Below are 52,316 nucleotides of genomic sequence, written 5' to 3' on the forward strand. Positions count from 1 at the left end.
CGCACCTTGCGGCCGTGCCGCTCCGACTGCAGCAGCCCCTCGGCCGCGGTGCGCGACAGCGCCTGCCGCGCGGACTTCTCCTCCACGCCGAGCGCCGACAGGGCCTCGATCAGGCTGCCCGTCCACGTCTCGCCGCGCCGGGGCATGACGAACTCGCCGAGAACGGTCAGCAGCAGCGACCGGGCGCTGGCGGACGTCCTGTCCTGCGGACGCGGTTCGCTCGTGGTCACCGCTCCCTCCCTCCCTCGTACGACATCGCCGTGACGCGCATTCTCTCAGGTCAGACGAGCCGCCTCTTAAATGCTACAAAAACTTGACGCCACACATAAAACAAGTCGAACCTTCCGGAGTGCGCCTTGACCGTCACCTTCGCCACCTCACCGGACCGCTACCGTCACTGGAGCCTCCAGGTGGACGGCCCGGTCGCCACCGTCACGCTGCGCGTGGACGAGCAGGGCGGCCTGGTGCCCGGCTACGAGCTGAAGCTCAACTCCTACGACCTCGGCGTGGACATCGAGCTGTACGACCTCGTCCAGCGGCTGCGCTTCGAGCACCCGGAGGTCAAGGCGGTGGTGCTGACCGGCGGCCTGGACCGGATGTTCTGCGCGGGAGCCAACATCCGGATGCTGGCCCAGTCCTCGCACGGCTGGAAGGTGAACTTCTGCAAGTTCACCAACGAGACCCGCAACGGCATCGAGGACGCCACGGAGAACTCGGGGCAGACCTGGATCGCCGCGCTGAACGGCACCGCCGCCGGCGGCGGCTACGAGCTGGCGCTGGCCTGCGACCAGATCGTCCTGGTCGACGACGGCTCCTCGGCCGTCTCCCTTCCCGAGGTGCCGCTGCTCGGCGTGCTGCCCGGCACCGGCGGGCTGACCCGCGTCGTGGACAAGCGGCACGTGCGCAAGGACCGCGCCGACCTGTTCGCCACCAGGGCGGAGGGCCTCCGCGGACGCACCGCCGCCGAATGGGGGCTGGTGGACGCCGCCGTGCCGCGCCACTCGTTCGCGGGGGAGGTGGCCCGCCGCGCCGAGGAGGCGGCGGCGACCTCGCCCCGCCCCTCCGGCGCGCGCGGCGTGCGCCTGACGCCGCTGACCCGCAAGGACGAGGGCGACACCATCACCTACCCGTACGTGTCCGCCCGGCTCGACCGCTCGGGCCGCAAGGTCGAGATCACCGTGGCCGGCCCGCACGACGCCCCGCCCGCCGACCCGTCCGCCCAGGGCGCGGACTACTGGCCCCTGGCGATGACCCGGGCCCTGGACGACCTCGTCCTGCACCTGCGGACCAACGAGCCCGGCCTCGGCATCTGGCTGCTGCGCACCGCCGGCGACGCCGGGCGGGTGCTGGCCTACGACGCCCAGCTTCACGCGGCGGACGACTGGTTCGCGGCCGAGGTGCGCCACTACTACAAGCGCACGCTCAAACGGCTCGACGTCACCAGCCGCAGCCTCATCGCCGTCATCGAGCCGGGCACCGCGTTCGCCGGGCTGCTGGCCGAGCTGGCGCTGGCCGCCGACCGCCAGTACATGCTGGAAGGCGTCTACGAGGACCGCGACGACGACGCCGCCCCCGCCGCCGTCGTCCTCACGCCCGCCAACGACGGCGACCACCCGATGGGCAACGGCCTGTCCCGCCTCCGGTCCCGCTTCTGGGGCCACGACGCGGAGCTGGCGGCTGTCCTGGCCCGGCTCGGCGAGCCGCTCGACGCCGCCGCCGCCTCGGAGCTGGGCCTGGTCACCATGGCCCTGGACGACCTCGACTTCGAGGAGGAGCTGCGCATCGCCGTCGAGGAACGCGCCTCCCTGTCACCCGACGCGCTGACCGGCATGGAGGCCAACCACCGCTTCGCCGGCCCGGAGACCCTGGAGACCAAGATCTTCGGCCGGCTCACCGCCTGGCAGAACTGGATCTTCAACCGGCCGAACGCCTCCGGCCCCGACGGCGCGCTGCGCCGCTACGGCACCGGCCGCAAGGGCGACTACGACCTGGAACGCGTGTGATCACATGATCGACGGCATGGCGCTCATCGACGCGCACGTCCACGTCCCCCTGCTCGGCACCCTCAAGCCCGCCTGGCTGCGCTGGGCCCGCGACTTCGGCCCCGACGGCCTGCTCCAGGACGTCTGGGACGCCGCCGGCCGGCCGCGCCCGGCCCGCCTGGACGAGCTCCTCGCCGCCCAGGGAGTGGACGTCGCCCTCCTGTTCTGCGAATACAGCCCCAAGGCCACCGGCATCCAGGCCTTCGACGACCTCCTGCCGATCGTCGAGCACAACCCGTCCCGCTTCCGTCCCGTCGCCAACGTCAACCCGCACCTGCACTTCCCGCTCGCCGACGAGGTGCGCCGCCAGCTCGGCCTCGGCGCCGCCGCACTCAAGCTGCACCCCGTGCACGGCGGCTTCCGCTGCGACGACGCCGCCCTCTACCGCGCCTACCACCTGCTCGAAGAGCGCGGCGTCCCCCTCGTCGTGCACTGCGGCACCAGCTCCTTCCCCGGCTCCGCCAACGAGAACGCCGACCCGCGCCACCTCATCCCCGTCCTGCGCGACTTCCCCGGCCTGCACGTCGTCCTCGCGCACGGCGGGCGCGGCTGGTGGTACGACGCCGCCGCCTTCCTCGCGCTGTCCCACGAGACCGTGTGGCTGGAGCTGTCGGGGCTGCCGCCCAAACGGCTGCCCGAGTACTACGCGCGCTTCGACCTCGTGCGGCTCGCCCGGCGGTGGATCTTCGGCACGGACTGGCCTGGCGTGCCGGGCGTCGCGGCCAACGCGCGGGCGGTGGCGGGGCTGGTGCCGGACGAGGTGGCGGCGGCGGTGCTGGCGGGCAACGCCAGGAAGGTGTACGCGGGGGTGTAGGGGATCAGGCCGTGTCTTCGCGGGGGGCGGCGGTGCGCAGGCGGGTGTCGACGGCCGGGGCCAGGACGAAGGCGGCGGCGACGAAGGCGAGCACCACGAGCATGGCAGGGCGCAGGCCCCACTCGTCGCCCAGGAAGCCGAGACCGGGCGGGCCGACCAGGAAGGCGATGTAGCCGATCGTGGCCACCAGGCTCACCCGGGCGGTCTGCTCGCGCCCGGTCTCGCCCGCCGCCGACAGTGCGACGGGGAAGCCCAGCGACGCGCCGAGCCCCCAGAACAGCACGGCGGCCCCGGCCACGACGGCGTTGTCGGCGAAGATGACCAGCAGCAGGCCCAGCGCGCCCGAGGCGGCGCTGGCGCGCATGACGGTGGTGCGGCCGAAGCGGTCCAGGAAGAACGTGCCGGCGAAGCGGCCGATGGTCATGGCGGCGGCGAAACCGGCGTAGACGAGGGAACCGGCGGTGGCGTCCAGGCCGTGCCCGTCCACCATGAGCAGCGGCAGCCAGTCGTTGGCGGCGCCCTCGGCCAGCGCCATCGCCAGGACGATCGCGCCGATGAGGACGAGCCTGGTGTCCTTCCACAGCGCCGGCCGCGGGCCGCCGGCGCCGGGCTCGCCGGGCGTGCCGAGGCCGGTGCCCGCCGGGACGGAGCGGATCGCGTACAGGAGGAGGGCGGCGGAGATCAGGGTGACGGCGGCCAGGTGCCAGTGCACGGGGAAGCCGGCGGCGGTGGCCGCGATGCCCGTGCAGGCGCCGATGACGGTGCCGAGGCTCCAGCAGCCGTGCAGGGCGGGCAGCGTCGTGCGGCCGGTGACGCGCTCGACGTCGGCGCCGTCCACGTTGACGGCGACGTCGCCCGCCCCCGTGCCCGCGCCGAACCCGCACAGGCCCGCCATCACCAGCGGCACGGACGACAGGAGGGCGCCGGCGCTGATGACGGCCAGGCTCACGACGACCAGCGCGGTGCCCAGGCCGATGACGGGACGGGTTCCGTAGCGGGAGACGAGCCGGCCCGAGCTCAGGATCCCGGCCATCGAGCCGAGGGACAGGCCGAACAGGATCCAGCCCATCTGGCCGGTGGACGCGTCGAGACCGTCGCGGATGTCCGGGGTGCGGGTGACCCACGAGGACAGGGCGATGCCGGGGAGGAGGAAGAACAGGAACAACGCCTGACGGCGCCGGCGCGTGGCGGGGTCCATGCGAGTGAGAGCTCCGGGTTTCCGATTCAGGCAGGTTCATGCAGCTTTATGCTTAAAGGCGATCATATAGGTGGAAATATCAGGCGGGACGGCCGTCCCCGCGTCCCCTGCCGAGCCGGACCCACTGCAGCAGGAGCAGCAACTCCACGCCTCCAGGCTGCCACCCGGGCGGGGCGCCGGGCATTCCCGCCGGCTGCGACTCCGGCGGCTCAGCTCATCGGCTCAGACCGGCGACCAGGTTGATGGTCAGGGCGACGATGACCGTGCCGAACAGGTACGACAGCAGCGCCTGCCGCAGCACCGCCGAGCGGAACGCGGCGCTGTTCAGCTCGGTGTCGGAGACCTGGAACGTCATCCCGACGGTGAACGCCAGGTAGGCGAAGTCGGTGAAGCACGGCTGGGCGCCGGGGTCGCTGTCGTGGAAGTCGACGCCGCCACCAGCGCCGCCCGTCCCGGCGGAGTAGTACATCAGCGCGTACCGCAGCGTGAAGATCGTGTGCACGACCGCCCACGAGGCCACCACGCTGGCGACGCCGAGCCCCACGGCCAGGACCACTCCTGCGCCGGTCTGGACGATCATGTTCGCGACCGCCGCCAGGCTGGCCACCGCCGCGACGACGACGGCCACGTCCGAGCCGGCGCGGGTGGGGTCCTCCCTGTTCACGTCGGCGGCCGTCCCCGGGCCGTCGAGCCGGGAGATCCGCGCCCAGGTGACCAGCAGGAACACCACGGCCGCCACGTCCCAGCCGATCAACGGCACGTACGCCGGCGGCGCGACCGCCGCCACCGCGGCCACGGCGGCGAGCCCGGTGGCGAGAGCGATCAGGGCGGCGCGCCGTACCGAGGCTCCGAGCAGCTCGGACACCCGCTTCACCCTCGGAGTTGTGCCACCCCGTTCAGTGATCTACACGCGGCAGCCGCGCGACCCAGGAACTGATGGGCTACTCTCGTTTTTGTGACAAGCGGTCAGTGGAGATCGTCCGGGAGATGACATGAGCGATGCCATGACGTTGCCCCTGCACATGCGGCGCAACGGTTTCGACCCCGTCCCTGAGCTGTCCTCGGTGCGCGACGACGAAGGCGTCCGCCGGGTGCCCACCCCGTTCGGCGTCGAGGCGTGGCTCGTCAGCCGCTTCGCCGACGTCCGGGAGGTGCTCGGCGACCCCGCCCGCTTCAGCAACGCCCGCGCGATGGCGTTCCGTCCGGCCGGCGAGCAGTACAGCGAGGAGCAGCGCGAACGGGCGCGCGCGGGCAACCTGCTCGCCTTCGACCCGCCCGAGCACACCCGGCTGCGGCGCATCCTGACGCCGGAGTTCACGATGCGGCGGATGCGCCGCCTGGAGCCACGCATCCACGAGATCGTGCGGGAGCACCTCGACGCGATGGAGCGGGCCGGCTCGCCCGCCGACCTGGTCTCCGCCTTCGCGCTGCCGATCCCGTCCCTGGTCATCTGCGAGCTGCTGGGCGTGCCGTACGCCGACCGCGACGACTTCCAGCGGCGCACCGGCAAGCTGCTCGACATCTCACTGCCGTTCGAGCGGCGCGCGGCGGCGAGCCAGGAGCAGCGCGACTACATGGCCGAGCTCGTCGCCGCCGCCCGCGCCGAACCCGGCGAGGACATGCTCGGCATGCTCGTCCGCGAGCACGGCGACGACCTGACCACCGACGAGCTGGTGGGCATCGCCGCGCTGCTGCTGCTGGCCGGCCACGAGACCACGTCCAACATGCTCGGGCTCGGCACCCTGGCCCTGCTGCGCCACCCCGACCAGCTCGACCTGCTCAGGAAGGAGCCCGAGCGGATCAGCGCCACCGTCGAGGAACTGCTGCGCTGGCTCAGCATCGTGCACTCGGGCACCAGCAAGACCACCACCACCGAGGTCGAGCTGTCCGGCGTCCGCATCCCGGCAGGGGAGGTCGTGATGTGCGTGCTGCCCGCCGCCAACCGCGACCCGGCGTACATCTCCGAGCCCGACCGCCTCGACATCACCCGCGGCGACCTCGGCCACGTCGCCTTCGGCCACGGCGTGCACCACTGCCTGGGCGCGCCGCTGGCCAGGATGGAGATGCGCATCGCCTTCCCCGCGCTGTTCGAGCGCTTCCCGGGGCTGCGCGAGACCGGCACCGCGCCGCAGTTCCGCTCCTTCAACGTCGTGTACGGCCTGTCCGCCTTCGAAGTCGCCTGGTAACCACCCATTCCGTCCCGGCTGCTAGCGTTCACCGTGTGTACGAGCAGCGACAGCGAGCCGACGCGCTGCGTAACGCGGACAAGATCGTCCGGGCCGCGATCGCGATCCTGCGCGAACGCGGCCCCGAGGTCTCCCTGGAGGAGATCGCCCGGCACGCGGGCATCGGGAGCGCCACCGTCTACCGGCGCTTCGGCGACCGCGACGGCGTGATCAGGGCCGCCTTCGAGACGTACTTCGCCGAGGAGGTCGAGCCGCTGGTGATGGCCGCCCGCGACGCCGCCGACCCCGGCGACGGGCTGGCCGGGGCGCTGACGGCGGCGGTCGGCACCCTGGCCGCGCACCACGGGCTGCTGAAGGCGGCCCGGCAGTCGGGCGCCTCCACCGTGGACATCGCGGCGCGCTTCATGCGGCCGCTCGGTGCCGTGCTCGACCGGGCTCAGCGCGCGGGGCAGGTGCGCGGCGACCTGGTCGTCAGGGATCTCGCGGCGATCGTCATCATGGCGCTGGCCACCGCCCACCCCGGCGATCCCGCCCACCACGACCCGCGCCGCTACCTGGCCCTGCTGCTGTCGAGCCTGCGGCCGTCCGGCGACGTCCTGCCCGAGCCGTCCGCCGACGGCATCCTGGAGCACGACCGGGAACGCTGCCCCCCGGCGTGACGCGACCGCCGCGCGCGGCGCTTCGCGGGTGACGTGACGGCCGCCCGTGCGGGCGGTGCCAAAGGTGTGAACCGGCACCATGTCCCACGCCCGTCCAGCCGTCTAACGTGCGCTGCAACACCCCCAGAAGAGCAGGGAGCCTGCCGTGGCCACCACTCTCCTCAGCCGCACCCTCACCCTCCTGCTGCTCGCCGTCCTGTCGTGGACGGCCCTGCCGGCCCAGCACGGCGCCCGGGCGGCGGCGCTGGTCCAGGTCACCTCGTTCGGCGCCAACCCCGGCAACCTCACCATGTACGCCTACCGCCCCGACGGCGCGGGCACCGGCCGCCCGCTGGTCGTCCTGCTGCACGGCTGCACCCAGAACGCCGCCGGCTACTTCGCGAGCTCCGGCTGGCGCCAGTACGCCGACCAGTGGGGCTTCACCCTGGTGCTGCCGCAGACCGGCAGCGCCAACAACTCCTCCAGCTGCTTCAACTGGTTCCAGACCGGCGACACCACGCGCGGCCAGGGCGAGGCGGCCTCGATCCGCGCCATGGTCGCCCACGCCGCCGCCACGTACGGCTCCGACCCGGCGCGGACCTACGTCAGCGGCCTGTCGGCGGGCGGCGCGATGGCGGCGGTCATGCTGGCGACCTACCCGGACGTGTTCGCGGCCGGTTCGATCGGCGCGGGCCTGGCCTACCGGTGCGCCTCCAGCCTGACCCAGGCGTCGAGCTGCCAGTACGGCCCCACCCAGCGCACCTCCCGCCAGTGGGGCGACCTGGTGCGCGCCGCCCACTCCGGCTACGCGGGCCCGTACCCGAGGGTGGCGATCTGGCAGGGCCAGTCGGACTACACGGTGGTCCCCGCGAACGGCAGGCAACTGCGCGACCAGTGGACGGACGTGCGCGGCGTGTCCCAGACGCCCACGTCGACCGGCTCCCTCACCGGCGGCACCACCATGACCGTGTACGGCGGCGACGACGTGCGCCTGTACGAGATCGCCGGGATGGGCCACGGCCTGCCGGTGGACCCGGGGACCGCGACCGGCCAGTGCGGGGCCGCGGCCGCCTACTTCCTGGACACCATCTGCTCGGCCTACCACGACGCCCGCTTCTTCGGCCTGGACAGCGACACCCCGCCGACCCCGACCCCGACGCCCACTCCCACCCCGACCCCGACCCCGACGGTGCCGGGCGCGTGCGTGCGGGCCAGCAACTACGCCCACACCACGGCGGGCCGCGCCCACCAGGAAGGCGGCTACACCTACGCCAACGGCTCCAACGACCCCATGGGCCTGTGGAACACCTTCGTCGTCCACGGCCTCCGCCAGACCGGCCCCGGCCACTGGGTGCTGGCCGACGGCGAATGCTGAGCCGTGCCGCTCACCCGGGAATCCCCGCCAGGTAGTCGGCCAGCTCGCCCGGCCGCGACAGCATCACCATGTGACCGCCGGGCATCTCGTCCGGGATGACGCCGAGCCGCTCCGCCACGTGCCGCCGGACGAACTCGGGAGGGAAGAAGCGGTCGTCGCGGCACAGCAGGTAGCGGGTGGGAACGTCCGGCCAGGCGTCCAGCGGCCACGGCTGCCGGTAGGCGCGGTCCATGCTCATCTTCGCGGCGAGCTCGCCGTCGTGGGCCAGCACCCGTTCGGCCAGCTCACGCGGGACGTCGTGCAGGTAGAGCTGGTACTCGTCGTCGATGCCGGAGGCAGGGTGGCCGGTGCGTCCCCACCACTCCTCCGGCGTCTCGCCCGGGCTCGGGATCATGGCGGTCAGCATGACCAGCGCGGCTGCCTCGACCCGGGCGCAGACGAGCGGGCCGATGAAGCCGCCCCACGAGTGGGCCACCACCACGAGGGGCCGGCGCTCGCCGATCGCCTGGACGACGCTGCCGGCGTAGTCCCAGAGCGTTTCCTCCGGGTCGGACATCGGCAGGGTCACCGCGACCGTGTCGTGCCCGCGGTCGCGCAGCTCTGCCTCGACCAGGTGCCAGTCGAAGGCGCTGCCGCCGCCGCCGTGGATGAGAGCGAAGGTTGTCATGAAGGTGATGACCGCCGCGGGCGCGCGAACTCATCGGTGTGCGGAAGCAGCGGATCGGGGAGGGCGCGCGTTAGTAGGTCATGAACAGTGAGACAGCCGCCCGCGCGCCCGCGCCGCCGGACCGTGGAGCCGAGCTGGCGGACCTGTACCGCGAGCACTGGCTCGCGCTGGTGCGCCTGGCCGTGCTGCTCGTCGGTGACAGGGAGAGCGCCGAGGACGTCGTCCAGGACGTCTTCTCGCGGCTGCACGGCAAGCGGCCGGACGCGCTGAGCCTGGCGTACGTGCGTGCCTGCGTGCTGAACGGCTCCCGCTCGGTGCTGCGGCGGCGCGGCGTGGCCGCCAGGGCGGCGGCGCCGGGCCCGTCCGGCGAGCCGGTGGACTCGGCGGAGACGGCCGCGCTGCTGGGGGAGTCGCGGCAGGAGATGCTGTCCGCGCTGAGCCGGCTGCCGCGGCGGCAGCGCGAGGTTCTCGTGCTGCGGTACTACCTCGATCTGCCCGACGCCGACATCGCGCGGATGACGCGCGTCAGAGAGAGCACCGTGCGGTCCACCGCCTCCAGGGCCCTGGACCGCCTCCAGCGTGAACTGGGAGGCCAGGCATGACAGGCATCGAGGATCGGCTCAGGGACGCGCTGGCCGCCAAGGCGGGGAGCGTGCGCGACGACGGCCGCCCGCGTGTCCTGCCCCCGCCGCACTCCCGCCCGGCCGCCATGAACCGACGGACGCCGCGTTCGCGCCTGGCCGCCATGAACCGACGGACGCCGCGTTCGCGCCTGGCCGCCTTCCGGTGGTGGGCGCCGCTGGCGGTGGCGGCCACCCTCGTGCTGGTCGTGGCGATCTCCTTCGCGACCACCCGCGCCGTCACCCCGCCCACGCCGCACCCGGCCCAGCGGCCCACCCCGTACGTCGGCCCCCTCGCCCCGCCGGTCGAGCAGGTCTGGCCGGACGCCGTGCACGAGATCCCCGCCACCGCACCGGGCAAGCGCGCGTTCAAGCCGGACGTGTTCATCAGCCCCCGCGTCGTGGCCGGGCGGGGCCTGACCAGGAACCGGCCGGACAGCATCTGGTCCTACGACGTGGACAAGCGCCGCTTCACCCGCATCACGACCCTGACGAGCAGGTACATCACCAATGAGCCCGTGGTCTTCGGCGACGGGCAGGTCGCGTGGACGGTCCTGCGGGATCGCAAGCTGGAGATCTGGGCCGTGCCCGTCACCGGCGGAGCCCCCCGCCGCCTGGCCGCGGTGACCGCCACCATCACCAGCGACAACGAGATCATCGGAGCCCGCAACCTGACCATCGCCGACGGCACCGTGTGGTGGTCCCCGGCGGAGGGCGGCGTCTACCGCCTCCCGCTGAAGGGCGGCACCCCCACCCTGATCACCGGCACGAGAGGCTTCCACCTGCTCGAATGGCCCTGGGCGGGTGAGCCGCGCGACGACCGCTCGGTGGACCACCCCATCCCGCGGCCGATGGAGCACCTCAAGAACGTGCGCACCGGCGAGACCAGGGACGCCACCCCGCCTTCGGGCCGCACCTCGTGGAAGGACTGCGGGGTGACGTGGTGCTTGAGCGGCGTCGAGACCTGGCGGCGCGACGGCACCGGCCTGCGCGCCCTCCCCGGCCAGGCCGTGGGAGACCTCTACTCGGGCCGCTACGTCATGCTCCGGCAGCGCGACGCCACGGGCGGGGGAGCGGCGGCCGTGCACGACCTCGCGACGGGGCGCACCGGCACGCTGTTCCGCATCCCGACGCGCCGCGGCGACAAGGCGTCCCCCACCCTGCACGCCCAGCAGGGCATGTTCTGGTACCGGACGGAACGCGGCACGCAGGTGCTGATCAGGCTCCTCCCGTGACGTCCCGGACCGATCAGGAATCGAGAAGCACTGGTCAGGCGCTCACGCGTAGCGTCTTCGCCATGACCTCCATCGACTCCGTCACCCTCGAAGTAGCCGACCCCGCCGCCGCGCGGAGCTTCTACACCACCGCCTTCGACCTCGACTCGCACGTGCGCTTCGAGACCTCGGACGCGCCGACGACCGGCTTCCGCGGTTTCACCCTGTCGCTCACGGTGTCGCAGCCCGGCACCGTCGACAGCCTGATCGGCACCGCCCTGGAAGCCGGCGCCATGCCGCTGAAGCCGCCCGCGAAGTCGCTGTGGGGCTACGGCGGCGTCGTCCGCAGCCCGGACGGGGCGATCTGGAACATCGCCACCACCTCGAAGAAGGACACCGGCCCGGCCACCCGGGAGTTCGACGGCTTCGTCCTGCTGCTGGGCGTCGCTGACGTGGCCGCGAGCAAGCGGTTCTACCTCGAACGCGGCTTGACCGTCGGCAAGAGCTTCGGCCGCATGTATGTCGAGTTCGACAGCGGGGCGAGCCCCGTCAAGCTGGGCCTCTATCGGCGCCGCGCCCTCGCCAAGACCGCCGGCATCCCCGCCGACGGGACCGGCTCCCACCGCATCGTCATCGGCGGCGACCTCGGCGAGTTCACCGACCCTGACGGCTTCGCCTGGCAGAGCGCGTCCCGTACCTCTTTGTGAAAGGAACGACGACCCCATGTGCCACCCTTCGTGGAGCCGCGCGCTGACCACGGCGCACCACCTGAGCGACCTGGCGCGGCTGCGGCGCGTCCGCGACAGGATCGACCGGGAGTACGCGCGGCCGCTGGACGTCGAGGCGCTGGCGCGCGGCGCGCACATGTCGGCCGGGCACCTCAGCCGCGAGTTCCGGCGGGCCTACGGCGAGTCGCCGTACGCGTACCTGATGACGCGCCGCATCGAACGCGCGATGGCGCTGCTGCGCCGGGCCGACCTCAGCGTCACCGAGGTGTGCTTCGCGGTCGGCTGCTCGTCGCTGGGCACCTTCAGCACCCGTTTCACCGAGCTGGTCGGCGTGCCGCCGAGCGTGTACCGGCGTGAGGCGGCCCGCGCGGCGGCGGGCCTGCCGTCCTGCGTCGCCAAGCAGGTGACCAGGCCGATCAGGAGGCCTGCGGCGCGCGCCGCCGTGCCACAGCTAACGTGAGGCCATGGACATCACCATTCACACGAGCTCGCTCCCGCACGACGACCCTGAGGCCTCCCTGGCCTTCTACCGCGACGCACTCGGCTTCGAGGTGCGCAGCGACGTCGGCCGGGGCCAGATGCGCTGGATCACGGTCGGCCCCGCCGGACAGCCGGGCACCTCCATCCTCCTCGCGCCGCCGGCCGCCGACCCCGGCATCACCGACGACGAGCGCCGCACGATCGCCGAGATGATGGCCAAGGGCACCTACGGCTGGATCCTGCTGGCCACCGCCGACCTCGACGGCACTTTCGAGAAGGTTCAGGGCGCGGGCGCGGAGGTCGTGCAGGAGCCGGTGGAGCAGCCGTACGGGGTGCGCGACTGCGCCTTCCGCGACCCCGCGGGCAACCTGGTCCGCATCCAGGAGGTGCGCTGAGCCGCCACGGCCAGGCGTCCACGCGCGCCGACCGTCTCACGCGAGCTCGTGCGTCCACCCCGAGGCGAGCGAGGAGGTCACCGAGACCTCGCCACCCGAGCGGCTGATCGTGAACCGCGCGGGCTCGCCGGTGACGTGATCGGTCACCGTGAGCATGCTCTCGCCGTCCGGCCCCGGATAGACGCGCAGGGTCAGCCCGTCGAGATAGTCGTAGTCGGGCCGGTCGTCCCGCGCGCCGACCGGCAGGACCGCGCCCTCGCGCACGTAGATCGGCATCGAGGTGAAGGGATGCCGCTCGGTGCGCCACCGCCCGCCCTCGGCCCGCTCGCCCGTCAGGTAGTTCGTCCACGTGCCGTCCGGCAGGTACAGCTCCACCGTCCCGTCGGCGCTGAAGACGGGCGCGACCAGCAGATCGGGGCCGAGCATGTACTGCGTGTCGAGCGGCGCGGCGGTGCGGTCGCCGGGGAACTCCATCGCCATCGGCCGCATCACCGGCGTGCCGGTCTCGTGCGCGTGCACGCCCGCCTGGTACAGGTACGGCATCAGGCGCAGCTTCAGCCGGGTGAACAGCCGCGTCACCTCGACGGCCTCCTCGTCGAACGCCCACGGCACGCGGTAGGACGACGAGCCGTGCAACCGCGAGTGCGACGACATCAGCCCGAAGGCGACCCAGCGCTTGAACACCCCGGGGTCCGGTGTGCCCTCGAAGCCGCCGATGTCGTGGCTCCAGAACGAGAAGCCGGACAACGCCAGCGACAGGCCGCCGCGCAGGCTCTCCGCCATCGACTCGTACGTCGATCCCGAGTCGCCGCCCCAGTGCACCGGCAGCCGCTGCCCGCCGGCCGTCGCCGACCGGGCGAACAGCACCGCCTCGCCCCGGCCGCGCCGCTCCTCCAGCACCTCGAACACGGCCTCGTTGTAGAGCTGCGTGTACAGGTTGTGCATCCGTTCGGGCGCGGAGCCGTCGAAGTAGGCGACGTCCAGCGGGACGCGCTCGCCGAAGTCGGTCTTGAACGCGTCCACGCCCTGGTCCAGCAGCGCGCGCAGCTTCGACTGGAACCACCGCCGCGCGTCCGGGTTCGTGAAGTCGACCAGGCCCATGCCGGCCTGCCACAGGTCCCACTGCCAGACCCGCCCGCCGGGCCGCCGCAGCAGGAAGCCCTGCCCGGCGGCCTCGGCGAACAGCGGCGAGCGCTGGGCGATGTAGGGGTTGATCCACACGCAGACCCGCAGGTCCTTGTCGTGCAGGCGGGCCAGCATGCCCTCCGGGTCGGGGAAGACGCGCGGGTCCCACTCGAAGTCGCACCAGTTGAACTCGCGCATCCAGAAGCAGTCGAAGTGGAACACCGACAGCGGCAGGTCGCGCGCGGCCATGCCGTCGATGAACGAGGTGACCGTCTCCTCGTCGTAGCCGGTGGTGAACGAGGTGGACAGCCACAGGCCGTACGACCAGGCGGGCAGCAGGGCCGGGCGGCCGGTCAGCGCGGTGTAACGTTCCAGGATCCGCTTCGGGGACGGCCCGTAGATGATCAGGTATTCGAGGCTCTCGCCCTCGACGGAGAACTGGACGCGCTGCACCGCCTCCGACGCCACCTCGTAGGAGACGTGGCCTGGGTGGTTGACGAAGACGCCGTACCCGCGGTTGGTGAGGTAGAACGGCACGTTCTTGTAGGCCTGCTCGGAGGAGGTGCCGCCGTCGGCGTTCCAGATCTCCACCGTCTGGCCGTTCTTGACCAGCGGCCCGAAACGCTCGCCCAGCCCGTAGACCACCTCGCCGACGCCCAGCGAGAGCTGCTGGGCGAGGTGCGCGGACGGGCCCGTGCGCGGCTTGCCGACCGGCCCCGGGTCGGTCTGCGCGTCCGCGGCGAGCCGAAAGTAGCCGATGGACTTGGGGCCGCTGGAGGTCAGCGGGCGGCCATCGGCGGAGAAGGTCAGGCTCCACGGGGCGCCGGGCGCCACGGTCGCGCTGAGCGCGCCGCTGGTGATCGTCGTGCCGTCGGGCTTGACGACGCCGTGGCCGTCCTCGGCGCCGACCAGGTCGAAGCCGCGCCCGTCGCCGGCGTGGTGCTCGACGCGGACCCGGATCACGTCCTCCAGCGGGGACGACAGCCGCAGCGACAGCACCGGCCGGTTGAGGGTGTCGCCGCGGCGGGTGATCACCGTGGTGGGCGCGGTCACGGTGATCGCGTCGTCCTCGGTGCGGATGTCGTAGGCCTCGGCGGCGTACAGCGCGGTCACGCCGGGCCGCAACTGCCAGAGGCCGTCGGTGAACTTCACGTGCGGGTCATCCCTTCAGTCCGCCGGCCAGCAGGTCGGCACGCCAGAACCGCTGCAGCACCAGGACCAGCGCGATCAGCGGGATGACGGACACGGCCGAGCCCATGATGACCAGCGGGTAGAGGTCGCTGTCGCCCGCGCCCTTGCCCAGGAACGTGTACAGGCCCAGCGTGATCGGATACTTGTCCTGGTCCGACAGCATGATGAAGGGCAGCAGGAAGTTGTTCCAGATGCCCACGAACTGCAGCAGGAACACCGTGACCAGGCCCTGCACCATCATCGGCAGCACGATGGTGGCGAAGATGCGCAGCTCGCCCGCGCCGTCCAGGCGGGCCGCCTCCAGCGTGCTCTCCGGGACGGCGGCGTTGGCGAAGACGCGGCACAGGAAGATGCCGAACGGGTTGATGATCACCGGCAGCAGCACCGACCAGTGGGTGCCCGCCAGGCCGACGCTCGCCAGCAGCAGGTACTGCGGCACGGCCAGCACGATGCCCGGCACCAGCACCCCGGCCAGGATCACCGAGAACAGCGCCTCCCGGCCGCGGAAGCGGAACTTGGCCAGGGCGTACCCGGCCATGGCCGACACCAGCGTGGACAGCACCGAGCCGAGGCCGGCGTACAGCAGCGAGTTGAGCCCCCAGCGCCAGAACTGGCCGTCGCCGTACGCGCTCAGGCTCGCCAGGTTGTCCAGCAGGCCGCTGCCCGGCACGAAGGAGAAGGTGGTGAACAGCTCGCGCGGCGTCTTGGAGGCCGCGATGACCACCCACGCCACCGGGGTCAGGCAGTACAGCGCGCCGAGCAGCAAAACCAGCAGCGGGAGCCTGGGGCGGCGGCGGGCGCGGGGACGGCGGCGGAACTGCCGGTCGCCGGTGGTGGTGATGGCGGTCATGCGTTGTCTCCGAAGGTCCGGCGCTGGAAGAACCGCAGCAGGAGCAGCGACAGGACGAGGATGCCCACCGCCAGCAGCACGGAGGCGGCCGCGGCCCCGCCCAGGTTGTCGTTGCTGAACGCCTCCTGGTAGATCTTCATCAGCGGCACCCAGGTCGTGCTGATCGCCGGCGTCATCGGCCGCAGCGTGGCCGGCTCGCTGTAGAGCTGCAGCGTGCCGATCACCGAGAACAGGCCGGTCAGCACGAGCGCGGGCGCCACCAGCGGGATCTTGATGCGCCAGGCGATCTGCAGCTCGCTCGCCCCGTCGATGCGGGCCGCCTCGTAGATCGAGGTGGGGATGGCCCGCAGCGACGTGAAGATGATGATCATATTGAAGCCGACGCCGGACCACAGCGCGATGTTGGCCAGCGAGAAGTACAGGGCGGGGAAGCCGAAGAAGTCCAGCGGCCCCGCGTTCAACTGCCGGGCGATGTAGCTGATCGGGCTGGTGCTGGGCAGGTACAGGAAGCCCCACAGCAGGCTGGCGATCACGCCCGGTACCGCGTACGGCAGGAAGATCGCCGTACGGCTGAAGCCGCGCGCCCGCACCCGCGGGGTGTCGAGCAGCAGCGCGAACAGCAGCGCCAGGCCGAGCACGCTGGGGACGGCGATCACGCCGTACAGCAGCACCCGGCCCAGCCCGGCCACGTACTCGGGGTCGCCGAGCGCGGCGGCGTAGTGCTCGAACCCGACGAAGGTCTCCACGCGCCGCCCGAACGCGCCGCCGCCCTCGACGCGGAAGCCGCGGAAGCTCAGGTAGATCGCATAACCGATCGGGATGACCAGGAACAACGTGAACAACACGATCGCCGGTGAGGCGAACAGCCATGGGGTGGCGGCGGCACGCAGCCGCGTGCTCAGCCGTGCGGAGGTGGCGGGCATCAGACGTCCAGAGTGGGATCGGGCTACTTGGTGACGGTGTAGCCGGACTTCTGCAGGTCGGCGACGACCGCCTGCTGCGTGGCCTGGTACACCGCGCGGAAGGAGGTCTTGTCGAGCGCGGCCTTGTTGAGGGCGTCGCCGAAGGCGGTCTGGGCGATGTTCACGTTCGGCCCCCACGTCACCGGGATCGTGGTGTTCTTGATCACCTGGTCGGTGACCTGGTAGAAGTCCTTCTGCTGCGGCATCAGCTTCGGCGGCTCGTGGGTCAGCGTCGCCTGCCGTCCGGCGTTGGCGCCGGGGAACAGGTCGAGGCCGAGCAGCAGCTTGGAGCCCTCGTCCGAGGCGCCCAGCCAGGCCGCGAACGCCGCCGCCTCCTTGGCGTGCTGCGACTTGGCCGGCACCAGGTACGCCGACCCGCCCAGGAACGGCACGGCGGCCTGCCCCTTCGTCCACTGCGGCAGCGGTGCCGACGCCCACTTGCCCGCCGTGTCCGGCGCCACCGAGTAGATGACGCTCGGAGCCCACGCCCCCGCGGTCCAGCTCAGGATCTTGCCGTCGTTGACCTTGGCGTTCCACTCCGGCGTGAGCAGCGGCTCCACCTTGACCAGGTCGCGCTCCACCAGGTCCTGCCAGAAGTCGGCGGTCTTCAGCGAGGCTTCGCTGTCGATGCCGACCTTCCAGGCGTTGCCGTCGGTGCTCCACCACTGCGCGTTGGCCTGAGCGGCGTGCGCGGCGAAGAACTCGAGCTGGTTGGCGGCGAAGCTGGCGATGTAGGCGTCGGGGTCCTTCTCGCGGATCTGCTCGGCGGCGTCGGCGTACTCGTCCCAAGTGGTGGGGACCTTGATGCCGAACTTGTCGAACAGGTCCTGGCGGTAGGTGAGCACCATCGGGCCGATGTCCTGGGGGACGCCGTACACCTGGTTTCCGAAGGTGGTCTGGGCCCAGACGTTGGGGTCGACGTTCCCCTTGACGCCCGCCACGTCGGCGGTGATGTCCTTGGCGGCCCCGGCCACCACCAGGGCGGGCAGGCCGCGGTACTCGATCTGCACCACGTCGGGGGTGTCGCCGGCCTGGTCGGCGGCCAGCAGCTTGGCGGCGGTCTCGGTGGTGCCGCCGACCTCCGACAGCTTCACCGTGACGTTCGGGTGGAGCTGGTGGTACTTGTCCGCGATCGCCTGGGCCGCCGCGTCGCTGCCCTTGAGGCTCCAGGTCCAGAACTCCAGCGTCACGGGGCCGGAGGCGCTCGCCGTGGATCCGGACGTGGTGTCGCCGGACGAGCAGGCGGCCAGCGACGCCGTCAGGGCGACCGCCAGTGCGGCGGCGCCCAGGATCGTCCGGCGCCGGGCGCGCCGGAGCGAGGGCAGGGACGGTGGGGTCATGACGATCTCCTCGGACAGGTGGTGCATCCGGCGGACTGCCGGGTCGTGCGTTGGGATCTAACCTGATGTTAACGTTGTCATTCTGTCAAGCCCCCTCCTGTAACACACCTCCCGGAGCCCGCCCCCGTGCCCACCTTCCGCAACCCCGTCCTGCCCGGCTGCCATCCCGACCCGTCCGTCTGCCGGGTCGGCGCGGACTACTACCTGGTCACCTCGTCGTTCGCGTACTACCCAGGACTGCCCCTGTTCCACAGCCGTGACCTGGTGCGATGGCGGCAACTCGGCCACGTGCTGAACCGGCCGGGACAGCTCCCGCTGCACGGGCTCGACGTCTCCGACGGCGTCTGGGCGCCGACCGTCCGCCACCACGACGGCACCTTCTACGTCGTCTCCACCGTGGCCGTGAACCGGCAGGGGAGCCGCACCTTCGTCGTCACCGCCGACGACCCGGCGGGCCCCTGGTCCGACCCCGTCCCGCTGGAGGCCGAAGGCATCGACCCGTCACTGTTCTTCGACGACGACGGCCGCTGCTGGTTCACCGCCTGCCGCGACGCCCTCGACGGCGGCGGGCCCGGCGAGCTGTGGATGCGGGAGCTCGACCTGGACCGGCTCCAGCTCGTCGGCCCCACCCACGTGCTCTGGCACGGCGCCGTACGCGGGGCCTGGGTCGAGGCGCCGCACCTGTACAAGCGTGACGGCGTCTACCACCTGATCGCCGCCGAGGGCGGCACCGAGCGCAACCACAGCGTCACCGCCGCCCGCTCCCGCGACGTCACCGGCCCGTACGTCACCGACCCGCGCAGCCCGCTCCTCACCCACCGGCACCGGGGCTCCGGCGAGCCGATCCACAACGTCGGGCACGTGGACCTGGTGGACACCCCCGAAGGGGAGACGTGGGCGGTGGCGCTCGGGGTGCGGCCGGTCGAGGGCACCCACACGCTGGGGCGCGAGGTCTTCCTGGTGCCGGTCGAGTGGACGGCGCAGGGGCCGGTCTTCGCCCCCGAGACGGGCGGGGTGCGACTCACCGAACGCCTGCCCCTCGTGCCGGGCCACGCGCCTGGGGACGAGCCTCTTGCGGCGGGTCGGGTGGACTTCGCCCGGCAAGCGCCCGGCCTGGAGTGGAGCAGCCTGCGCGGGCCGGTCACCCACCTCGTCCGGCCCACCCCCGACGGGCTGGCCATCCAGGCGACGCCCGAGCCGCTCACCTCCACCGGCGTGCCCGCCTTCATCGCCCGCCGCCAGCAGCACGTCCGCTTCCACGCCCGCACCAGGCTGAGCTTCCCGGCCACGCACCCGGGGCAGGAGGCCGGGCTGGCCGTCTTCCAGAACCAGGACCAGCACGCCACCCTCGCCCTCACCGTGGACGAGACGGGCACCCCGCAAGCGGTCCTGACCGTCCGGGAAGCGGGCCAGAGCACCAGGCTGGCCGCCACGCCCCTCCCACCGGGCGAGGCACTGCTGGCCGTCGAGGGCGACGAGGCCGGATACACCTTTCGCGCCCGCCACTCGGACACAGGCGACTGGACCGACCTGGCCACCGTCGAGCGCCCCTTCTTCAGCACCGAACGCGCCGGCGGCTTCGTCGGCGTCCACCTCGGCCTCTACGCCACCGGCGCCGGCCGCGCGCTCGTGCGCTGGTTCGACTACCAGCCGGGTTAGGCGGGCGGCGCGGTGCTGCGCCGTACGATCAGCTCGGGCGCGATCCGCTCGGACGAGGCCGGCTCGCCCCGCATCATCCGCAGCAACTGCTCGATCGATCGCGTCCCCAGCGCGACGAAGTCCTGCCGCACCGTGGTCAGCGCGGGCACCAGGTACGCCGCCCCGGCGATGTCGTCGAACCCGACGAGCGAGACGTCGCCGGGCACCCTCACGCCCAGCTCGGCGAAGGCCGCCAGCACGCCCATCGCCATCTGGTCGTTCCCCGCGAAGATCGCGGTGGGGCGCTCGTGCCCCGCGCGGGTGACCAGGTAGTGGGCGAGCCGGTAGCCGCTGTTGCCGGTGAAGTCGCCCTCCAGCAGCTCGCCGCGCGCCTGCGGCGTCTCCTTCAACCCGGCCCGCCAGCCCTCCACCCGGGCCCGCGCGTCGAAGGTCCGCAGGGAGCCGGTCAGGTGGGCGATGCGGCGGTGGCCCAGCTCCACCAGGTGCCGGACGGCCAGCCGCGCGCCGAGCTCCTGGTCCAGCTCGACGAAGCCGACGTCCGGGTTGGGCACGTCGCCGGACATGATCACGGTCATCGGGACGCCGGTGACGACGTCCGCCAGCGCGTCCACCACCATCGGCCGGTCGGCGATGACGGCGACGGCCTCGACCGCCTGGTCGGTCAGCCGTTGCAGCGTCTCGGCCAGGTCCATGGTGGAGCCGCCCTGCCAGCTCGCCAGATTCACCCAGTATCCGGCCCGCTGCGCCGTCGTCTGCACGCCGCGCAGGATGCGGGGCAGCTCGTACAGCTCGGTGCCGGCCAGCACCAGGCCGATCGTCGAGGAGCGGCGGCTCTTGAGCGCGCGGGCGACGCTGTTGCGGCGGTAGCCGAGCTTCTCGATGGCGGCCTCGACGCGGGCGCGGGTCTCCGGCCTGACGGAGGGGTGGTTGTTGAGGACGCGGGACACCGTGACGTGCGAAACGCCCGCTTCGCGCGCCACGTCCACCATGCCTGGTGCCCGGTTCATGCCCTCCGCTTCCTCATTGTCGGGACATACCCGTTCGCCGGCCCGCGCCATGCGGCGAAGGGATCATATCCGTCCGATCGGCGAGCTGTGCTCCCTCACCCGCCCCGGAGGCGGCGGGCGCAGCGGTCGTGGCCCAGCGCGGCGCGATCGCCAGGGGCCGACCGGCATCGGGCGGCACCGCCCGGATCACCCAGCCGTTGAGCCCGGCCTCCGCGCCGAGGACGCCGTTGTGACCGCCCGGCAGCAGACCGCGGACGGCGAGGAACCTCTGCCGCTGCCGCAGCGTGACGAGCCGCACCGTCGCCCGCTTGGTCCTCTCGGCCGACTGCCGCGACCTCTGCTCGGCCAGCGCCGCCCGCTCCTCGGCCCGGCGAGCCAGCTCGGCGGCCTCCCCGGCGGCCGGCGCCGCCCGCCCGCCGGATCGGCGAGCCGGCTCGGCGGCCGGCGCCGTGGCGGAGCCCGCAGGCCCGGCACCCTGGCCGGCGGGACGAGCGGCGGCTGAGCGCAGGTGGGCGGCCATCCGGTAGGCCTGGCGGCTCAGGGGATGGTCGGGGTCACGCGCGCCCAGCGCGGCCAGCAGTGCCGCGGCTTCCCGAATCTCGCGCTCTTCCAGCATCGACCCTCCAGACGTCTGGCTCCTGCTCGTCAGGACGGCGAAGGCGGCGCATGCCGGGGGACACCGCTCTCGCCGGCGTGTCTCACCTTAATGAGGACGGGCCGGGACGGCGATCACCATCCCGCAAGGGAGGGACCGGCGATACCCGGCTGAGCGCCGGAGCCACTTCCCACCTGCGAACATAATGGACACATGGATCGTGCAGCACTGGCGGACTTCCTGCGCCGCCGCCGCGAGGCATTGCGGCCGGAGGACGTCGGGCTTCCCGAGGGCGCGCGCCGCCGCGCCACCGGCCTGCGGCGCGAGGAGGTGGCCTCGCTCGCCGTGATGTCGACCGACTACTACACCCGCCTGGAGCAGCAGCGCGGCCCGCAGCCCAGCGTGCAGATGCTCGCCTCGCTCGCCCGCGCCCTGCGGCTGACCGGCGACGAGCGCGACTACCTGTTCCAGATCGCCGGGCACAACGCCCCGGCCTCGCTGACGGACGCGGCGCACGTCGCCCCCGCCCTGCTGCGCGTGCTGGACCGGCTCCACGACACCCCGGCGCTCATCCTGTCCGACCTGGGCGAGACGCTCGTGCAGAACCGGATGGCGCAGGCCCTGTTCGGCGACAGGTCCGGCCACACCGGTCTCGGCCGCTTCGAGATCTACCGCTGGTTCACCGACCCGGCGGAGCGGCTGCACTACCCGGAGGGCGACCGCGACCGGCAGAGCCGCGCCCTGGTCGCGAACCTGCGCGCCGCCCACGGGACGAGAGGGCCGCGGTCGCGGGCGGGCGAGCTGGTGCGGGCGCTGCGGAAGGAGAGCGCCGAGTTCGCCGAGCTGTGGGACCGGCACGAGGTGGCCAAGCGCTTCGAGGACCACAAGACCCTCGTCCATCCCGAGCTGGGCGACATCGAGGTCGACTGCCAGGTGCTGTTCACCGAGGACCAGTCGCAGGCGCTGCTCGTGCTGACCGCCCCGCCGCGCACCGAGGGGTACGAGAAGCTGCGGCTGCTGGCCGTGCTGGGGCAGCAGCGCTTCACCGGAAGGCAGGACGGCACGGCCGCGGTCATGGGGCGCTGACCTGCCCGGCCTCCGGAGGGACACGGGGGCGGCGGGCCACGTACACGACGGCGGGCGGCAGGTTGCGCCAGACGGTCGCGGTCGTCACGACCTCCTCGAACGCCTCCCGCAGGCCCCCTGCCAGCCGCCGGGCGGGCGCGGCCCAGCGCGTCCAGGTGTAGGCGAACTGCGTGTAGACCCCGGCGGGCGACAGGACGCGCGCCACCGACCCGATCAGTGGCGGCCGCCCGGCGTACGCGACCCAGGGCAGGCCGCTGACCACGACGTCCACCGGCCCGGCGCCGAGCCCGGCGAGCAGCTCCGGCAGGCGCACGGCGTCGTCGCACACCACCTCCACGGCGGGGTGGGCGCGGGCGACCTCGGCGGCGAACCTGTCGTTCAGCTCGACCACGACGTGCCTGCCCCGGCCGTTCAGCCGCCGCTGGATGGCGGAGGTGAAGGCGCCGGTCCCCGCGCCGAGCTCGACCACCGTCGGCTCGCCGCGCTCGGGCACGCCCACCACCATCTGCGCCGCCAGCCCGGCCGAGCTGGGCAGCACCGCGGCCGTGCGCATGGGCGACCTGATGAACTCCCGCACGAACCCGAGGGACGGGCTCCGCTGATCGGTGGTCACAGTGCCGCTCCCCGGTTCCGTTCCGCTGCCGTGCTGCAGATTCTCGCGGCGGGCGATGGCGCGCGGATGGCCGGGAAGTGAATCATCGGGCGAGGCTCAGGCCGCCCCGCCACCGCCTGAGCCAGACCGTCCGAACGCTCACGCGACGACGGCCAGCAAGGTCGTCATGGCGTCGGTCAGCTCCCGATCCCCGCTGACCTCGGCCCGCGCCCGCGCCTCAGCCACCCCGATCCCCCTGGTCGCGAGCCGCCAGAACGCGTCCTGCCCCATCGCGACCCGCGCCGCGGGCTCACCCACGGCCTCATCCCCGGCCTCACCCCCGGGCGCGGCCATCCGCCACCGCCCGTCCCGCCAGGCCGCCCAGAACCGCCCCCCGGCCGCCCCGAGCACCTCCAGCACGACCACCGTCCCCTCAGGACGATCATGCTCTCGCAGGGTGAACGGCAGAGCCTGCGCGAAGACAGCCGGCACCGGCGCCATCAGCTCGGGCTCCACCGCTCCCGGCCGGGCGACCGCGTCGCGCACCTGCTGCTGGTGGACCCAGAACTCGGTGTACTCCCGCCCGACGTCGAGCCACCCCGGGCTGTTCACGTCGGTGGCGGCCCAGGACACGTTCAGCCCGGCGGGCGCCTCCAGGTCGTGCGCCGCCCACACCTCGTCGAGCCGCGGCCCGAGCAGCTCCAGCAGCTCGATCATCAGCCGCGGGCTGAGCTGGCGGGACGCCCGGACGAATTCGTCGTTGGTGCGGGCGAGGTAGGCGGGCAGCGTCTCGTCGTCGGCGAAGACGGCGCCGGCGTGCCCGTCGCGGGCCCCGGACAGGCGCCGCAGGTAGTCGTTGAGCACGTGCCCGACGACGTCGTGCACGTCCCAGCCCGGGCAGACCGTCGGCCGCGCCCAGTCGGCCGGCGTCAGCGAGCGGAGCAGGCCGAGCAGCGCCTGGCGCTCAAGGGGAAACAGGGGTCTGACATCGATGACCGGGCCGAAGATCGACATGTTTGCGACCCTACCGAAGCGCTTCTGTCTCGAAGAAACGAATTTCCCCGGGTGACGCCTGAGGTCAGGGCGCGGCCGAGTAACTAAGGCCCGACTTATACACTCATGACGGTTTTATCGGGGGAAAGTCGGGGGAGTGGCGCGTGCCGCTGGATCAGATCCTCGTGTTGCTGGTCGCGGCGGCAGGAGCGGGATGGGTGGACGCCGTCGTGGGCGGCGGCGGGCTGCTGCAACTGCCCGCCATCCTCATGACCGGCATGCCGACGGTCGAGGCGATGGCCACCAACAAGTTCTCCTCGGTGTTCGGCACCACCTCCGCCGCCGTCGCCTACGCCCGCTCCACCAAGGTGGACCGGCAGGTGGCGGTCCCGGGAGCGGCGCTGGCGGTGCTCTGCGCCGGGCTGGGCGCGTGGGCGGCGGCGTCGATCTCGGCGGACGTGCTGCGGCCCGCCGTCATGGTGGTGCTGCTGGCCGTGGCCGCGTTCGTGACGCTGCGGCCGTCGATGGGCGCCGTGCCCGTGCCGCACCTGCGCACCGGGCCGCGGGTGTTCGCGGCGGTGGCGGTGGCGGGCGTGGTGATCGCCTTCTACGACGGGATCATGGGCCCGGGGACCGGGACGTTCCTGATCATCGCCTTCACCACCATCCTCGGGCTCGACTTCGTCTCCGCCTCCGCCTCCGCGAAGATCATAAATATCGGGACGAACGTCGGGGCGCTCGTGGTGTTCGGCCTGCAAGGGCACGTGAACTGGGCGCTGGGGCTCGGCATGGCGGTCTGCAACGTGGCGGGCGCCCAGTTCGGCGCGCGGATGGCGCTCAAGCGGGGCGCCTCATTCGTCCGGATCGTGCTGCTGTGCGTGGTGGTGGCGATGGTGATCAGACTGGGCTGGCAGCACTTCGCCGGCTAAGGCGCCGGCTCCTTGTCCCGTACGCGCAGCGCCGTCGCCGTCAGGGCGACGAACGCGGCCAGCAGCGCCGGGATGGCCAGCGCCCGCGGCAACCCCGTCAGCTCGGCGAACGCCCCGATGAACACCGGCCCCGACAACATCCCCAGATACCCGATCGACGCCACCCGCGCCAGCGCCCGCCCGGCGAAGGCGGGATCCCGGTGCCCGGCGGCCGAGAACACCTGCGGCACGATGCACGACAGCCCCGCCCCGAAGCAGCCGAACCCGACCACCCCGGCCACCTGGTGCCCGCCCAGCAACGCCAGCCCGAGCCCCGCCGCCGCCAGCAGCCCGCAGCACCGCACCAGCGCGACGGGCCCGAAGCGCGCGGCCAGCCGGTCCCCGGCCAGCCGCCCCGCCGTCATCATGATGGAGAACGCCGCGTACCCGGCGGCGGCGACGCCCGGCGAGGCCGCCAGGTCCTCCCGCAGGTAGACGGAGCTCCAGTCGGCCGCGGCCCCCTCGCCCACCAGGCAGCAGAACGCCAGCACGCCCAGGAACACGATCCCCTGAGGCCGCCCCGTCCTGCCAGGGGCGGCGCTCTCCCGCGCGGGCTCGGAGCGCAGCGCCCAGCGCGCCGCCCATGCCGCCAGCACCGCGATCACCGCCCCCACCGCCCAGAACGTGACCGCCGCCGACAGCCCCCGGTGCGCGAACAGCCCGCCCGCCGTGGCCCCGGCGAACCCGCCCACGCTGTAGACGGCGTGGAACGACGACATGATCGGCCGACCGCCGGCCCGCTCCACCTCGACCGCGTTGGCGTTCATGGCCACGTCGAGAATCCCGTGCACGACCCCGAACACCAGCAGCGTCCCCGACAACGTGACCAGGTCCGGCGCGTACGCGGGCGGCACCAGCACCGCCCCCTGCGCCAGGGCCGCCGGGACCACGGCCCGGGCGCTGCCGTACCGGTCCACCAGGCGGCCGACGGCCGTCATGCCGACGACAGCCCCAGCCGCCACGGCGAGCAGCGCGAGGCTGAGCTGCCCGTCGCCGAGCTCCAGCCGCTCCTTGATGGCGGGGATGCGGGCCGTCCACGTGCCGATGGCCGTGCCCGACAGAAAGAACAGCAGGTAGACGGCGACCCGCTCGCGTCTCACGCGGCCTCCTTGACGATCACTCCGGCGGCGGCCAGCGCGTCGCGCTCCTCCGCGGGGATGCCGGGGTCGGTCACCACCACGTCCAGCCGGCCGATCGGGCAGACCGCGCCGAACGCCGTACGCGCGAACTTGGCCGAGTCGCACACCACGATCACCCGCCGCGCGGCGGCGATGGCCGCCTGCTTGACCGCCACCTCGGGCAGGTCGTGCGCGGTCAGCCCGTGCTCGGCGGACAGGCCGCAGCAGCCGATCACCGCCGTGTCGAAGCGCAGCGCCCCGATGGAGCTCTGGGTGAGCGGGCCCATCACGTTCAGCTCGCCCTTGCGCACCTCGCCGCCGGGCAGCACCAGGCGCACGCGCGGCGCGGCGGCCAGCAGCATCACCGGCTGCAGCGCCAGCGGCAGCACCGTGACCCGCCGGTCGGCCAGCGCGCGGGCCACCTCCAGCGCGGTCGTGCCGCCGTCCAGCACGACCGCCTCGCCGTCGGCGATGAGCGCGGCAGTTTCCTCGCCGATGCGCCGCTTGACCTCCACCGCCTCGCGCTCGCGCACCCCGAACGGCGGCTCCTCGCCGCGCAGCAGCAGCGACAGCGCGCCGCCCCTGACCCGCCGCACCACGCCCTGCTGAGCCAGCTCGTCCAGATCGCGCCTGATCGTCATCTCGGACACGCCGTGCTCAGCGGCCAGCTCGGCCACGGACACGCTGTCGTGGGTACGCAAGGTGCTCATGATGGCTCGCACACGTTCCATGTGTTCATACAAACACGACATATGTGCGCAATACAATGGTAAGCATGCGCGCCAGCCGCCTGCTCTCCCTGCTCCTGCTCCTCCAGACCCGGGGTCGCATGACCGCCCCCGAGCTGGCGGCCGAACTGGAGGTGTCGATACGCACGGTCTACCGCGACGTGGAGGCACTGTCCGGAGCCGGCGTCCCGGTCTACGCCGATCGCGGCCCGGCGGGCGGCTACCAGCTCCTCGACGGCTACCGCACCCGGCTCAACGGGCTGACGGCCGAGGAGGCGTCCTCGCTGTTCCTGGCCGGGCTGCCCGGACCGGCCGCCGACCTGGGGCTGGCCGAGGTGGCCGCCAACGCCGAGCTGAAGCTGCTGGCCGCGCTGCCGCCCGAGCCGCGTTCGCACGCCTCCCGGATGCGCGAGCGGTTCGTGCTGGACGTGCCGAGCTGGTACCGGTCGGGCGACGACGTGCCGCACCTGAGCGAGGTGGCCGAGGCGGTGTGGGACCAGCGGCCCCTGCACATGACCTACCGGCGCTGGGGCAAGCAGGAGGTGGACCGGGTGATCCACCCTCTCGGGCTGGTGCTCAAGGGCGGCTCCTGGTACCTCGTCGCCGCGCCGCCCGACGGGACGCCGCGCACGTACCGGGTGGCGCGGATCCTGACGCTGGAGACGCTGCCGGGGCGGTTCGCCCGGCCGGAGGGGTTCGACCTGGGAGAGTTCTGGCGTCAGTACGCCAAGGAGTTCCGCGAGCGCATGTACACCGCCGAGGTCGTCATCAAGCTCGCACCCGGGCGGGGCGACCTGCTCGCCTACACCATGGGAGCCGACGTCGTCGCCGCCGCGATCGCCGCCGCCCGGCCCGACCCCGAGGGCTGGCTCACGCTGACCGTGCCGGTCGAGTCGATCCAGCACGCGCGGTGGCTGCTGCTGCGCATGGGGGCCGACGTGGAGGTGCTGGAGCCGCCGGAGCTGCGCGCCATGATGGCCGAGGCGGTGGCGGAGCTGGCCAAGCTCTACGGCTGAAAACCAGGCGAGATTCCTGCGGCCGTTATGTCAGCATCCCGCCATGTATCTTCTAGCTTTCATCGGGGCGTGCGTCCTGGTCGCCATGGTGCCGGGGGTCAGCACCGCGATCATCCTGCGCCAGACCCTGCGCGCCGGCCGGGGCTCAGGGCTGGCCGCCACGCTCGGCAACGAGACCGGCATCCTGCTGTGGGGGCTGGCCGCCGCGTTCGGCCTGTCGGCCCTGCTGGTCGCCTCGCAGGTGGCCTACGACGTCATGCGCGTGACCGGCGCGGCGCTGCTCATCGTGATGGGCGCGCAGGCGCTGTGGCAGGCCCGCAAGGGGGCCCCGGCCGCACCCGAAGGGCAGGTCATGCCCGGCTGGCGCGCGCCGTACCTGGCAGGCGTGGGCACCTGCCTGGCCAACCCGAAGGCGGCGGTGTTCGCGATGTCGTTCCTGCCGCAGTTCGTGCCGGCCGGGCAGAACGTGCCGCTGACGCTCGTCACGCTGGCCGTCGTGTGGGTCCTCGTCGATCTGATCTGGTACGGGCTGCTAATCTGGGCGGTCGACCGGGCCAAGGCATGGCTGGGGCGACCGGCCGTCAAGAGGCGGCTGGAACAGATCTCCGGCGTCGTGCTCGTCGGGCTCGGCGTGCGGATGGTGGTGGAGTCGCGTTGACCATCTGGCACGGTGAACGGGGCACGGGAGAGCCGGTCGTGCTGCTGCACTCGACGGCGGTCGACTCCGGCATGTGGGACGCCCAGGAAGAGGCGCTGGCCGCGCGCTTCCGGGTGATCAAGGTGGACTTCCGCGGGTACGGGCGCACTCCGTACCAGGCCGACGGCCCGTACAGCGACGCGGGCGACGTCGCCGAGGTGCTGGCCGCGCTGGGCGTGAGCCGGGCCGCGATCGTCGCCTCCTCTGGCGGGTCCCAGGCGGCGCTGGAGCTGGCCGCCGCCGGGCTGGCCGGGCGGCTGGTGCTGCTCAACCCGGTGTCCACGCTGGAGCCCACGCCTGACCTGCGGGCGTACTGGGCGGAGGAGTCGCGCCTCCTGGAGGCGGGCGACGTGCACGGCGCGGCGGAGCTGAACGCGCGCACGCTGCTCGGGCCGGAGGCGGGCGACGAGGCGTGGCAGCGGGTGGTGGCGATGCAGCGGCACGCGTTCGAGGTGCAACTGGCCGCCGATCCCCGGCCCGAGCAGACCGAGGGCGAGCTGAAGCCGGCCGAGATCGACGTGCCCGCGCTGGTGGTCGCCGGCGCCCACGACCTGCCGTACTTCCGCGACAGCGCCCACCACCTGGCGGGCGAGCTGCCCCAGGCGCGGCTGGTCGAGCTGCCCTGGGCGGGCCACCTGCCCGCGCTCGAACGTCCTGAGGAGATCAACGCGCTGCTCCTGGACTACCTTTGATGCATGACGAACGACCTGGCGTCCCTCATGAGGCAGGCGCAGGACGACGATCCGCTGGTGGCCCTGCACGCCACCACCGCGCTGCGGCGTGAGATCGAGCGCCTGGAGGCGGTCCAGGTCCGGCGCGCCCGGGTGGCGGGGCTGGCCTGGGCGCAGATCGCCGACGCCATCGGGGTGAGCAAGCAGGCGGTCCACAAGAAGTACGGCCGGCGCTAGCTCTTCCAGTGCTCGGCGAACCAGCCGAGCGCGATGTTCCAGGAGTAGCCGCGCCGGATCCGCCCCGCCACCGCCGGTGGCAGCGTGTCCAGGCCGCGGTGCTCCAGCAGCACCTCGGTGCCGCCCTCGACGGGGCTGAAGGCGACCTCGATCTCCATCTCGCCGTCGTTGAGCAGGTCGGCCCAGACCAGCCGGCGCGGCGGCTCCCAGGCGAGCACCTTCCCGGTGTCGACGTGCCCGCCGTCGGACCACAGCTCGCGCAGGTAACCGTCCTGGAACCGGATGCCCACCGCTTCGGATCGTGTGGGGCGCACTTATCTGACCAGAGGGAACCCAGGTCTGACGTGCGGTAACGGCTGTCCACTCACATTCGGCGTGTGCCGTTGTGTGCCGTTGATGGCCCGTGAGTGCCGCTGGTTGCGGAATCCGTACGGAATGATCTTGGCGTCCGTGACCCCTGCGTTCCCGGTCGCGGCACCATGACGGCGGCGGCCGACACGAGCCGCCCACGACAGCCCCGACGCGGCGCACCCCCATGCGCCGCGCCTGCGGACGTCTGCTCACGCACGCACCCGCACGCTGTTCGTCCGGCACGCACGACCCACACTCCCGCCCGCCCCGCCCGGCCGGGCGATGCTCGACGCCTCACCGGCGTCTCCGACTTGCCCAACCTCGCCGCCCAGCCGTCGCGGGCGCTCATCGCCGCCGCGGTGCCGCGCGGCATGCGGCGGGCCGGCTCGCAGCAGGAGTGGCTGCGCATCCTGAAGGAGGCCCCGGAGGTTCTCGTGCTGCGCTGCGACGGCTACGCGAATCTGCTGCGGATCGCGAATCTGATCACGTGGGCGGCCGACTGGTCCACGATGTGCTCCCGGCCGACGATCGCGCGGCTGGTCGAGGTGACTGGCCTGTCCGAGTCGAGCGTGAAGCGGTGGGTGCGGTGGCTACGCGTCCGGGGCTGGCTCGGCGTGGTCGAGCAGGGCTCCACCGTCCGCTACCGCAAGGGCACGCACGCGGGCCTTGTCGATGACGGGTTGGGCAACCGGGCTGCCGTCTGGGTGCTGGCTGTGCCGCGCCGTTTCCGCGCTGATCGTCTCCGCCACCGTAATGATCATGAATGCAAGCATGCTGAGCAGCCTGAACGGACAAGTGAACCCCCCTCTGTGTCTCTCCCTGAGAGACACAGAGCTGATCCCACGCGCGCGCGTGAGAAGTCCCCTCACCGCTTCCGTGATCATCACCGCATCCCGCCGACCTGGAGCCTGCACGCCACGGCCAGGACGAAACGCGACAAGATCGCCCTGTGTGAGCGGCTCCGCACGGAACTCCCGCTCCTGCGGCGCGTCACCGCCTGGTACCTCCGCTGGTGGCTTGCCCCCTTCATCGACGAGGGATGGACGGCGGCCGACGTGCTGCACGCGCTGGATGTGCGGGCGGACGACTCGCGGTGGACGTACACGTGGTCCAGCTCGGCGGAGATCCGGCATGTGCCTGGCTGGGTGCGGTATCGGCTGTCGGCGTGGCTGGATGAGCAGGGGCGGCCGGTGGCGTCGCGGTCGCAGCGGCGCGCGAGGGCGGACGAGGTTCGACGCTCGGCCCAGGAGACCCGTAGGCGGGAGTGGGCACGGATGGCGGCAGCCGCCGGGTGGCTGCTCGGTCCGGACCGGAGCGCGGACGACGCTTCGCCGGTGGATCGGTCTGTCGCTCCTGGCGGGCCGGCGGCGGACCCGAGTGCCGAGTATCGGGCGGTGCGGGCGGAGATGGAGCGGCGCCGCCGGGAGAGGGCGGCGGCGCAGGAGGCGATGTGGGCCACCTGGCAGGCCCGGCGGCCCGTGAGGAAGGTGTCATGACGGACGCGAGAGCATGGGCGGACCTGGCCCGGACGTGGCTGGCGGCGTCGTCGCCGCGGGCGGCACGGGCGATGCGGGAACGGGAGCAGGAGGCGGCGCGTCGTCGCCGGGAGCGGCGGCCGGATGGCGAATGGCGGGGGAGGCGCGCGGATCGGGAGGCGGAGGAGGCGCTGAGCCGGGTGCGGTGGGCGACGGAGCCTGCTCAGGCGAGCGGCCCGAGCGCGGAGGAGATCGAGGCTGCGCGGGAGGCGCTGGCGCGGGACCTGGCGATGGCGCGGGCTCGTGCTCGCGCTCGGCGGGAGCGTGGGGATAGGTCCTCGTGAGCAGCCGATCGGTGGCGCGAGCCAAGATCACGATCCTCGCTACGGTCGTGCGACGTGATCGGCCAGCGTGCGCGGAGCGCTCATCATGGTGGCCTCTGGCAGGCGTACGCGCCTGGTCCGAGGTAGCGGAACCGCCAACGACGATCTTGGCTGAGAATCGCACACAGACAAGATCATCATGGCTTTGACCAGGAAGATCATAACCCTAGACTTGATAGGTGTGCGAGGTATCCTGGAAGTAGGCACACAGAAAGATCAACAAGGCAGTGACCAGGCACAACACCCCCAAAGGAGAGCCATGAACCTGCCCACCCCTCCCGCCACCGCGATCCCCGCCGACCAGATCGGGGCCATCACCCCCTCCCAGGTGATGAAGGACGCAAGGGTCGCCAGCACCCGCCCCGAACACGTGCTCGACGCCGCCGCCGTCGCCATCGCCTCCGTCATGGCGACGGTCTCGGGCACCAGCTTCGACGAGCTGCTGCCCGAGATCGCCGCAGACGTGAACGAGTCAGCGCGCGGCTGGCTCGACGAGAACCTCAACATCCCTGCAGACCGTGAGGGATTCACCTACGAGCAGGTGAGAGGTGACGACCTTGGGGCGATGCTCGATCACGTCGCGCACCTCGTCGCCCAGTACGACTGCTACGCCTGCTAATTCGTTGGCGGTTCCGCCAACAAAAGCCGGAAAGGCCACCAAAGTGGACGACCACACCACCGACACCGTGGGCACGCTGTACGGCGCGATCGAGCCCACCAACCTCAACTTGCTCAACATGCTGTGGGCCGCGCACAAGCTGGCCCGCGCCAACGCCAACCCCGCCATCAGCCAGTACGTCACCAGAGACCTCCGCGCCTCCATGATCGAGGTCCTCGACATCGAGGGTCACGACGCGAGTTCGGCGGCGCGGCTCATCGAAGAAGCGGAGCGGACCGGCAGCACGCAATGGGTGCTGGCGGGACTCGCCTTGGCCGCCGGCCCGCAACCGGTCGAGCCCAGCGACGGCACCTGAAACGCGTTGAGCCGGACCCAGCGCCACCTGGGTCCGGCTCATCAACCAGCTATGAACCCCACCACCACCACGTGAAGGGGAGCAGTGCTCCCAAGATAACGCACCGCGAGGGCCGCACCGCAACCCCGAATCCGATCACGATGCGAAGGGAGCCAGCATGCACGACGACTGGGGCACCGACATGGAGGCGATTGAGGACGCGCGCCGCGACGCCGATCTGGAGCAGGCGGCGATGGAGCGCGAGGGCAACCGCCTCGCCGCACTCCGCGCCCGGGGGATCTGCACGCACAGCTCCGGCGTCGCCTACCGCGACCCGCCGGTCTACCCCGAGCAGGATGGCCTCCTGCCGCGCCAGTCCCGCTGCACCGAGGGCACCGCCGGCTGCACCCGCGTGTTCAACAGCGACGAGGAGTGGGTCGCCGCGCAGGAGGCGCTGTGACTGCCCTCTTCGACCTCGGCGAGCCGTGCCCCAAGTGCGGCGCCCCCGCGGGCGTCCAGTGCCAGCCCGACTGCGTGCTCATGCAGAACCCCAGCACCTGGTGCGAAGGCATGGACATCTCCGACGCCGACCCAGGCCTGTGAGAGGACACGACATGGACGACCTGGGCAAGCTCGTCGCCACCGGCGACGCCGACGCCGACGCCTACCTGCACCTCGCCCGCGAGATCCACGGCCTCAGCGTCGCCGTGCACGAGGCGGCCGACCTGCTCGACGCAGGTCACACGCGCGGGTCGGTGATGTGGCCGCCCGCGGTCACCGACCTCAACCCGCTCGGCTACGAGTACGCCACCGACGTCGTCCATCACGCCGACGAGGTGATGGAGGAGGCGTGGGCGCGAGCGACCCAGCACTACCAGGCCGCCAGCGCACGCAACTCGCGAGCCGCCGAGTTGGCCGACCTGCACGTCGGCCGCCTGTTCGACCCCGCCTTCACCCTGGAGAGCTGATGCCTGAGTGGATCCGCGACCAGCTCGTGAACCTGGCCGCCGTCATCGGAGCCGTTCTCGACGACCCCACCGCCGACCACACCCACATGCTGCGCCACACCCACGAGGACCTCCGGCGGATCCTCGACGAGGACCAGGCGGACAGCCGGTGACCGGGCTGGAGCCGCTCGACCCGGGCGACGACGCGAGCGCCGAAGCCGTGGCTCGCCTGCTGGAACGAGCGCAAGAGCTGGGCCTGGATGAGCTGGCCCTGGACCTGCTGGTCTACGACGCCACGAACGAGGTCGCCGCCGACCGTGTCAACGGTGGCGACTGGGACGACCCCACCTGGGACGACGCCTACGAGCGCCTGCATAACGAGGCCGACAAGGAAGCCAGCGGCATCAACAACAACGGCCTCGCAGCCCAGCTGGCCTACCTGCTCGACGGGTACGGCGAGACGGAGCTCGCGGCCATCCTGGGGCGCACAGCGGCGGTGGCCGATGAGCACGCTTGAGCCGCTCGAACCGGGGACGCGCGTCGTCTACTACGGGTCGCTGCCCGACCAGTACGGCATCTGGACCGTCGTCGGGCCGTGCGGCCAGTGGGAGCACTGCGAACGCTGCGGCAAGGCCTTCGACGAGCTGTGGGAGCAGTGGTACTGGTCCCTGACCCCACGCGACAAGGCCCGCGCGGGCGACCTGTTCGACCAGCAGTTCGGCCCCCTGTGGCCCCGCTACGAGCTGGAGCGCGCGGACGGCGAGGTGCTGCTGTGCGTCCGCCGCTCCAGCCTCACCCCGACCACGTAACCGCGCCCGGCGGGTGTGAAGCGCCACCGTCACCCCTGCCTCCACCACCACCACGAAGAGGAAGCCATGAACAAGCACCAGGACCTGCTCACCACGAAAGCGCTGCTGACCGGGTGGACTCTCACCAGCGGCGGCACCCCGCCCGCGGCCACGCTCACCCGCGACGCGTGGTCGATCCTCATCCTCTACAGCGGCGACATCCCGGACACCGCCAGCCTGCTGCCACCCGGCCGCGCCGACTACGACACCATCCCCGTGGACGACGTCGATCGGTGGATGAAGTGCAGCCGCGAGGAGATGACCCTGCACACGATCGGTGAGCGCGTCACCGTAGGTGGCAGGGTCGGGACCGTCGTCGGCTTCCGGCTGGAGGACCGGCCTCCGGCGGCCGGCCCGTGGCGGTTCCGGCTCCAGGTCGTGTACGACGACGGCGTGGACGGCGACCCCCGCCCGGCCAGCGCCGTCCACCTCTCGCCGGCCCCGGCCGCGGCGGGTGAGTGCGCGGGCTGGCAGTGCGAGGACCTCGGCACCCGCATGTGCCTGGTCCGCGAGTACACCCGCGACGCCAGCGCGCCCCTGAAGCGGAAGCCGCTGTGCGAGTACCACGCCGAGTACGGAGACCGGCGGCTGACCGTCGTCCGGGTCCTGCACCAGATCCCTACGCCCGTCGTCTCCGAGGAGGTCTAAACCGATGACCGTGATTCCTGTGCTGCCCGAGCTGCCCACGGGCGGCTACCGCACCACAGAGCACCTCCCGTCCGAGGTGCTCAACAGCGAGCCGTACCGGCGGCCGGGCGCCGTCCTCACCTACCCGACCACGATCACCACCGAGACCCGGCCCTGGCGGACCGAGCCGGTGCGCGCCACGCTCACCGTCGTGCACGTCGAGGGCTGCCAGGTGCTCGCGCAGGTGCCCGCCGATCAGCGCGGCCAGTGGACCGGGACCGGCGAGGACATGCACTTCGCCATGCGGTTCGGCCCCACCGAGGAGTTCACCTGGTGTGAGGCGTGCATGTCGCACCGGCTGTGCCATGTGGTTCTGCCGTCTGGGGAGCGCCGCTACCGCCCGGCCGCCCCTGTCGGGGTCTCTCACCAGGGAGATCCGGCATGGCCCAGGTTCGCCGTCGCGGCTACTGGCGAGGACGGCGGCTGGTACGTCGCCACCTGGACGGTGGCGCTGGCCGAAGCCGAGTTCATCGCGCAGGGCTGGCCGACGATGGCCGTGGTCCTCGACCCCGGCCAATGGCCGTCCGAGGAAGCGGCATGACGGACCTGCTCACCGACGCGCCGGAGCTGACCCCGGCCGACCTGATCCGCGACGCCATCGAGCTGATGCGCACCACGTGGCGGGTGCGCGGCGACTTCGTCATCGGCCGCCTCACCACCAGCTACGGTTTCTGCCCGATGGGCGCGATCAGCGCGATCGCCGGGGACGTGTTCGTGAGCGGCAGGCCCACCGTCCGCGTGCCGCTCGTCCGGCACACGGCTGCCTGGCTGGTTTCCTTCCACCGGTTGCCTCGCTGCCGGGAGGAACGGGAGAAGAACCGCAGTATCCCGCGCCTGGCGTACATGCGAGTGGCCGAATGGACCGACACGTTCACCGAAGCCCAAGACGACGACTTGTACGCCGCCCTGGAGGCCGCCGCCACGGCGTGGCAGCCCTCCACAACCAAGGTTGGCGCTACCGCCAACAGAAAGAGGAAATCATGACCAACACCCAGCACCCCACTCCGGCCCGCCCCACGGTGGAAGCCGTCCGGGCATGGCGGGCCTTCGACCTCATCACCGCCGCCGACGAAACCCGGCAACCAGAACTCGCATGGGATCAGCACTCGTACCGCACCGAGTGCGGCACCGGCTGCTGCTACGCGGGCCACCTCGCCATCGACAACGGCGGCGTGTGGCTGATCACCATCACCCCGGACGCCATGCTCATCGACGGCACGCCCATCGACCCCACCGCGCTGGACACGGACCACGACCCGTGGCAGTACCTGATCGCCGAGCCCGCCGACCCGGAGCACGCCATCGAGGAGACGCACGGCAAGCGCGTCATCCACGTGTCCGCGAGGGCAGATCGCCTCCTGGGCCTGTCCTCCGCCGAGCACATCCTCTACGACGGCTCGAACACCAGGCCGAAGCTGGAGGAACTCATCACACGCCGCTTCGGTCCCCGCCCCATGCTTGTTGGCGCTCACGCCAACGAAGGGAGCTGATCGTGATGCTGGAAACTGCCCGCCTGCGCAACCGGCCTCTCCTGGCCGCCATCATCGCGCGGATCCAGAACGACACCGCCGCCCTGGAGCGCCCGTCCGAGGCCCCCTCCGACGAGTCCTTCACCGCCTGGCAGCAGTGCTTCTGGCGCGAGTTCCTCACCCACGAAGGGCGCTGCGGCACGGCCCTGTGCGTGGCGGGCTACGCCATCGAGCTGACCGGCGGCAAGTGGCTGACCACTCGCACCCAGGAGGGCCTGTTCCTCGCCGGTGAACTCCTTCCCAACCACACGACGTACTGGTGGCTCGAATACGTCCTGGCCGACGAGACCGACCCCGAGAGCGAGGTCACCGTCATCGAGGGGCATCGCGCGGTTCAGGCGAAGGACCGTGCGATGCGGCTGCTCGGCCTCGAACCCACCCGGCACGACGAGGACCAGGACGAGGACGACTCCGACCTGCACCCGCTGTTCCGAGGTGGCAACACCCTCGACGACCTGCGGGCGTGGCTGGGCCGCCTCCCTGACTGACCTCCATCCCGGCTGGCCCGCACGGCGCGGGCCAGCCACCCCACCACCACCACGAGCAGGAGGACCGCCATGTGGCGAACCGAGATGACCGACGAGGAACAAGCCGCCTGGAAAGCCCGCAAGGACGCCGGCCGCGCCCGCGCGTACGAGGCCGAGCTGCAGATCGCCGCCCTGCTGCGCGACCACCCAGACGCGATCGACGGATTCCGCCGCTTCTGTGGGTGGATGGGCGGCTTCTACTCCATCCGCAACTGCCTGCGTATCTATGGCCAGAATCCACAAGTCGCCCACGTCCAGCCGCGCCGCTTCTGGGGAGGCTACGGCTTCGGCCGCGAGGTCATCGACCCCGGTACCGCGATCTGGGTCGTCGCCCCGAAGGTGGAGCGGACGTTCACCAAGGAGGTCCCGAACAAGGAGACCGGCAAGACCGAGGAGGTCGAAGACTCCTACAAGATCTGGCCTATCGAGGACATCTACCCCGCGCAGGCAACCGCTCCCAAAGGGGGACCATGCGTGTTCTGCGACGGTCCCGAGGGTGAACCGTGCCCCGAGTCGTGCCCTGTACGGCAGCCGCAGGCCGGGCCGCCGCCGACACGGGAGGACGTCGCGGAAGCGCTGGCCAAATCCCTCAAGAACACTGGCGGGTTCGACCCCTCAGTGCTGGCCACGCTTGGACCGGACCCGTTACAGGATGACTACGGCGACCCCCATGAGAGCCTCGGCATCACCTGGGACACCCTCAAGCTCACCATGGGCACGAAGAAGCGCACCTACCGCTACCTGGTCACGGTCGATCTCGACCGCCCTGGTGCCCGCTTCGCCATCGCCAACCTCGGGGCCATCTGGATCGGCCCGTACTCGCTGCGTCGCGATCAGGGCGGCGACGACGGGGTCGTCGTCCAGTACGGCGATGACGTGCCCGCCGCCGAGCGGCATTGGGACAGCCGCCGTCACCAGGCCGGGCCGCACGCTCCCACCATTAACGCCATCACGTTCGCCGGGACGTCGATCGTGTACCCGTCCAGAGAGCAGTGGAGGTGGTTCTCCCCGTACCGCGCGGGAGGCGGCACCGTGCCCGAGAAGACGGCGGAGCGGATGAGCCAGATCATCCGGCAGCTCCTGCCGCACTACCGGGGCCTGGTCGAGTACGACGCGATCGAGGAGGCCGGGTTCCGGCAGCGTGCGGCGCGGCGGGCGCGTGAGGCGGAGCAGGAGGTGAGGCGGCTCGCCGAGCGCGAGCAGCAGGTGGCCGAGCACCGGGCTGACGCTGAGCGGCGCGCGGCCGAGCACCGCCACCAGGCCGCCCACCCGAACGAGCTGTAGCGCGCGAGCCCGCCGATATCGGGCTCGCGCACACCGATCGTACGGCCCCGCCACCGCGGCGGGGCCATCCTGGAATCAGCAGAGGGAGCAACCCCGTGAAGACCGCAGCAATCGCCGTGGCGACAATCCTCCTCGCCGCCGATCCCGCAGGATGCGGCGCCAAGGGCACCACCACCGACCCGTACAAGCCCGGCGCGCTGGGCTGCAACCGCGCGGTCCACGTCGAGGCCGTCCGCATCGGCTCGGCCGAGCCTCGCGTCCGCGTCCTGGTCAACGAGGCGTGCACCAACCCCTCCGGCATCGCCACCCAGTTGCTCTCCATCACCCTGGAGTACCGGGAGACGTTCGGCGCCCCCTGGCTGGCCATCGATAGCGAGAAATTCCCGAACGTCGCCCCGGACCACCGGTACGTGCTGACCCACCACCCGTGCCTGTCCGGCCGCTACCGGGCCAAGGTCGGCGTCGCGGGCACGTTCGACACCGGCAAGGAGTACCGGGCGTCGGTCGAGGAGTCCGCACGGATTAACTGCGACAAGCCGCGCGACATCGCCTCGTACGAGGACAGCTAGCAGGGCCGCCACCAGCGGCGACGAGCGGCGCGGGCGCGGAAACGCGCCTCGCCGTCCGGGTCGCCACCGTACGGGCACCGCACCCGCAGACGGGGATGCGGCGGCACGACGCCGACCGCCCAGTGCGAAGCCGCCTCGGCCGCGCCACGGCTGATGTTGCACGTGGCGTACGCGGGCGGCTCGTCACGGTCCGGCATCTCGCCCGGCCACACACCCCAGCCGTCCCCCCACCAGGCGACCGTCCACACCTGCACGTCATCCACGCATCCGATCGTACGACCCCGCCCACCAGCGAGCGGGGCCATTCCAGCTACGTCACGAAAGGCAGGAGAGCAGTGGCCAACGCTGCGATCCCCATCCATCTGGCCAACGCGCCCACGCACAACGGGATGGTCATCCCGTACATCGCCCTCCGGCACGCCGACGGCACCCCCGAGTTCGGGCAGATCGACCACAACCGCGTCGCCGAATGCCTCACCGGCCGTCTCTGCCAGCTCTGCGCCCAGGAACTCGCCGACGCCGCGGTCCTCATGGCCCGGCCGCAGGACTTCGGCGCCGGATACACCCCCGAACCCGCTCAGCACCCCGAGTGCGCCGCCTACTCAATCAGAGCCTGCCCCATGCTGTCGGGCCGGCTGCACCGCCACCGCGACCGGACCCGGCCGCAGCGGCGCCAGTGCACGATGGCGGCGGGGTGCTGGTGCGGCCAGCCGTACGAGCCCGACACCGACGCCATCGTCCGCTCCGGCCGGGCCGCGACGCCGTGGTACTCGGTGCGGTTCCCGATGGACGAGTACAGCCTGGAGATGTCGGCCAGGAAGGGGCCGCGCGGCATCTCGCTCGCCCTCGTCAACGCGAAGATCCGACTCGTCGCATGGGGTGACCCCGACCAAGCCGATCTGGGCCGCGTCCTGGTGTACGGCCTGCCGATCCCCGGAGCGCCGAGCTGATGTACGTCGTCGTCTCCTACGGCATGGGCGCGGACTCGACCGCGCTCCTCGTGGAATGGCTCGAACGGCCAGCCTCACGCCCTCGGGAACTACTGCCGGACCTGTCGAACCTCATCGTCATCACCGCACAGCCCGGCCAGGAATGGGTCGAGACGGCCATGCTGGTCGAGCAGCACATCTACCCCCTCCTGGCCAAACACCGAGTCCGCATGGTGCAGGTCGCCCGCGCCGGCCCGTACGAGCGCGACGGCATCGTGGTCCTAGACGACACCCGCGAGCCGATCCTGTGCCTCACCACCGGCGGTACCTACACTCTGCCCGGCGAGATGACCAGCAACGCGACCGTGCCACAGTCCGGCGGCCGACGAACGCATTCGATCAAGTTCAAAGGCTGGGCCATCGACCAGTGGATGACGCAGACCATTGGTGACGAGCCGTACATCCACGTTCTCGGCTACGAGGCCAACGAACTGGAACGCGTGCTGCGTGACGGGCCGCTCGGGCTTCCGAACCGCATCCCCATCTATCCGCTCGTCACCTGGGGGTGGGATCGGGACGACTGCGAGTGGTTCCTGTGGGACCACTTCAAGGTCTGGTGGCCCAAGTCAGCGTGCGTGGCCTGCCCCTTCTCCTTCTCCCTCGGCAGCCGGGCAGAGTCGATCCGCCGCTTCCAGCGCAACCCCCACCAAGGAGTCGAAGCGCTCGTCATGGAATACCTCGCCGTTGCCGTCAACCCGCTCCAGGGACTGCTCGCGGGCAAACAGTTGTATCACCTGCTCGCCTCCACGCCGGGCAGCGGTCCGCTTCTGGCTCTATTCGAGCAGCAGCTCAACGACATGCCGTGGGCTGTGTACGACGTGCGGCGCGCGTACGCCGCGAGAGGCGGAGACCACACCAAGCGCGGCACCACCCGCCGGAGTCTCGCGCGGCTTGCGGTCGGCAGCCGCGCCGAAACGGTCGCGCGCCTCGAACGCGCCGCGCATCTGCGCGGGTGCCGCCTCGACATTGGCAGCGATGGCCGGTTCCGCCGGGTGTGGTGGCGCCATCGCGAGCTGTTCTATCCCACCGCCCAGCACCTGCTCACGGCAGGCCCGGACCTCGCCGACGACAAGACGCTGCCCGCCTTCGCCGAAGCGTGGCGGGCCGGCCTGCGTGGCGCCCCTCAACTCTCTCTCGCGATCTGACCGGAGGCCCTCATGACATGCCACCACCTGTTCCATCACCCACAGACCTCCACCGAGCGGGACGCGATCGTCCAGCAGTTGAACTACTGCCGCAGCATCGGCGACGGCCAGGGCGTGCTGGTCGCGCTCGTCCAGCTCACCGAGCCCTGCTCCTCGCCGGAGTCGGACGATGAGGGGGCCGAATGAGCCGCCGCGTCAAGCAGAAGCCGCGCCGCACCGCATCCCATCGCCCGGCCGTGCACAAGCGCCGATTCCGCCACGACGAGTTAATCGCGTGCGACCTCTTCTCCGGGTTCGGAGGGCTCACGAAGGGAGCCGAACTCGCGGGGTTCACCACGATCGTCGCGGCGAACCACAATGAGTACAAGGTCTACGTCCACGAGGCCAACAACCCGACTGCCGAGCACTGGATCGCGGATCTGGTGGACCCGGAGTCCTCCGACTACCACTCCGTCCGCGACCTTCCCCCCGCTGATCTTCTGCTTGCGGGCGTGTCCTGTGTGAACCACTCGCAGGCCAACACCAAGAAGGCGTACGAGCAGGGCCTTGCGCTGTTCGAGCTCGACGACCCCGAGTTCGAGGAACGGGTAACACGGTCGGAGCGCGACCGGGCCACGGCCAACTGCGCGCTCCACTACGCCGCCGAGCATCACCCTCGGATGATCCTCATCGAGTGCACCACCGAGCTCTTCTCATGGGGGCCGGCGGTGCCGGGCAAGAAGTACGGCGACGGCACCACCTACAAGTGGTGGCTCAAGCAGTTTGGGCTGCTGGGCTACAAGGGCAGGGTGCTCTACCTGAACTCGATGTTCTTCGACGTCCCGCAGTCCCGCGACCGGGGCTACTGGATCTTCTGCGACAAGCGCCTGCCCACCCCGGACCTGGACCACCGGCCCGAGTCGTGGTGCAGCTTCGAGGGCAAGATCGTACAAGCTGTATGGACGTGGAAGACCGGCATCCCGCCCACCGGCAGCGTCCGCTACGGCAAGCAGTACGAGTACCGGTGCCCCTCTTGTCGGCGGATCGTGATCCCGCCGTACGCCCCGTCGATCAACGCGCTCGACCTCTCCAACCTGGGCACGAAGATTGGTGACCGGCCGCTCAAGGAGTTCACGGACAAGAAGACCGGCAAGACCATCATGAGCCGGCTCGCACCCTCCACCATGGCTCGCGCCGAGCGGTGCAGGCAGAAGTTCGCCGAGTTCCCCGCAGTGCTCATGCCCGCTAAGGCCGCGCACGGGTCCGAGCGCCACCCGTGGCAGCCTCTCTCGACGCAGACCAGTCAGCAGGAGACGGCTGTCCTCTCGACGGGCACGCTCATCGCCGCCGCGGGCAACACTTACGAGCGGCCGGGTTCCGACTGTCGCACGCGTGACCTGAGCGAACCGCTGCCGTCTCAGACCGGAACCAACACGCAGGCGCTGCTCACACCCCCGGTTGCCCTGACAGGGCAAGTGATGGCCGCGCACCGGCACAACGGCGACGGCCAGCACATTACTCAGCCGATGGACACCGTCACGACCACGCACGAGAAAGCGGTCCTGCTCGCCGCCGTGGACAACTTCCAGGGCGGACCGCGCGGTCTGGATGAGGCGCTGCCTACGCAGGTCGGCTCGGAGACGCTGGCGCTGCTCTCGGCCGGTGTCGTTCCGTTCCGGCAGAACACCCTTCCGACGTCGCACGCCGAAGCGATGCCGACCGTCACGTCCGATCAGGTGCCAGGGCTGCTCATGGCGGCTGGCCAGATCCAGTTCAACCAGGGCATCGATCGGCGGGTGGCAGGCGTGGACCAGCCGCTCAAGACCGTCATCGCAGACAACACCATGGCCCTGCTTTTCTCCGGCTGGTACAAGGAGAACGGCAAGACCGCTCCGCACCCCCTGAGCGACGCGCTCGGAACGGTCACCGCCCACGACACGACGGCGCTCCTCCACGCCCAATGGACCGAGGTCCTCGCGAACCTGAAGCTGGAGGACTGCTACCTCCGCATGATGCTCAAGGAGGAGGTCGGGGCTGGGTGCGGCTTCGACGTCAGCCTCGGCAACCACGAAGGCACCTTCATCGTCTGGGGTTCCGCACGCGACCAGATCGACGGTTACGGCAACGCCGTCAGCCCGGCGGTCGGCCGGTGGATCTGCGACCGACTCCGCATCGCCCTTCACGGCGCCTAAAGGTTGGCGGTTACGCCAACGACCTACCAACCATGAAAGAGGAACCATGTCGATCAGCGCCACCACTGCTCGGACGATCGCTGACCTGGTCAACGCCACCGGCCTGCCCGGCAACACCGACATTCGCCTCCTTCCCAACCTGAAGGCCCAGGCTCGCAACTGCCTCCTCCGGAAGGGCATCCGCACCCTCGCCATCCTGGCCGAGCACGACGAACTGACTCTCACGGACATTCGGCTCTTCGGTGACGCATGCCTGGCCAATGTCCGCGTCGTCCTGTCCGGGTTGGCTGAGCGGCACGCGGACATCATGCGGAACGCGCCGCCCTGGTATCAGGAGATCGCCGACCTCGCCGGAGCCCTCAGGGACGGCTACGACGAGCACCTCATCACCTCCGTCCTCGCCCGCATCACCGAGGCGGGCGCCCCCGGCTACCTACTGTGCGTGTGGGCCGAGCACGACGCGGCCGGGTACGGCGGCAACTCGGACATCTACATCGACGCCGACCACGGCGGCGGCCTCTGCCACGTCGGCGGAGACCTGTGGGCCTGGCTGTCCCAGCACCCCCTCACGCCCGGCACACCAGCCACCCCCGGAGACCCGGTCACCTGGAAGGGCAACCCGGCAGGGTTCCGCCTGGCCGACCTCGCCGTGGACGACGGCGGCCACAACTTCGCCCGCACCAACGGCTAACGCCTCCCGGCCGCCGGCGGTCACCGGGTTGGCGGCGGTCATTCCACCACCAAGGAGAAACCGATGGAACGCAGCGTCCCCTACGACGGCCGGGTCTACACCGTGCGCGTGCACCACGTGGAAGGTCCTGACCCGCTGATCGTCATCCTGTCCGCCACCTGCACCACCGATCCGAACAACATCGGCTACTGCGGATACGTCCGAGTCCCGATCGGCTACCGGCAGGGCTGGCGGTGGGCGCAGGTAGGCGACATCGAAAGCGACCCCGACGCCTGCCTCGAAGCGGCCAGGGCGAACTCGTGGAGCTCGTCCACTCCCGACTCCGCCACCGTCGCGCAGTTGGAGTGGGCGCGCGAGCACGTCCAATGAGCCGCCAACTGGCCCTACGCATGTCCCCGGTGGTCGCGTTCTACCAGGTGGACGTGGATGAGGTCGCGGAGCTGCTGATCCGCTGGCGTCACCCGCTTCACCTCCCCAGCGACGAGCACCCCGAGGGCCGACCGTACAAGCGCCCGTACGGCTCCCTGGGGTTCGTCATGGAGGACCGCGGCCGGGTCGCCGCCGCCGTGATCCTGGCCAGCACCGTGAACACCTCGGTCTGCAAAGACCGGGGCCTGCACCGCTACAACACGGTGGACCTAGCCAGAATCGCCCGCTCGCCGGACCGGCGCGACGAGCAATGCCTGCGGGCCGTCCTGCGCATCACCCGCCTGTACCTCGTCCCGCTGTGGCTCGGCACCTACACCGGGTGGGACGCCCGCTCGGCCGAGAAGTCGAGTGGCCAGCCGCGCATCGAGGCGGTGTCGTCCACCTCGCTGCCCGGTACCCCCGGCAACCTGTACCGCTTCGACGGCTGGGAGAAGCTCCGCACCTCGAAAGGCCCCATGGGCGGCCCCCGCCAGAAGCCGTCCGCCGCGAACGAGATCGCGGACGGGGCGCGCGGCCTGTGGGTCTACCGCTACCCCGAACCCCTCACCACCACCACGAAGGAGATCGCCCATGTCGGATAACAGCGACATCGAATGGCTCCGAGGCCCTGACGGGCGACGCGGATCCACCTGGAACTTCGTCATAGGCTGCACGAAGCGGTCGCCCGGCTGCGGCATGCCCCGCTGGGAAGGCGACAAGCGAGGCGGCTGCTACGCCATCATCCAGGCGACCATACGGGCTGGGAACCCGAACCCGAAGGTGGCCACCGCGTTCGCCGGCCTCACCCACCGCACCGAGCACGGCCGCGACTGGACCGGCCAGGTGAACATCCTGCGCGACCGCCTGGACAAGCCACTCAAGTGGCGGGAACCGCGCCGCGTATTCGTCAACAGCCTTTCCGACCTGTGGGATGACCAGGTCCCCGAGGACGTGATCGCGCACGCGTTCGCGGTCATGGCCATGACCCCCCAGCACACCTACCTCATCCTGACCAAGACGCCCGGCCGCATGCGGGCGATGCTCCGTTCAGACGACTTCTGGAAGGCAGTCGGCGAGGCAGGCCGCGGCATCGCGCTCGCGAAGGTGCGGGGCAAGTACCGGTCGGCGTCGGCCATGCAACTCACCTCTGACTCCAGCGCAGACGGGTACTGGATGCCGGTTCGGCCGCTGCCGAACGTGCAGATCGGTGTGTCGGTCGAGGACCAGAAGTGGGCCGACCTTCGTATCCCCATCCTGCTCGACACCCCGCACATCGCCGTTCGGTGGATCTCGGCGGAACCGCTGCTCGGTCGCATCGTCCTGCGAAGCGAATGGCTGGACCCCTGGAAGAACCCCGCGACGCTCGACTGGGTCGTGGCCGGCGGCGAGTCCGGACCCCAGGCTCGTCCGATGCACCCCGACTGGGCGCGCGGCCTGCGTGACCAGTGCGTCGCGGCGGGCGTGCCGTTCTTCTTCAAACAGTGGGGCGCGTGGACACCGTCTGGCATGGTCGGCGTCGGCAACCAGGGTCCGCGCTTCGCCTACATCGGCGACCCCGTGGACGAGCACGGCCACCGCATCGTCATGGAGAACGTCGGCAAGCACCAGGCGGGCGCCGTCCTCGACGACGAGACGTGGACGGAGTACCCCGATGCGTGAGACCAAGCGCGTCCAGGTCACCGGGGACCTCTTCCACCCCCGCCTCCCGGACGGGGCGGTCTGGTGCGGCCGGGAAGGGCCGCACCTGAAGCGGTCGCCGTACGCGAACCCACACACGCTCTCCGGCGCCGGCTGCTGGCGGCCCGGCTGCGACGGCCGGGTGCACAGCCGACGCGAGGTCCTCGACCTCTACCGCCAGCACCTCCACTCGCACCCGGAGCTCGTCGAACGTGCCCGCGCCGAGCTGGACGGGCAGGCGCTGGCATGCCGGTGCAAGCTCGATGAGGCGTGCCACGTGGACCTGCTGCTCGCTGCGATGGCGGCCGGACGGTGACCCGGTGGAGGTCTTCTTCATGGGGGCCAACACCGGGTCCTGGCTCCGGCGTGCGGACGTGGGCGTGCCGCTGTGTGTCGCTTACCGGCACCTCGCCGACCTCAAGGGCGAACTGCCGCGCGCCGTCGTGCCGTGGATGCTGGACTCGGGCGGATTCAACCAGGTGACCACGCACGGCGGATACACGACCTCGCCGCGCGACTACGTGCGGGCGGTCAAGCGCTTCGCCGACGAGATCGGCAGTCTACGGTGGGCTGCCTGCCAGGACTGGATGTGTGAACCGCCCGCTCTGGCCAGCTCGGGCGCTTCCGTGCGGTGTCATCAGCGCTGGAGCATCGAGAACTACCTGAGCTTGCGCTTTCTAGAGGGTGCGCCGGACGGTAGGTCGCTGTTCGTTCCGCCGCTCCAGGGCGACGGCCGAGACGCGTTTCTGCGGCACGTGGACGAGTTCGACCGGTACGGCATTGACCTGACGAGAGCGCCCTTGGTCAGTGTCGGCTCGGTGTGCCGGATGCAGTCCACCCTCGAGATCGGCCGTGTCCTACCGCTCTGGCCAGTCTCGGCCTGAAGATGCACGGGTTCGGCGTGAAGACTCTCGGGCTGCGCCGGTTCGGGCATCTCCTCGTCTCGGCGGACTCCATGGCGTGGTCTACCAACGCCCGGAAGAACGCCGACGACTTCAGAATCGACGTCCCAGAGCACACCCATCCCCGCGGCGGCAAGACCTGTTCGAGCTGCCCTGTCTACGCCCTGGCGTGGCGGAAGCGGATGCTGGCCAGCATCCCGCCCCCACCCAAGACCGTCGCTTTGGAGCTGCCCGCTCTGTATGCCGGCCGCCAGGTGCTGCCCCGCTTCAGCGACATTCCTAACTCGGCCGTGCGACATCGGCCGAGCATCCCCATCTACGGAGGGAGAACCCCATGACCCAGCTCAACGACACCCCCGCTACCACAGCGGCCGAGGTCGAGGTGCCTCCGGTCCAACCCGCCGACATCCTCGCCTACCTCGCGCGCAGCGTCGCCCGCGACCTCACACAGCTCACCCTTGCGACCGCGGACGGGGTGCCGGAGCTCATCGCCGCGGCGGCCGAGGACGCGGCGCGGGGCGTGGACGCGTTCATGGCCACGCTCATGGAGGCCGAGGGCTTGACCATCGAGCAGGCTCAGACCCGTGCCGCCGGGCTCATCGCCGAGCAGGGAGAGGTCGAAACGCGCGGCACCCGGCTGGGCGAACTGATGGACGAACTCGGGCTGAGAGCGGCCCCATGAGCCCTAAAGACGAGCGGATCGCCGAGTGCCGAACCCTCCTGCAACGGGAGGGGATCTCCTCGCCGCGTCGCCTTGCCGCCCGGCTGGGCGTGACCGAGCGCACCGTCTTCCGGTACCTGCGGGACATGGAAGGGCGGTGCCGCAAGCTCGACCACTACGACGAGTGGATGCCGCTGATCCTCGTGCACCTGTGCCGATACCCGCGATCACAGTTCACCGGGTTCGAGCTGGCGCGAAGAGTGCTGGGCGACCACTCTGCGGTCCTGGCCTCGACGCTGCAGCGGATGGAACGGGAGAAGCTGGTGACGTGCACGGTCAAGCCCCGCAACGACGGCATCTTCTCGCGACACCAGCCGGTGTACTGGTGGCAACTCCATCCGGACATCGCCCTGGCCGTCGAGTCGGCCCAGGAGGCGGTGTAGCCATGCCGACGTGGGAGCGGACCAGGAACCGAAGGGCGCGCATCGCCGAGCTCGTCGCCTGCGACTACGCCGTCCCCGTCATCGCGGCCCGGCTCGGGATGCACGAGCGCAGCGTCTACCGGCACCTCGTCGCGATGGAGGGCCGTCCCCGGTCGCCGCGGGCGTACGAGGATCGGATGCCGCGCGTGCTCGCCCACCTGGAGGCCTACCCCGGCAAGCTGTTCACCCATGGTGAGTTACGTCGCGTGCTGGGCCTACCAGTCACGGCGAAGCTGCGGACCACGCTGGAGCGGATGGAACGCGAGTGCCTGGTGGAGTCGGTGCCGGGTTTCCGGGATGATCGGGAGTTCTGCGTACCGCGACCGGTTACCCGGTGGCGACTTGGCTCCGGCAAGGACGTAGGCAGGCAATGACTCGTTGGCGGTATCGCCAACGAGAACGAGGGCGTGGACCTGCCACCGGTCCGCGATCGTGACGTGCCCTGGCTGGCTAACCGGCCTGCTCAACATCGGGAGAGTGTAATGGTACAGATCCGCGTCATGGACGACGACGGCGAACTGGCGGCCGAGGTCGTCGCCCGCCTGGTTCGGCTCCTGGCGAGCGAGGAATCCGACCTGCGGGCCGGAAGCGTGAACCGGGCCAGCCACCGCGGTGGAGGCGGGCGGTTTTTCCTCGACGCGATGCCCGACGATTGGGTACCGGCCAGGCCGGTGCGCGTGCGAGCTGAGCGCGTTGATCAGGCTCCATCGCGGCGGCCGAGTCGTGCACGTCGAGCGTTGCCGCCTGAATGAGACGCCGACCCTAGCCGGCCTCGCAGCCGGCTAGGGTCGGCCGCCCTTGTCGAGGTGGTTGAACCACGCGTTCAGCGCATCCGTGATCACCACGTTGCCGTTCTCACGCATGCGATGGCATGCCTCGACCAGCCGAGCGCGGGTGTTCTGCTTGAGTCGGGCTGTGACCAGAGTTCCCTCGTCCCCATCCTCGTTCCACGCGTGTGTTCTGCGGGTGAAACGAGGGATGTCGAGGTCAGTCTCGTCCGGCATTTCCTTGGGAATGGGCGGATAGAACTGGTCGCAATAGAAGTTGATCGCAGCTTCCCACACGTCTTGCAGCCCCTGCCCGGTCGCTTTGCAGACGTGGGTAAGTCGCTCGTTGGTGACCGCATCCAGGCGTGTCCCGGTATTGATGAGATTCATCCAGGTGGCAGCGCGGCGGCGTTCCGGAGCAGGGTGAGGAGTGGCCGTTCGCGAGCCCGCCAACTGAGACAGCGCATCAGGTTCGAGGAACGTGAGCTGTAGGGGGTTCTGATCTTCCTCGCGGGTCATGTGGGCTGCTCCTGGGGTGGGGCGTGTGGGCGCGGTGGCGGCTTGAGTGCGATCTCTACCGTATTCCTGTACGTGTCTCGCGACAAAGCCGTGTCCGGTATATCCGTTTCCAGGAGAGAGTCGATCACGCCATCTCAGACCACCACAGCGCCGCCTGCGGCCATCTCCGGCAGAATCGTTGGCGATACCGCCAACGAGAAAGGACCACGAAATGCCGATGACCGATCCCACCACCACCGCCCCCCCGATCCTCCCCGGCAACTACGTCCGCAGCCTCGTCTGGCCCGACCACGTCGGCACCGTCGTCGCCGTCTTCGAGAACGGCGACCTGTCCGTGGACTGGCACGGCCACCTGGCCAACGACCAGATCAACCCCGGCGACGTCACGAGGCTCACCGAGGAAGAGAAGACGGCCTACATCGCCGCCTGGACCCCCGAGGCAGGCTCCTGATGCCGTACAGCACGCTCGGCAGCCACCCCGACGTCCTCCGCATCGTCATCCAGGACGGAAACGACACGCGCCCCAGCCCTGTCGATGAGGACGACGAGCTCATCCCTCCACCCCGGCCGGGCCAGTGGGCCCTCACCCTCATCGACGACGACAACCTCCACCTGCTCGCCATCGAGGAAGGCACCGCCGACGACCTGGCCGCCTTCCTCACCCGCCTCACCGTCCAGGCCGCCGCCGCCCTGCGGGCCGCCGGCGTGGACCTGCCGGGCCGCATCCACACCGCACTGGCCGACGCCGGGCTCCTCTCCCGCGACGATGCCGACACCACCTCCGATGTGCCAGAAGGAACCTCATGGCCACGCCCACCTGCATTAACGAGACCGCCAACCTCAGCGGCACCGACGTCACCGCGTACGCGACCCGCGACGACCTCCTCGCCCTTGTGCGGCGGCTCCTTCTGCCGCGCGGCAGTGACGGCTCACCCTACGGGGAGGTGCAGATCGGCTCCACGACCGTCGATGGAGTTGAGGAGAACCCGGTGTGCGTGCACCGCGCGGCTCACCAGATCGCCTCGCTCGGCGACGAGCTCAACGACGAGACGTACCCCGAGCTGTATGAGCACCCTGGTGCGCTCATCGAGGAGGACGACCCGGTCGCGGACCGCCGCGCCGCGCAGGAGATCATCACCCTGCTCACGGAGGCGTACGGACTATGAGCTTGGACAGCCACAGCCACCACGGCCACCTCACGGCGGAGAACATCCATGGAGTCGCCGACCGGCTCCGAGCGACGCTCGGAGACCAGCCGTTCGTGCTCGTGCGCACCTCGCCCACCTTCGACAACGGAATCCCGCACGTAACGGTCGGGTGCACGCTCACCTCACCGATCGAGGTCGTCACGTTCGGGGACGCCAGTCTGGGCCTGGAGTTCAGTGGCGGCGGCTGGTCATTCAGCTTTGCCGCAGGCACGCAGTTCGCGTTCGAGGGGCCCGTATTAACGATCTCCGAGAACTCCCCGAGCAGGCACCTGAACCACTTCGTGTTCGCCCCGGAAGGCGGCGGCGAGTGATCGACGTGTCACAGAGAGCCGTACTGGAGCGGGCCGCGGGCGTCATCGAACACAACGGCCTGGTCCGCCACTTCTACTACGACCGTGAGCAGACCTTCCCTGGGGTGGCGTTCGACAGCGAGGCCGACCACAAGGCCGCGCGCAGGCTATGCCCCCTGGGCGCCATCGCGGTCGCGTGCGATCTGGAGCCGGACGCGTGGGCGGAAGGAAACCGAGACCGGAACGACGCCCGCTTCCAAGCGGCCGAGGATGCCGCTTGGCACCTCGTCCAGTACCTGGAGCACCACGGGCTGGTCACGCCGGGGGACAGCAGTCCCGAAGCGATCATTAGCGGTGTCGGTGAGTGGGCGGACGCCGGAGGCCATGTCGGAATCGCCCGGCCGCTGGAGGTCATCGTGGCCACGATGCGGACGGCAGCACGATGGGAGCCAGCAGCGTGAAGGCGCTGACCGTTTACCAGCCCTGGGCCTGGGCCATCGCGTTCGGCGACAAGGACGTCGAGAACCGAACGCGCGGCACCCGCCACCGCGGCGAGCTCGCAATCCACGCTGGGAAGCCCTGGGACGAGTACGGCGCGGCCGACCCGCGCATCATCGCCGCCGCCGGCCAGCTCGCCGGGCCGCTGCTCCGCGACGACCGGTTCGAGTTCGGCTCCATCGTGGCCGTCGCCGAGCTGGTGGACGTGGTCCGGGACTCGCCGTCGCCCTGGGCGGCGCCGGGCCAGTGCCACTGGCTGCTGGCCAACGTGCGGCCGGTTGCCGAGCCAGTGCCGTGCCGGGGCTGGCAGAACGTCTGGGATGTGCCGCCGGAAGTGGAGGTCGCAGTGCAGGCCCAGCTCGACCGAAGGGACCTGACATGATCGGCCCCCGGTACTGGGCCACCGGCATCACCGTGAGCTGCGACGGCCGCGACGGCTGGGGTGCGCAGGTGGACTTCTACGACGACGGGCACGGCGACGACGACCCTGGCCGCGGCCGGATCTCCACGGAAGGCACGCTGCGGACGCGGTACTTCGTTGGGGGCGGTGACCAGGTGGACTCGCTGACCCTCGCCATCGACACGGTGAAGGCCGACGCCGAGAAGATGGGCATCGCATGGTCGGACGCGGCCACCGTGTACTTCACCGGCGACGGCGGACTCCCGGATTGGCCCGCTCCGGAGGGTTGGCGGGAGCTGGTCAACAATCACGCTGTCCGGCTCGGCTGGCAGCCTGCCTACCGCGTGGACCCCGGAACTGTCTGGCGAAGCGGCCAGTTGAACGCATAGAGTGCCCCGTACACGCGCGTGATCTGCATACTCCCGCGCAGCGAAGGCCCCGGCCCGGAAATCCACCCCTTCCGGCCGGGGCCTTTTCGCGCTCCGCCGAAGGCTCGCGGTGCGCGCGGACGGCTCGTCGGCCCGCCGAGGCTAGCGCATGCGGTCCAACCGGGCGCTGACCCGGTCGAAGGAGCGGACGTACGCCTCGTCCACGGGACGCCGCTGGGCAGGCCGGAGGATCGCGTGGACCGTGGTGGCTGTGGCGAGGAGCGTGAGTCCGGCCGCCGTGGCAAGCACGGCCGGGGCGACCTGGCCGATCTGACTGGCCAGGAGCGTGAGGACGGCCCCGGTGGCGATGGCCGTGGCGGCGATCCGGGCTGACC

Annotated in this window: 72 protein-coding genes (2 of these 72 cut by a window edge); 54 read left to right on the top strand and 18 right to left on the bottom strand. The window is 71.2% G+C overall.

Features of this window, described 5'->3' with window-relative positions; all coding sequences use genetic code 11:
• Positions 1-230 carry the 5' portion of a PaaX family transcriptional regulator C-terminal domain-containing protein gene (locus FXF51_RS01305; RefSeq protein ID WP_148432336.1) on the bottom strand. Its footprint begins 616 nt before the window's first position, so 230 of the gene's 846 nt are visible here — the first part of the coding sequence; its start codon is at positions 228-230; its stop codon lies off the left edge, out of view.
• 126 nt (positions 231-356) lie between these two features.
• Between FXF51_RS01305 and boxC the strand changes: the two genes are divergently transcribed.
• Positions 357-2,003: a 2,3-epoxybenzoyl-CoA dihydrolase gene (gene boxC / locus FXF51_RS01310; protein ID WP_148432337.1), complete on the top strand. Its 1,647-nt coding sequence runs from the start codon at positions 357-359 to the stop codon at positions 2,001-2,003.
• A 16-nt stretch (positions 2,004-2,019) separates the two neighbouring features.
• Positions 2,020-2,856, top strand: a complete 837-nt coding sequence (locus tag FXF51_RS01315) for an amidohydrolase family protein (RefSeq protein ID WP_222871071.1) — start codon at positions 2,020-2,022, stop codon at positions 2,854-2,856.
• Between the two features lie 4 nt (positions 2,857-2,860).
• On the opposite strand, the gene FXF51_RS01320 is transcribed toward FXF51_RS01315, so the two are convergent.
• Together FXF51_RS01320 and FXF51_RS01325 are read right to left on the bottom strand one after the other, a co-directional pair.
• Positions 2,861-4,054, bottom strand: a complete 1,194-nt coding sequence (locus tag FXF51_RS01320) for an MFS transporter (protein WP_148432339.1) — start codon at positions 4,052-4,054, stop codon at positions 2,861-2,863.
• 214 nt (positions 4,055-4,268) lie between these two features.
• Positions 4,269-4,919 (bottom strand): DUF1345 domain-containing protein, encoded by a 651-nt coding sequence (locus FXF51_RS01325; RefSeq protein ID WP_222871072.1) that lies wholly within the window; start codon positions 4,917-4,919, stop codon positions 4,269-4,271.
• A gap of 127 nt (positions 4,920-5,046) precedes the next feature.
• Here FXF51_RS01325 and FXF51_RS01330 point away from each other — a divergent pair, with 127 nt between their 5' ends.
• The 3 genes from FXF51_RS01330 to FXF51_RS01340 all read left to right on the top strand — a co-directional run bounded on the left by FXF51_RS01330 (position 5,047) and on the right by FXF51_RS01340 (position 8,253).
• Positions 5,047-6,240: a cytochrome P450 gene (locus tag FXF51_RS01330; RefSeq protein ID WP_148432340.1), complete on the top strand. Its 1,194-nt coding sequence runs from the start codon at positions 5,047-5,049 to the stop codon at positions 6,238-6,240.
• A gap of 35 nt (positions 6,241-6,275) precedes the next feature.
• On the top strand, positions 6,276-6,899 hold the full coding sequence (locus FXF51_RS01335; RefSeq protein ID WP_187414097.1) for a TetR/AcrR family transcriptional regulator: 624 nt from the start codon (positions 6,276-6,278) through the stop codon (positions 6,897-6,899).
• Positions 6,900-7,044: 145 nt separating this feature from the next.
• Positions 7,045-8,253, top strand: coding sequence for an alpha/beta hydrolase family esterase (locus tag FXF51_RS01340; protein WP_262379233.1), 1,209 nt, complete (start codon positions 7,045-7,047; stop codon positions 8,251-8,253).
• 10 nt (positions 8,254-8,263) lie between these two features.
• Here the strand turns inward: FXF51_RS01340 and FXF51_RS01345 are convergent, their stop codons facing one another.
• Positions 8,264-8,920, bottom strand: a complete 657-nt coding sequence (locus FXF51_RS01345) for an alpha/beta fold hydrolase (protein WP_148432342.1) — start codon at positions 8,918-8,920, stop codon at positions 8,264-8,266.
• A gap of 80 nt (positions 8,921-9,000) precedes the next feature.
• Here FXF51_RS01345 and FXF51_RS01350 point away from each other — a divergent pair, with 80 nt between their 5' ends.
• From FXF51_RS01350 to FXF51_RS01370, 5 genes are all read left to right on the top strand, one after another.
• Positions 9,001-9,522 (top strand): RNA polymerase sigma factor, encoded by a 522-nt coding sequence (locus FXF51_RS01350; protein ID WP_148432343.1) that lies wholly within the window; start codon positions 9,001-9,003, stop codon positions 9,520-9,522.
• Positions 9,519-10,775, top strand: a complete 1,257-nt coding sequence (locus FXF51_RS01355; protein ID WP_148432344.1) for an anti-sigma factor — start codon at positions 9,519-9,521, stop codon at positions 10,773-10,775. The genes FXF51_RS01350 and FXF51_RS01355 overlap by 4 nt, the downstream gene beginning before the upstream one ends.
• Positions 10,776-10,837: 62 nt before the next feature.
• Complete coding sequence (locus tag FXF51_RS01360) at positions 10,838-11,461, top strand: glyoxalase (protein WP_148432345.1); 624 nt, start codon at positions 10,838-10,840, stop codon at positions 11,459-11,461.
• Positions 11,462-11,477: 16 nt separating this feature from the next.
• A complete protein-coding gene (locus FXF51_RS01365; RefSeq protein ID WP_148432346.1) occupies positions 11,478-11,942 on the top strand; it encodes a helix-turn-helix transcriptional regulator in 465 nt (154 codons plus the stop codon).
• A gap of 4 nt (positions 11,943-11,946) precedes the next feature.
• On the top strand, positions 11,947-12,357 hold the full coding sequence (locus tag FXF51_RS01370; RefSeq protein WP_148432347.1) for a VOC family protein: 411 nt from the start codon (positions 11,947-11,949) through the stop codon (positions 12,355-12,357).
• A gap of 36 nt (positions 12,358-12,393) precedes the next feature.
• On the opposite strand, the gene yicI is transcribed toward FXF51_RS01370, so the two are convergent.
• From yicI to FXF51_RS01390, 4 genes are read right to left on the bottom strand one after another with little or no spacing between them, the layout of a single operon-like run.
• The gene (gene yicI / locus FXF51_RS01375; RefSeq protein ID WP_148432348.1) at positions 12,394-14,634 is read right to left on the bottom strand and encodes an alpha-xylosidase; all 2,241 of its coding nucleotides are present in this window, start codon (positions 14,632-14,634) and stop codon (positions 12,394-12,396) included.
• Between the two features lie 7 nt (positions 14,635-14,641).
• Positions 14,642-15,523 (bottom strand): carbohydrate ABC transporter permease, encoded by an 882-nt coding sequence (locus tag FXF51_RS01380; RefSeq protein WP_148432349.1) that lies wholly within the window; start codon positions 15,521-15,523, stop codon positions 14,642-14,644.
• Positions 15,520-16,446: a carbohydrate ABC transporter permease gene (locus tag FXF51_RS01385; RefSeq protein ID WP_148432350.1), complete on the bottom strand. Its 927-nt coding sequence runs from the start codon at positions 16,444-16,446 to the stop codon at positions 15,520-15,522. The genes FXF51_RS01380 and FXF51_RS01385 overlap by 4 nt, the downstream gene beginning before the upstream one ends.
• A gap of 23 nt (positions 16,447-16,469) precedes the next feature.
• Positions 16,470-17,825: an ABC transporter substrate-binding protein gene (locus FXF51_RS01390; protein ID WP_148432351.1), complete on the bottom strand. Its 1,356-nt coding sequence runs from the start codon at positions 17,823-17,825 to the stop codon at positions 16,470-16,472.
• Between the two features lie 126 nt (positions 17,826-17,951).
• Between FXF51_RS01390 and FXF51_RS01395 the strand changes: the two genes are divergently transcribed.
• On the top strand, positions 17,952-19,484 hold the full coding sequence (locus FXF51_RS01395) for a glycoside hydrolase family 43 protein (protein ID WP_148432352.1): 1,533 nt from the start codon (positions 17,952-17,954) through the stop codon (positions 19,482-19,484).
• On the opposite strand, the gene FXF51_RS01400 is transcribed toward FXF51_RS01395, so the two are convergent.
• Both FXF51_RS01400 and FXF51_RS01405 read right to left on the bottom strand, forming a co-directional pair.
• Positions 19,481-20,491, bottom strand: coding sequence for a LacI family DNA-binding transcriptional regulator (locus FXF51_RS01400; protein ID WP_148432353.1), 1,011 nt, complete (start codon positions 20,489-20,491; stop codon positions 19,481-19,483). The genes FXF51_RS01395 and FXF51_RS01400 overlap by 4 nt on opposite strands.
• A gap of 13 nt (positions 20,492-20,504) precedes the next feature.
• The gene (locus FXF51_RS01405) at positions 20,505-21,107 is read right to left on the bottom strand and encodes a hypothetical protein (protein ID WP_148432354.1); all 603 of its coding nucleotides are present in this window, start codon (positions 21,105-21,107) and stop codon (positions 20,505-20,507) included.
• A 192-nt stretch (positions 21,108-21,299) separates the two neighbouring features.
• Between FXF51_RS01405 and FXF51_RS01410 the strand changes: the two genes are divergently transcribed.
• Positions 21,300-22,172, top strand: coding sequence for a helix-turn-helix transcriptional regulator (locus FXF51_RS01410; protein ID WP_148432355.1), 873 nt, complete (start codon positions 21,300-21,302; stop codon positions 22,170-22,172).
• Here FXF51_RS01410 and FXF51_RS01415 read toward each other — a convergent pair.
• Complete coding sequence (locus FXF51_RS01415; protein ID WP_262379234.1) at positions 22,159-22,785, bottom strand: class I SAM-dependent methyltransferase; 627 nt, start codon at positions 22,783-22,785, stop codon at positions 22,159-22,161. The genes FXF51_RS01410 and FXF51_RS01415 overlap by 14 nt on opposite strands.
• 138 nt (positions 22,786-22,923) lie before the next feature.
• The gene (locus FXF51_RS01420; RefSeq protein ID WP_148432356.1) at positions 22,924-23,778 is read right to left on the bottom strand and encodes a maleylpyruvate isomerase N-terminal domain-containing protein; all 855 of its coding nucleotides are present in this window, start codon (positions 23,776-23,778) and stop codon (positions 22,924-22,926) included.
• A 143-nt stretch (positions 23,779-23,921) separates the two neighbouring features.
• Here FXF51_RS01420 and FXF51_RS01425 point away from each other — a divergent pair, with 143 nt between their 5' ends.
• A complete protein-coding gene (locus FXF51_RS01425) occupies positions 23,922-24,686 on the top strand; it encodes a sulfite exporter TauE/SafE family protein (protein WP_411268337.1) in 765 nt (254 codons plus the stop codon).
• On the opposite strand, the gene FXF51_RS01430 is transcribed toward FXF51_RS01425, so the two are convergent.
• Both FXF51_RS01430 and FXF51_RS01435 read right to left on the bottom strand, forming a co-directional pair.
• Positions 24,683-25,825 (bottom strand): MFS transporter, encoded by a 1,143-nt coding sequence (locus tag FXF51_RS01430; RefSeq protein WP_148432357.1) that lies wholly within the window; start codon positions 25,823-25,825, stop codon positions 24,683-24,685. The genes FXF51_RS01425 and FXF51_RS01430 overlap by 4 nt on opposite strands.
• Positions 25,822-26,595, bottom strand: a complete 774-nt coding sequence (locus tag FXF51_RS01435) for a DeoR/GlpR family DNA-binding transcription regulator (protein WP_316247600.1) — start codon at positions 26,593-26,595, stop codon at positions 25,822-25,824. The genes FXF51_RS01430 and FXF51_RS01435 overlap by 4 nt, the downstream gene beginning before the upstream one ends.
• Before the next feature lie 23 nt (positions 26,596-26,618).
• On the opposite strand from FXF51_RS01435, the gene FXF51_RS01440 reads away from it, so the two are divergent.
• Genes FXF51_RS01440 through FXF51_RS01455 form a run of 4 tightly spaced genes read left to right on the top strand, consistent with a single transcriptional unit; the run spans position 26,619 to position 29,192 of the window.
• Positions 26,619-27,587 carry a helix-turn-helix transcriptional regulator gene (locus FXF51_RS01440; protein WP_148432359.1) on the top strand — a complete coding sequence of 323 codons (969 nt, stop codon included), beginning with the start codon at positions 26,619-26,621 and terminating at the stop codon, positions 27,585-27,587.
• Between the two features lie 43 nt (positions 27,588-27,630).
• Positions 27,631-28,245, top strand: coding sequence for a LysE family translocator (locus FXF51_RS01445; protein ID WP_148432360.1), 615 nt, complete (start codon positions 27,631-27,633; stop codon positions 28,243-28,245).
• Positions 28,242-28,976 carry an alpha/beta fold hydrolase gene (locus tag FXF51_RS01450; RefSeq protein WP_222871073.1) on the top strand — a complete coding sequence of 245 codons (735 nt, stop codon included), beginning with the start codon at positions 28,242-28,244 and terminating at the stop codon, positions 28,974-28,976. Before FXF51_RS01445 ends, FXF51_RS01450 begins: the two co-directional genes overlap by 4 nt.
• A gap of 3 nt (positions 28,977-28,979) precedes the next feature.
• A complete protein-coding gene (locus tag FXF51_RS01455; RefSeq protein WP_148432362.1) occupies positions 28,980-29,192 on the top strand; it encodes a hypothetical protein in 213 nt (70 codons plus the stop codon).
• Here FXF51_RS01455 and FXF51_RS01460 read toward each other — a convergent pair.
• Positions 29,189-29,482, bottom strand: coding sequence for an SRPBCC family protein (locus tag FXF51_RS01460; RefSeq protein WP_187414098.1), 294 nt, complete (start codon positions 29,480-29,482; stop codon positions 29,189-29,191). The genes FXF51_RS01455 and FXF51_RS01460 overlap by 4 nt on opposite strands.
• Positions 29,483-29,854: 372 nt before the next feature.
• Here FXF51_RS01460 and FXF51_RS01465 point away from each other — a divergent pair, with 372 nt between their 5' ends.
• The 17 genes from FXF51_RS01465 (at position 29,855) to FXF51_RS01535 (ending at position 38,745) form a co-directional block, all read left to right on the top strand.
• Positions 29,855-31,039: a hypothetical protein gene (locus tag FXF51_RS01465; RefSeq protein WP_148432364.1), complete on the top strand. Its 1,185-nt coding sequence runs from the start codon at positions 29,855-29,857 to the stop codon at positions 31,037-31,039.
• On the top strand, positions 31,036-31,362 hold the full coding sequence (locus FXF51_RS01470; protein ID WP_148432365.1) for a hypothetical protein: 327 nt from the start codon (positions 31,036-31,038) through the stop codon (positions 31,360-31,362). Before FXF51_RS01465 ends, FXF51_RS01470 begins: the two co-directional genes overlap by 4 nt.
• Before the next feature lie 298 nt (positions 31,363-31,660).
• Positions 31,661-32,020 carry a hypothetical protein gene (locus tag FXF51_RS01475; RefSeq protein WP_148432366.1) on the top strand — a complete coding sequence of 120 codons (360 nt, stop codon included), beginning with the start codon at positions 31,661-31,663 and terminating at the stop codon, positions 32,018-32,020.
• A gap of 43 nt (positions 32,021-32,063) precedes the next feature.
• A complete protein-coding gene (locus tag FXF51_RS01480) occupies positions 32,064-32,375 on the top strand; it encodes a hypothetical protein (protein WP_148432367.1) in 312 nt (103 codons plus the stop codon).
• A 157-nt stretch (positions 32,376-32,532) separates the two neighbouring features.
• Complete coding sequence (locus tag FXF51_RS01485; RefSeq protein WP_148432368.1) at positions 32,533-32,814, top strand: hypothetical protein; 282 nt, start codon at positions 32,533-32,535, stop codon at positions 32,812-32,814.
• Positions 32,811-32,957 (top strand): hypothetical protein, encoded by a 147-nt coding sequence (locus tag FXF51_RS60365; protein WP_187414099.1) that lies wholly within the window; start codon positions 32,811-32,813, stop codon positions 32,955-32,957. The genes FXF51_RS01485 and FXF51_RS60365 overlap by 4 nt, the downstream gene beginning before the upstream one ends.
• Positions 32,958-32,968: 11 nt before the next feature.
• Positions 32,969-33,322, top strand: coding sequence for a hypothetical protein (locus FXF51_RS01490; RefSeq protein WP_148432369.1), 354 nt, complete (start codon positions 32,969-32,971; stop codon positions 33,320-33,322).
• Positions 33,322-33,474: a hypothetical protein gene (locus tag FXF51_RS60370; protein ID WP_187414100.1), complete on the top strand. Its 153-nt coding sequence runs from the start codon at positions 33,322-33,324 to the stop codon at positions 33,472-33,474. Before FXF51_RS01490 ends, FXF51_RS60370 begins: the two co-directional genes overlap by 1 nt.
• A complete protein-coding gene (locus tag FXF51_RS01495) occupies positions 33,471-33,818 on the top strand; it encodes a hypothetical protein (protein WP_148432370.1) in 348 nt (115 codons plus the stop codon). The genes FXF51_RS60370 and FXF51_RS01495 overlap by 4 nt, the downstream gene beginning before the upstream one ends.
• Positions 33,805-34,110, top strand: coding sequence for a hypothetical protein (locus FXF51_RS01500; RefSeq protein ID WP_148432371.1), 306 nt, complete (start codon positions 33,805-33,807; stop codon positions 34,108-34,110). The genes FXF51_RS01495 and FXF51_RS01500 overlap by 14 nt, the downstream gene beginning before the upstream one ends.
• 66 nt (positions 34,111-34,176) lie before the next feature.
• Positions 34,177-34,797 carry a hypothetical protein gene (locus FXF51_RS01505; RefSeq protein ID WP_148432372.1) on the top strand — a complete coding sequence of 207 codons (621 nt, stop codon included), beginning with the start codon at positions 34,177-34,179 and terminating at the stop codon, positions 34,795-34,797.
• Positions 34,798-34,801: 4 nt separating this feature from the next.
• Positions 34,802-35,377: a hypothetical protein gene (locus tag FXF51_RS01510; RefSeq protein ID WP_148432373.1), complete on the top strand. Its 576-nt coding sequence runs from the start codon at positions 34,802-34,804 to the stop codon at positions 35,375-35,377.
• Positions 35,374-35,820: a hypothetical protein gene (locus tag FXF51_RS01515; protein ID WP_148432374.1), complete on the top strand. Its 447-nt coding sequence runs from the start codon at positions 35,374-35,376 to the stop codon at positions 35,818-35,820. Before FXF51_RS01510 ends, FXF51_RS01515 begins: the two co-directional genes overlap by 4 nt.
• Entirely contained in the window at positions 35,817-36,326 is a 510-nt protein-coding gene (locus tag FXF51_RS01520; RefSeq protein WP_148432375.1) for a hypothetical protein, read from the top strand. The genes FXF51_RS01515 and FXF51_RS01520 overlap by 4 nt, the downstream gene beginning before the upstream one ends.
• Before the next feature lie 2 nt (positions 36,327-36,328).
• Positions 36,329-36,853, top strand: coding sequence for a hypothetical protein (locus FXF51_RS01525; protein WP_148432376.1), 525 nt, complete (start codon positions 36,329-36,331; stop codon positions 36,851-36,853).
• Between the two features lie 69 nt (positions 36,854-36,922).
• The gene (locus FXF51_RS01530) at positions 36,923-38,176 is read left to right on the top strand and encodes a hypothetical protein (RefSeq protein ID WP_148432377.1); all 1,254 of its coding nucleotides are present in this window, start codon (positions 36,923-36,925) and stop codon (positions 38,174-38,176) included.
• A 95-nt stretch (positions 38,177-38,271) separates the two neighbouring features.
• The gene (locus FXF51_RS01535; RefSeq protein WP_148432378.1) at positions 38,272-38,745 is read left to right on the top strand and encodes a hypothetical protein; all 474 of its coding nucleotides are present in this window, start codon (positions 38,272-38,274) and stop codon (positions 38,743-38,745) included.
• Here FXF51_RS01535 and FXF51_RS01540 read toward each other — a convergent pair.
• Positions 38,742-39,008 carry a hypothetical protein gene (locus FXF51_RS01540; RefSeq protein WP_148432379.1) on the bottom strand — a complete coding sequence of 89 codons (267 nt, stop codon included), beginning with the start codon at positions 39,006-39,008 and terminating at the stop codon, positions 38,742-38,744. The genes FXF51_RS01535 and FXF51_RS01540 overlap by 4 nt on opposite strands.
• Positions 39,009-39,080: 72 nt before the next feature.
• Here FXF51_RS01540 and FXF51_RS01545 point away from each other — a divergent pair, with 72 nt between their 5' ends.
• From FXF51_RS01545 to FXF51_RS01605, 14 genes are all read left to right on the top strand, one after another.
• On the top strand, positions 39,081-39,695 hold the full coding sequence (locus tag FXF51_RS01545; protein WP_148432380.1) for a hypothetical protein: 615 nt from the start codon (positions 39,081-39,083) through the stop codon (positions 39,693-39,695).
• Positions 39,695-40,879: a hypothetical protein gene (locus FXF51_RS01550; protein ID WP_148432381.1), complete on the top strand. Its 1,185-nt coding sequence runs from the start codon at positions 39,695-39,697 to the stop codon at positions 40,877-40,879. The genes FXF51_RS01545 and FXF51_RS01550 overlap by 1 nt, the downstream gene beginning before the upstream one ends.
• 12 nt (positions 40,880-40,891) lie before the next feature.
• Positions 40,892-41,065 (top strand): hypothetical protein, encoded by a 174-nt coding sequence (locus tag FXF51_RS60375; RefSeq protein ID WP_187414101.1) that lies wholly within the window; start codon positions 40,892-40,894, stop codon positions 41,063-41,065.
• Positions 41,062-43,050 (top strand): DNA cytosine methyltransferase, encoded by a 1,989-nt coding sequence (locus FXF51_RS01555; RefSeq protein ID WP_148432382.1) that lies wholly within the window; start codon positions 41,062-41,064, stop codon positions 43,048-43,050. The genes FXF51_RS60375 and FXF51_RS01555 overlap by 4 nt, the downstream gene beginning before the upstream one ends.
• A 46-nt stretch (positions 43,051-43,096) precedes the next feature.
• Positions 43,097-43,741: a hypothetical protein gene (locus tag FXF51_RS01560; protein ID WP_148432383.1), complete on the top strand. Its 645-nt coding sequence runs from the start codon at positions 43,097-43,099 to the stop codon at positions 43,739-43,741.
• A 63-nt stretch (positions 43,742-43,804) separates the two neighbouring features.
• Positions 43,805-44,110 carry a hypothetical protein gene (locus tag FXF51_RS01565; protein WP_148432384.1) on the top strand — a complete coding sequence of 102 codons (306 nt, stop codon included), beginning with the start codon at positions 43,805-43,807 and terminating at the stop codon, positions 44,108-44,110.
• Positions 44,107-44,751, top strand: a complete 645-nt coding sequence (locus FXF51_RS01570; protein ID WP_148432385.1) for a hypothetical protein — start codon at positions 44,107-44,109, stop codon at positions 44,749-44,751. Before FXF51_RS01565 ends, FXF51_RS01570 begins: the two co-directional genes overlap by 4 nt.
• Positions 44,741-45,808 (top strand): phage Gp37/Gp68 family protein, encoded by a 1,068-nt coding sequence (locus FXF51_RS01575; RefSeq protein WP_148432386.1) that lies wholly within the window; start codon positions 44,741-44,743, stop codon positions 45,806-45,808. Before FXF51_RS01570 ends, FXF51_RS01575 begins: the two co-directional genes overlap by 11 nt.
• Positions 45,801-46,142 carry a DUF4326 domain-containing protein gene (locus tag FXF51_RS01580; protein ID WP_148432387.1) on the top strand — a complete coding sequence of 114 codons (342 nt, stop codon included), beginning with the start codon at positions 45,801-45,803 and terminating at the stop codon, positions 46,140-46,142. Before FXF51_RS01575 ends, FXF51_RS01580 begins: the two co-directional genes overlap by 8 nt.
• A 4-nt stretch (positions 46,143-46,146) precedes the next feature.
• Positions 46,147-46,710 carry a hypothetical protein gene (locus FXF51_RS01585; protein WP_148432388.1) on the top strand — a complete coding sequence of 188 codons (564 nt, stop codon included), beginning with the start codon at positions 46,147-46,149 and terminating at the stop codon, positions 46,708-46,710.
• A gap of 352 nt (positions 46,711-47,062) precedes the next feature.
• Positions 47,063-47,410, top strand: coding sequence for a hypothetical protein (locus FXF51_RS01590; protein ID WP_148432389.1), 348 nt, complete (start codon positions 47,063-47,065; stop codon positions 47,408-47,410).
• Positions 47,407-47,832: a hypothetical protein gene (locus FXF51_RS01595; RefSeq protein ID WP_148432390.1), complete on the top strand. Its 426-nt coding sequence runs from the start codon at positions 47,407-47,409 to the stop codon at positions 47,830-47,832. The genes FXF51_RS01590 and FXF51_RS01595 overlap by 4 nt, the downstream gene beginning before the upstream one ends.
• A gap of 2 nt (positions 47,833-47,834) precedes the next feature.
• Positions 47,835-48,245 (top strand): helix-turn-helix domain-containing protein, encoded by a 411-nt coding sequence (locus FXF51_RS01600; protein WP_148432391.1) that lies wholly within the window; start codon positions 47,835-47,837, stop codon positions 48,243-48,245.
• 126 nt (positions 48,246-48,371) lie between these two features.
• Entirely contained in the window at positions 48,372-48,623 is a 252-nt protein-coding gene (locus tag FXF51_RS01605; protein ID WP_148432392.1) for a hypothetical protein, read from the top strand.
• A 30-nt stretch (positions 48,624-48,653) separates the two neighbouring features.
• Here the strand turns inward: FXF51_RS01605 and FXF51_RS01610 are convergent, their stop codons facing one another.
• On the bottom strand, positions 48,654-49,157 hold the full coding sequence (locus FXF51_RS01610) for a hypothetical protein (RefSeq protein WP_148432393.1): 504 nt from the start codon (positions 49,155-49,157) through the stop codon (positions 48,654-48,656).
• A 211-nt stretch (positions 49,158-49,368) separates the two neighbouring features.
• Here FXF51_RS01610 and FXF51_RS01615 point away from each other — a divergent pair, with 211 nt between their 5' ends.
• The 6 genes from FXF51_RS01615 to FXF51_RS01640 all read left to right on the top strand — a co-directional run bounded on the left by FXF51_RS01615 (position 49,369) and on the right by FXF51_RS01640 (position 51,942).
• The gene (locus FXF51_RS01615; RefSeq protein ID WP_148432394.1) at positions 49,369-49,608 is read left to right on the top strand and encodes a hypothetical protein; all 240 of its coding nucleotides are present in this window, start codon (positions 49,369-49,371) and stop codon (positions 49,606-49,608) included.
• Positions 49,609-49,960: 352 nt separating this feature from the next.
• Positions 49,961-50,323, top strand: a complete 363-nt coding sequence (locus FXF51_RS01620) for a hypothetical protein (protein WP_148432395.1) — start codon at positions 49,961-49,963, stop codon at positions 50,321-50,323.
• On the top strand, positions 50,320-50,676 hold the full coding sequence (locus tag FXF51_RS01625) for a hypothetical protein (RefSeq protein WP_148432396.1): 357 nt from the start codon (positions 50,320-50,322) through the stop codon (positions 50,674-50,676). Before FXF51_RS01620 ends, FXF51_RS01625 begins: the two co-directional genes overlap by 4 nt.
• On the top strand, positions 50,673-51,116 hold the full coding sequence (locus tag FXF51_RS01630) for a hypothetical protein (protein ID WP_148432397.1): 444 nt from the start codon (positions 50,673-50,675) through the stop codon (positions 51,114-51,116). Before FXF51_RS01625 ends, FXF51_RS01630 begins: the two co-directional genes overlap by 4 nt.
• On the top strand, positions 51,113-51,535 hold the full coding sequence (locus FXF51_RS01635; protein WP_187414102.1) for an ASCH domain-containing protein: 423 nt from the start codon (positions 51,113-51,115) through the stop codon (positions 51,533-51,535). Before FXF51_RS01630 ends, FXF51_RS01635 begins: the two co-directional genes overlap by 4 nt.
• Positions 51,532-51,942: a hypothetical protein gene (locus FXF51_RS01640; protein WP_148432399.1), complete on the top strand. Its 411-nt coding sequence runs from the start codon at positions 51,532-51,534 to the stop codon at positions 51,940-51,942. The genes FXF51_RS01635 and FXF51_RS01640 overlap by 4 nt, the downstream gene beginning before the upstream one ends.
• A gap of 141 nt (positions 51,943-52,083) precedes the next feature.
• Here FXF51_RS01640 and FXF51_RS01645 read toward each other — a convergent pair whose 3' ends face one another.
• A protein-coding gene (locus FXF51_RS01645) for a hypothetical protein (RefSeq protein WP_148432400.1) crosses the window boundary here: on the bottom strand, positions 52,084-52,316 show its 3' portion. It continues 7 nt past the right edge of the window; 233 of the gene's 240 nt are visible here — the last part of the coding sequence; its start codon lies beyond the right edge, outside the window — the gene reads right to left on this strand; the stop codon is at positions 52,084-52,086.

Source organism: Nonomuraea sp. PA05 (assembly GCF_008086045.1).
Taxonomy (GTDB): Bacteria; Actinomycetota; Actinomycetes; order Streptosporangiales; family Streptosporangiaceae; genus Nonomuraea; species Nonomuraea monospora.

Excerpts from the sequence above, each read along its gene's own strand:
- FXF51_RS01315 (WP_222871071.1), top strand. The coding sequence starts at position 2,020 with ATGGCGCTCATCGACGCGCACGTCCACGTCCCCCTGCTCGGCACCCTC.
- FXF51_RS01320 (WP_148432339.1), bottom strand. The coding sequence starts at position 4,054 with ATGGACCCCGCCACGCGCCGGCGCCGTCAGGCGTTGTTCCTGTTCTTC.
- FXF51_RS01330 (WP_148432340.1), top strand. The coding sequence starts at position 5,047 with ATGAGCGATGCCATGACGTTGCCCCTGCACATGCGGCGCAACGGTTTC.
- FXF51_RS01345 (WP_148432342.1), bottom strand. The coding sequence starts at position 8,920 with ATGACAACCTTCGCTCTCATCCACGGCGGCGGCGGCAGCGCCTTCGAC.
- FXF51_RS01350 (WP_148432343.1), top strand. The coding sequence starts at position 9,001 with ATGAACAGTGAGACAGCCGCCCGCGCGCCCGCGCCGCCGGACCGTGGA.
- FXF51_RS01355 (WP_148432344.1), top strand. The coding sequence starts at position 9,519 with ATGACAGGCATCGAGGATCGGCTCAGGGACGCGCTGGCCGCCAAGGCG.
- FXF51_RS01360 (WP_148432345.1), top strand. The coding sequence starts at position 10,838 with ATGACCTCCATCGACTCCGTCACCCTCGAAGTAGCCGACCCCGCCGCC.
- FXF51_RS01365 (WP_148432346.1), top strand. The coding sequence starts at position 11,478 with ATGTGCCACCCTTCGTGGAGCCGCGCGCTGACCACGGCGCACCACCTG.
- FXF51_RS01370 (WP_148432347.1), top strand. The coding sequence starts at position 11,947 with ATGGACATCACCATTCACACGAGCTCGCTCCCGCACGACGACCCTGAG.
- FXF51_RS01380 (WP_148432349.1), bottom strand. The coding sequence starts at position 15,523 with ATGACCGCCATCACCACCACCGGCGACCGGCAGTTCCGCCGCCGTCCC.
- FXF51_RS01385 (WP_148432350.1), bottom strand. The coding sequence starts at position 16,446 with ATGCCCGCCACCTCCGCACGGCTGAGCACGCGGCTGCGTGCCGCCGCC.
- FXF51_RS01390 (WP_148432351.1), bottom strand. The coding sequence starts at position 17,825 with ATGACCCCACCGTCCCTGCCCTCGCTCCGGCGCGCCCGGCGCCGGACG.
- FXF51_RS01400 (WP_148432353.1), bottom strand. The coding sequence starts at position 20,491 with ATGAACCGGGCACCAGGCATGGTGGACGTGGCGCGCGAAGCGGGCGTT.
- FXF51_RS01405 (WP_148432354.1), bottom strand. The coding sequence starts at position 21,107 with ATGCTGGAAGAGCGCGAGATTCGGGAAGCCGCGGCACTGCTGGCCGCG.
- FXF51_RS01410 (WP_148432355.1), top strand. The coding sequence starts at position 21,300 with ATGGATCGTGCAGCACTGGCGGACTTCCTGCGCCGCCGCCGCGAGGCA.
- FXF51_RS01420 (WP_148432356.1), bottom strand. The coding sequence starts at position 23,778 with ATGTCGATCTTCGGCCCGGTCATCGATGTCAGACCCCTGTTTCCCCTT.
- FXF51_RS01435 (WP_316247600.1), bottom strand. The coding sequence starts at position 26,595 with ATGTCGTGTTTGTATGAACACATGGAACGTGTGCGAGCCATCATGAGC.
- FXF51_RS01440 (WP_148432359.1), top strand. The coding sequence starts at position 26,619 with ATGCGCGCCAGCCGCCTGCTCTCCCTGCTCCTGCTCCTCCAGACCCGG.
- FXF51_RS01445 (WP_148432360.1), top strand. The coding sequence starts at position 27,631 with ATGTATCTTCTAGCTTTCATCGGGGCGTGCGTCCTGGTCGCCATGGTG.
- FXF51_RS01455 (WP_148432362.1), top strand. The coding sequence starts at position 28,980 with ATGACGAACGACCTGGCGTCCCTCATGAGGCAGGCGCAGGACGACGAT.
- FXF51_RS01470 (WP_148432365.1), top strand. The coding sequence starts at position 31,036 with ATGACGGACGCGAGAGCATGGGCGGACCTGGCCCGGACGTGGCTGGCG.
- FXF51_RS01475 (WP_148432366.1), top strand. The coding sequence starts at position 31,661 with ATGAACCTGCCCACCCCTCCCGCCACCGCGATCCCCGCCGACCAGATC.
- FXF51_RS01485 (WP_148432368.1), top strand. The coding sequence starts at position 32,533 with ATGCACGACGACTGGGGCACCGACATGGAGGCGATTGAGGACGCGCGC.
- FXF51_RS01490 (WP_148432369.1), top strand. The coding sequence starts at position 32,969 with ATGGACGACCTGGGCAAGCTCGTCGCCACCGGCGACGCCGACGCCGAC.
- FXF51_RS60370 (WP_187414100.1), top strand. The coding sequence starts at position 33,322 with ATGCCTGAGTGGATCCGCGACCAGCTCGTGAACCTGGCCGCCGTCATC.
- FXF51_RS01500 (WP_148432371.1), top strand. The coding sequence starts at position 33,805 with ATGAGCACGCTTGAGCCGCTCGAACCGGGGACGCGCGTCGTCTACTAC.
- FXF51_RS01505 (WP_148432372.1), top strand. The coding sequence starts at position 34,177 with ATGAACAAGCACCAGGACCTGCTCACCACGAAAGCGCTGCTGACCGGG.
- FXF51_RS01510 (WP_148432373.1), top strand. The coding sequence starts at position 34,802 with ATGACCGTGATTCCTGTGCTGCCCGAGCTGCCCACGGGCGGCTACCGC.
- FXF51_RS01515 (WP_148432374.1), top strand. The coding sequence starts at position 35,374 with ATGACGGACCTGCTCACCGACGCGCCGGAGCTGACCCCGGCCGACCTG.
- FXF51_RS01520 (WP_148432375.1), top strand. The coding sequence starts at position 35,817 with ATGACCAACACCCAGCACCCCACTCCGGCCCGCCCCACGGTGGAAGCC.
- FXF51_RS01530 (WP_148432377.1), top strand. The coding sequence starts at position 36,923 with ATGTGGCGAACCGAGATGACCGACGAGGAACAAGCCGCCTGGAAAGCC.
- FXF51_RS01550 (WP_148432381.1), top strand. The coding sequence starts at position 39,695 with ATGTACGTCGTCGTCTCCTACGGCATGGGCGCGGACTCGACCGCGCTC.
- FXF51_RS60375 (WP_187414101.1), top strand. The coding sequence starts at position 40,892 with ATGACATGCCACCACCTGTTCCATCACCCACAGACCTCCACCGAGCGG.
- FXF51_RS01555 (WP_148432382.1), top strand. The coding sequence starts at position 41,062 with ATGAGCCGCCGCGTCAAGCAGAAGCCGCGCCGCACCGCATCCCATCGC.
- FXF51_RS01560 (WP_148432383.1), top strand. The coding sequence starts at position 43,097 with ATGTCGATCAGCGCCACCACTGCTCGGACGATCGCTGACCTGGTCAAC.
- FXF51_RS01565 (WP_148432384.1), top strand. The coding sequence starts at position 43,805 with ATGGAACGCAGCGTCCCCTACGACGGCCGGGTCTACACCGTGCGCGTG.
- FXF51_RS01570 (WP_148432385.1), top strand. The coding sequence starts at position 44,107 with ATGAGCCGCCAACTGGCCCTACGCATGTCCCCGGTGGTCGCGTTCTAC.
- FXF51_RS01575 (WP_148432386.1), top strand. The coding sequence starts at position 44,741 with ATGTCGGATAACAGCGACATCGAATGGCTCCGAGGCCCTGACGGGCGA.
- FXF51_RS01580 (WP_148432387.1), top strand. The coding sequence starts at position 45,801 with ATGCGTGAGACCAAGCGCGTCCAGGTCACCGGGGACCTCTTCCACCCC.
- FXF51_RS01590 (WP_148432389.1), top strand. The coding sequence starts at position 47,063 with ATGACCCAGCTCAACGACACCCCCGCTACCACAGCGGCCGAGGTCGAG.
- FXF51_RS01595 (WP_148432390.1), top strand. The coding sequence starts at position 47,407 with ATGAGCCCTAAAGACGAGCGGATCGCCGAGTGCCGAACCCTCCTGCAA.
- FXF51_RS01600 (WP_148432391.1), top strand. The coding sequence starts at position 47,835 with ATGCCGACGTGGGAGCGGACCAGGAACCGAAGGGCGCGCATCGCCGAG.
- FXF51_RS01605 (WP_148432392.1), top strand. The coding sequence starts at position 48,372 with ATGGACGACGACGGCGAACTGGCGGCCGAGGTCGTCGCCCGCCTGGTT.
- FXF51_RS01610 (WP_148432393.1), bottom strand. The coding sequence starts at position 49,157 with ATGACCCGCGAGGAAGATCAGAACCCCCTACAGCTCACGTTCCTCGAA.
- FXF51_RS01615 (WP_148432394.1), top strand. The coding sequence starts at position 49,369 with ATGCCGATGACCGATCCCACCACCACCGCCCCCCCGATCCTCCCCGGC.
- FXF51_RS01620 (WP_148432395.1), top strand. The coding sequence starts at position 49,961 with ATGGCCACGCCCACCTGCATTAACGAGACCGCCAACCTCAGCGGCACC.
- FXF51_RS01625 (WP_148432396.1), top strand. The coding sequence starts at position 50,320 with ATGAGCTTGGACAGCCACAGCCACCACGGCCACCTCACGGCGGAGAAC.
- FXF51_RS01640 (WP_148432399.1), top strand. The coding sequence starts at position 51,532 with ATGATCGGCCCCCGGTACTGGGCCACCGGCATCACCGTGAGCTGCGAC.